We start from the raw sequence: 55,268 nt of genomic DNA, 5'->3' as shown, positions 1-55,268 counted from the left end.
GACAGACCGGTGACGACGATGTTGTAGTAGACGGTGCGCAGCGGTCCGGCGAACGCCCATCCGTATGCGTAGTTCATGAACGCGCCGTCCAGCGCGTCGAACAGCGTCATGCCCGCCGAGAAGAGCACGGGCAGCACGAGGATCGCGTACCACGGCAGGTCGGTCGCCGCCGCGCCGCCCGCGATCACCAACAAGCTCACCTCGGTGACGGTGTCGAAGCCGAGGCCGAACAGCAGCCCGACGAGGTACATCTGCCACGGCGCGCGCACCGCCCGGGTCAGCGGCCCGGTCACCCGCTGCAACGCGCCGCGGTCGTGCAGCCGCTGCCGCAAGGCGGCCTCGTCGTAGCTCCCACGGCGCATCGAACGGAACACCCGCCAGATGCCGATCAGCGAGACCAGGTTCAACGCCCCGATGGCGAGCAGGAAAGTGCCGGAGATGCCGGTGCCGAAGAGGCCGGTCCAGCGTTGCAACCCGGAGTTCTCGTCGCGCAGGTTGCCCGCCAGCGCCTTGACGCCGAATGCCAGCAGCGCGACGAGGACGAACACGATGGTGGAGTGCCCGAGGGAGAACCAGAATCCGACCGACAGCGGCTTGCGCCCGTCCGCGACCAGTTTGCGGGTGGTGTTGTCGATCGCGGCGATGTGATCGGCGTCGAACGCGTGCCGCATGCCGAGCGTGTAGGCGGTCACGCCGAGGCCGACGCCGAACACCGCACCGTCCACCACGTATCCACCGGGGACAACGAGCAGCAGCAGCGCCGACCACCCGAGAACGTGCAGGACGACCACGACCGACGCCATCCCCGCGACGCCGCGCCGCTGCCGTCCGTCCAGCGGGGCACGCGACGCCGCAGGCGTCTCGGCGATCCGAACGATGATCCACACCTCGCCTTCTGGCTCAGGGCCGATACCGGTCCCCTGTCAGCAGATCCGCGGCAGCTGCTCGCCCGCGGGCAGATCCACCACCCGCGTACCCCCGAGTGCCGTGCGGGCGACCACCATGCCGGGATGCTCGGCGACGCATCGGCCGATCACGGCGGCCTGCGCGCCCAGTGGGTGCTCCCGCATCGCCGCCAGCACGCGTTCGGCGTCCTCGGGCGCGACGAACGCCAGCAGCTTGCCCTCGTTGGCCACGTACATCGGGTCCAGGCCGAGCAGCCCGCACGCGTCGCGCACGCCGTCCGGCACGGGAAGCTGCCGCTCGTCCAGGGCCACGCCGACTTTCGCGGCACGGGCGATCTCGTTGAGCGAGGCCGCGACGCCGCCGCGGGTGGGGTCGCGCAGCACGTGCACGTCGGCGCCGGTGGCCAGCATCGCCGCGACCAGACCGTGCAGCGGCGCGGTGTCGCTGAGCACGGTGGTACCGAACTCCAGACCTTCGCGGCAACTGAGCACCGCGACACCGTGCACCCCGATCTCGCCGCTGACCAGCACGACGTCGCCCGGGGTCGCGCGTTGCGGCCGGATGTCCACCTCGGCGGGCACCACGCCGATGCCCGCGGTGTTGATGTAGATCCCGTCACCGTGCCCGGCGTCGACCACCTTGGTGTCCCCGGTGACCAGCTGGACTTCGGCTGCCAGCGCGGCGGTCCCGACCGCCTGCGCGATGCGTGCGATGTCGGCCAGCGCGGTGCCCTCCTCCAGGATGAACGCGGTGGACAGCACCATCGGACGCGCACCGGACATGGCCAGATCGTTCACCGTGCCGTTGACCGCGAGCTCACCGATGGTGCCGCCCGGGAAGACGAGCGGCTTCACCACGAACGAATCGGTGGAGAAGGCCAGCCGCGCGCCGTCGAGCGTGACGACCGCGGAATCGGTCAGGTCCGCGTTCGCGGCGGAGCCGAACGCGGGCAGGAACAGATGCTCGATCAGCTCGCCGGACATCGCGCCGCCGCCGCCGTGGCCCATGACGATGTTCGGCGAATCCCGCAGCGGCATCGGGCAGACCCAGCCCTCATCGATCGTCACGGGCGCGGCGCCTTTTTCACGCATGGGCCACCTCCGCGGGCAGATCCAAGCGCCGGTACAGGTAGTAGGCGGCGCACGCGCCTTCGGAGGACACCATGGTGGCGCCCAGAGGATTCCGCGGCGTGCACTGCTTGCCGAAAGCGGCGCACTCGTTCGGCTTGATCAGCCCCTGCAGCACCTCGCCGGAGCGGCAGATGGTCGATTCTTCGGTGTGCAGGTCGCCCACGGCGAAGCGGTGCTCGGCGTCGAACTCGCGATAGCGCTCCGACAGCCGCCAGCCGCTGCGCGGGATGACGCCGATGCCGCGCCAGCCCCGGTCGGTGACCTCGAAGACGTCCTGCAGCATGGCTTTCGCCGCGGGATTGCCCGCAGCGGACACCGCGCGCGGGTAGGCGTTCTCCAGTTCGTGCCTGCCGGACTCCAGTTGCAGCACGGTGCGGCGGATACCCTCCAGGATGTCCAGCGGTTCGAATCCGGTGACCACCATCGGCACTCGGTACTGCTCGGCCAGCGGCGGGTACTCGTCGGTGCCCATCACGGTGCAGACGTGCCCGGCGGCGAGGAACCCCTGCACCCGACAGGTCGGCGACTCCATGATGGCGGCGATGGCGGGCGGGACCAGCACGTGCGACACCAGCAGCGAGAAGTTCCTGATCCCCAGCCGCTTCGCCTGGTAGACCGTCATGGCGTTGGCCGGAGCCGTGGTCTCGAATCCGATGCCGAAGAACACCACCTCGCGGTCGGGATTCTCCTTGGCCAGGTTCAGCGCGTCCAGCGGCGAGTACACCACACGGACGTCACCGCCCTCGCTCTTCACCCGGAACAGGTCCTTGGAACTGCCCGGCACGCGCAGCATGTCACCGAACGAACAGAAGATCACGCCCGGTCGCGCGGCGATCTCCAGCGCCTTGTCGATCACCTCCAACGGGGTGACGCAGACCGGGCAGCCGGGGCCGTGGATCATCTCGATCTGGTCGGGCAGCAGTTGGTCTATGCCGTGACGGATGATCGAATGTGTCTGTCCGCCACAAACTTCCATGATCGCCCAGCGGCGGCTGGTCGCGGCGCGGATCCCATCGAGCAGGTGCCGGGCCAGCTCGGGGTTGCTGAACTCGTCGAGATATTTCATGACTTCGCCTCCGGTTCCTCGCGGGACGGCTCGGCGGCGGGATTGTCCAGGCCCGCCTGCTTCGCGGCGATGGCGAAACCGTCGCCGAATTCCTCGTTCAGTACGCCGAGGTGCTCGAACTCGGCCAGGGTCCGCAGCGCGGACTCCTCGTCCAGACGCTGGATCGCGAAACCGACGTGGACCACGACGTAATCGCCGACCGCCGCGTCCGGGATGTATTGCAGGCACACGTCCTTGTGCACGCCGCCGAAGTCGACGACCGACATCAGCGTGCCGTCCCGCTCGTGCAGGCTGAGCACTTTGCCTGGTACCGCAAGACACATCGTTGCTCTCCTTCGCTCATCCCTCGCTGCACGCGAGGAGTTGCCCGAACGCGAGGCCGCCGTCGTTGGGCGGCAGTCTGTGGTGGGTGATCACGGTGAACCCGTTGTCGCGCAGCAGCGCACACGATCGCGCGAGCAGCAGGGCGTTCTGGAACACGCCGCCGGACAGGGCGACGACCGTCCCCGGGGCGGCGTAACGCGCCGCGAGGTCGAGCACCAACCGAGCGACGGCGGCGTGGAAGCGCGCGCCCACCACCCGCGGGGGCGCGCCCGCGCGAACGTCGGCGACCACGTCCGCGATCACCGGCGCGGCATCGATCCCGGCGGGATCGCCGTCCGCGAGCGGGAATCGGTAGGCGGCGTCGCCTTCCGCCCCCGCGCGCGAGAGTCCTTCCAATTCGATCGCCGCCTGGGCTTCGTAGTCGACGACGTGCCGCACGCCGCACAGCGAGGACACCGCGTCGAACAACCGGCCCATGCTGGACGTGGGCGCGCAGCCCAGTCCGGTCCGGAACTGGTGGGCCAGCACCGAACGCTCGGCGGGCGGACACGCCGCGACCGCGGGGATGTCCTCGGACCAGTCGATCCCGGCCGCGCGCAGATGAGCCAGCGCCATGCGGTAGGGCCTGCGCACGGCGAGATCGCCGCCCGCGAGCGGCACGTACTTCAGGTGCGCCAGACGCCGGTAGCCCTTGTAGCCCGCCAGCAGCACCTCACCGCCCCACACCGCCGCGTCCGGTCCGTACCCGGTGCCGTCGAAGGCGATGCCGACCACCTGCTCGGTCGCGCCGAGCCCGTGCTCGCCCATGACGGCGGCGATGTGCGCGTGATGGTGCTGGACGGTGTAGACGGCTCGCTGGCCCGCGTGCCTGCGCGCCCAGGCGGTGGAGCGGTAGCCGGGGTGCGCGTCGGCGACCAGCTGCGCGGGACGGACGCCGGTGAGTTCTCCGAGGTGGCGCTGCGCGGCGTCGAAGGAGCGCAGCGTCGCCAGGTCGTCCATGTCGCCGATGTGCTGGCTCAACCAGGCGTAGCGGCCGTCGGCCATCGCGCAGGTGTTCTTGAGGTCCGCGCCGACGGCGAGCGTCGGCGGCAGCGGCACCGGCAGCAACAGCGGCAGCGGCGCGTAGCCGCGCGAGCGCCGGACCGGCAGTTCGCGGCCGTCGAGCGAGCGCACCACCGAGTCGTCGCAGGGCACCAGGATGCGCCGGTTGTGCGACAGCCAGCCGTCGGCGAGCCCGGCCAGGCGGGTGCGTGCGTCGTCGTCCTGGTAGCAGATCGGCTCGCCGCCGAGATTGCCCGAGGTCATCACGAGCACCTGCGGGCCGGGCGGGTCGCCGGGCAGACCGAACAGCAGCAGGTGCAGCGGGGTGTAGGCGAGCATCACGCCCAGGTCTGGATTACCGGGCGCCACCGATGGCGAGACCGCCGGGCCGTCATTCGAAGGGGGCTCCTCGGGCGAGGATCTGCGAGCGAGCAACACGATGGGGCGAGCCGGGCTGGTCAGCAGCGTCTCGGCGGCGTCGTCGACGGCGACGATGGCTCGTGCCGTGGCCAGATCCGGGACCATGACGGCGAAAGGTTTGTCACCACGGCGTTTGCGACGCCGCAGTTCCGCGACGGCGGCCTCGTTCGTGGCGTCACAGGCGAGGTGGTATCCGCCGATGCCTTTGACCGCCAGGATTCCGCCCGCGCGCAGCAGTTGCCGCGCGGCCGCCAGCGGCGTACCGGCTCCCGGTCCCGTATAGGCGAGCGTGGGGCCGCAGTCGGGGCAGGCGATCGGCTGCGCGTGGAAGCGCCGATCGGCGGGATCGGCGTATTCCCGTGCGCACCGCTCGCACATGGCGAAGTCGGCCATCGATGTGCGCTCGCGGTCGTAGGGCAGGCTCGCGATGATGGTGAAACGCGGACCGCAGTTGGTGCAATTGACGAACGGATGGCGATAACGGCGATCGCGCGGATCGCGCAACTCGCGTTCGCAATCGGCGCAGATCGCGACATCGGGTGAGGCGAGCGTGCGACCGCCGCCCTCGCGCGTGGTGCCCGCGATGTGGAATCCGGTGCCGCCGCGCGCCGGGATGTCGGCCTGCTCGACCGACTCGATCACCGCCAGCGGCGGCGGTCGCAGGCGCAGCCGCCGGGCGAACTCGTCCAGATCTCTGGCCGCCCCCTCGATCTCGACGATCACGCCGTTGCTGTTGTTGCTCACGCTGCCGGACAGAGCCAGTTCGGCGGCGGTGGTGTAGACGAACGGCCGGAATCCGACGCCTTGGACCACACCGCGCACCAGCAGACGCCGCCGCAGCCGCACAGTGTTCATGACTGGTCCCCGCGTTGCAGCAGACGCAGCCCTTGCAGCGCCGCCTCGGCTCCCGCCGCGTCGGTCTTCTCCACCGCGAAGCCCATGTGGATGATCACCCAGTCACCCGGCCGGGCCGGATCGTCGTCGAGCAGCCCGATGTTCACCTTCCGCTGCTCGCCGGAGACGTCGACCAAGGCGATCTGATCGTGGTAGCCGTCAGGGATCGCCAGCACCTGTCCCGGGATGCCCAGACACATCGGTCAGTCCTCCTGTCGCGCTGTGGCCCGCGGAAGCGGGGAGCCATCGGATGTCCCGGCGGGTAGGAACGCGGCGAGCACCTCGCCGACGGCGGCGACCGCCTCCGGCACCGCCGCCGCGACCGGCGCGGACAGGCCGATGCCCTCCTCCACGCAGGCGACCTGGCAGCCGATCACTACCGTGGGCGGCAACACGCCGCCCAGCGCGCGTACCCCGGCGAAGACGGCGTCCGGGCTCATCGCGTGGGCGTCGAGCTGGGCGCCGGTGTCCTCCGGCTCGGCGCCGAACACCTCGACCCGGCCGGGCGCGCCGCGGTCGGGCAGCGCGTCGATCAGCAGCAGCGCCGCCCAGGGGTCGAGCAGGTCGTAGGCGAGGTGCATGCCGCGGATGCCGTAGTCCACCGCGCGCACACCGGGGTCGGGGTGGTGCGGCAGTCTGCGCACCACCTCGGGTCCGAATCCGTCGTCGCCGAGGAAGATGTTGCCGATCCCGGCGATCAGCACCGCGGCCGTCGAGTCACCCCTCTTTCTCGGTGGGTGTCGTCGCGCCGCCCACTCGCGCGTCGTCGACCTTTCCGGTCGCCGTCTCCGCGGGGGCGTTGGCGGTGTCCTTGCGCTCGTCGTACGGAGGTGCCGCCGCTTCGGTGCCGGTCGGGGCTTCCGAGGTGAACTCGGTGCCCTTCTTGGCGTCTTCCGGATGCGCGGAGGTCATCTCCTCGTGACCGATGTGGCCCGGTTCCCGGTCCGCCGGGCCTCCGGCCGCGACGCCCGTGCCCGCGTCGCGCGAACCCGGCGCGCCACGTGCCGATTGCGGCTCTTCGCGATGCTCACCCATGATGCTCCTTTCCGGTGCCCCGCTACATGTGCCGGATCTTCAGATATCGCCGCAGATCCGGGAGCGACCGCACGCCGAGATACACTCCCGCCGCCACCAGCACGGCGACGACGGTCGTCGAGACCACTCCCACGGTTTCCATAGCGGACTTCCTTTCATTCCTCGGTGCCGTCGAGCGGCTCCAGTTCGTCGGGCGCGAAATACAGGTAGCGCCCGTACCATTCGTGCAGCTCGGCCGCCGGATCGGCGTCCAGCACCACCCCGACGTGCGCCTGTCCGTCCACGTCCTCGTGAACCGAGACGACCCGGGCGCACTGCCCGTCGAAGAACAGATCCTGGGCGTCGGCCCGGCGCGCCGGATGCAGCCGGACGCGGCTGCCCTTGCGCACCAGCGCCCCCGCGACCGGCACAGCGTCCAAGTCCGGGCGAACGGCGCTGTCGGCCAGCGGGTCCCACCAATCGACGCCCTCGGGAATCTCCGGGATCAACCCGGGCCCCTCGGCGTGCGGGTCGCGCAGCACCCCGTGCAACTGCCGCATCGCGTCGGGCGACATGGCCTCGCAGCGGTCGATGATCTCCGCCGCGCGCGGGTCGGTGGCTCGGGCGCTCGCCTTCTCCGCATCGGTCATGGTGAGTATGCGCAGCGTGAGGATCTCGTCGATCTCGGTGGAGTCGAACAGCGCTCCTTCGCTCTGCTCCGCGATCTCCGGGTGGTCGTAGAGGATGATCGGCGAGATGAGCAGCACGCTGTAGTCGCCGGGCGGCCCCGCGAGCACCGGGAAACACCGGTACCGATCGCAGCGGGCGGCCACGGCGGTGGCGTCGGGCGGCGGTTCCAGCAGGGAGACGAACTGTCCGCCGGTGATCTCCGCGATGATGTGCGCGCCGATCAGCGAGCGGGCGATGGCGTCGCGCTTGTCGGTCGCGGGTGCGCCCACGTTGCGCAGGACGACCGTGAGCCGTAGGAAGCCGTCGTCCCGGTCGGCGGCGAGTTCCAGCTCACCCGTCAGCGGCAGCCGGGTCCGCACGAACGTGCCCGGCGCGGAGACGGCCGCGGTGGCGATCTGCTCGGCGTCGGAGCCGCCCGGGATGTCCAGCGGCAGGATCGCGCGGGCGGGCGGGACCGGGCCGACGGTGATCTCCTGCTCGACCGCCTCGTCCCAGGACAGCCACGACCGCGCGCCGTCGGTCACCTCGGCGACAGGCGTACCGTCCCCGTCCACCACTTGGCGGCGCTGGAGCTGGAGGAACCGCACGGTGAGGGTGAGTTCGGGATTCTCGCCCGGGTCGATCAGGCACTGCGCCGACAGCGTCGACTCCTCGCCGAGTCCCGCCGCGGCGGCCCCGTGCGGCCCCAGCACGCCGAACTGCCAGCGCGACTGGTTCTTGCGCGCGTCGGCCCGGTAGGGGTACAGCAGGTAGCCCTCGTAGAGCACCGCGTCGGCCACGGCGCGGGCGCGGGCACGAGCTTCGGCGGTCGTCACGGCGTCTCCTCGGTGCTGGTCAGCAGGTGGGTCACCGCGTCGTCGAAGCCGTGCAGGCCGTGGCTGGATTTGTAGGTGGCCAGCGCCCGGAGCGTGTCGTTGTGCAGCCGCACCCACCCGGTATTCGGGAAGTACGCGTCCATCAGGCCCTGCCACACCGACACGGGCATCTCGAACTTGTCCTCGCGGTCCCATGGAATCTGCTGGATGGCGAATCCGGTCGTGCCTCGGATGAAGACCGTCCCGCTGAACAGGAACAGCAGCGGAACCACACCCTCGCGCAACGCGTGCAGGTACTTCGATCCGGTCACCTCGAAGTCGTAGGTGCACGGCATCGGCAGGTCCACTTGGGCGCCTCCGGTGAAACTCGGAACCATGGTGGCGCAGTGCATCCAGAGAAACGAGCGCTGGGTCTCGTGCCACCGTTCGCGCGGGCCGAACAGATCGACCAGCCCTGCGGCCTCCTCGTCGGAGTAGCCGCGGCGGAACGGCTCGATGCGCACCTGCGCGCGCAGGGCGATGGCGTGCACGGGCTCCTCCGCGAGCGCGGCGATGCCGACGCGCGCGGAGAGGATCGGCGCGACGGCGTACGGCTCGGGTTTGATCTCGAGCACGGCGAACGTCGTCGAGTACACCGGGCTCATGCCGCACCGCCGGTTTTCGCGCGCGCCGACGCCTCGGCGAAGAACTCCTCCAGGTATCGGTGCACGTCCTGGCCGCCGTCGAATCCGTGCCACAGCAGCCGCATCCGGCCGACGAACTCGTAGCAGGCGTCGATCGGTAGCAGCAGGCAAGCCGCCCGCTCGGTGCGGCGGTCGGGCACCCGGATGAGCAGCGCTTCCACGTCCGGGGCGAGCACGTCCAGCTCGGGATGCCGGTGAATGATCGAATTCCATTGCTCCAGAGGTAATTCCGACTCCGTAGCGCCGACGGGCCCTGGATAGAACGCCACCGTCCGGTCCAGTGCGGAATTGCGGAAGAAGAACGCCAGATTCACGGGGATGTCCAGTGCGTCCCATTCGGCCCGGCTGATCGTGAAATCCGGGAACGTGAGATACCGGTCCGGCACCGCGCGATACCGCAGCTCCGCGTTCTGGTCGACGAACAGCAAGTAGCAGCCGCGGCATACGCACATCAGCTGCCTGCCTTCGACGTTCACCACGTGCTGGTGCCGGTCGGCGATCGGCTCCGCGCACATCTCGCACCGCTCGCCGGGCCGGGGGGCGGGCCCGCGATCGGCGGCGATCCGCTGGAGCGCGCGAAACGGTGTGCTCACCCGTGGACCTCCACCGGCACCGCCACCGACAGTTCGCCGGAGCGCACGAGCACGGGGAGCGGTTCGAGGTGACCGTCACCGTCGACCCGGGCGCCCGCGTGCACCACGTCGTAGTGCGCCCGGCAGGTCGGGCACCGCAGCACCGCGTCACCGGCCGGGAACCCCACGCGCCGCTCGAGCGCCGCACCCGCGAGCGATCGGTCGCATCCGGGGCAGTGGTCGCGATAGGCGTACAGCTCCGTTCCCACCCGGCAGGCGAGCACCGTCAGCCCGGCGACGTCGAAGCCGCCCACCTCGCCCGCGTCGAGATCGGCCAGTTCGGGGACCGCGACCCAGTTGCCGGACCGCGCGCCGTCCGCGCGCACGCGCGAGAACAGCGAGTCGGCGGAGATCACCCCCGCCGACTCGGTCTGCGCGGCGACCACTTCGATGGACTCGATCTCCGGCGCGGCCGCCCGCACCGCGTCCTCGACGGCCAGTTCGAGCGTCACCGACGAGGACGGACAGCTCTTGCAACTACCCGCCAGTTCCAAGCGCACCACGCCGTCGACGATGTCGACCAGGTGGACGTCGCCGCCGTGGGAACCGAGATACGGACGCACGCTGTCCAGCGCGTTCCCTACGCGGGTGGTCACATCGTGCGGATGCAACCCGTGCACGAGCAGCAGGCTCGCGACCAGATCGTCGCGGGTCAACCGCTCGACCGCCGCGTCGTCGAGCAGCTCGACCACGCGGGTCAGCGCCGCGCCGTAGAGTTCGACCAGTTCGCGCACGAGTTGCTCCGCGCGTTCGCGGGCGAGCGCACCGCCCGCCGAACTCGCTTCCAGCAAGGTCTCGATGCGATCACCGGCTTCGCGCCACCGGGAGTCGTCGAGCGTCGCGTCGTCCCGGTCGTCCGGGCGATCCTCCACCGTCACCTCCGGGTCGTTTCGCCCGACGCGGACTCACTCGGGAGTGAGCGTCTGCGTCGGTGAATGCAGCTTCTCCAGCGTCTTGCCCTTGCCTAGATACATGTGCACGCCACACGGCAGGCACGGATCGAAGCTGCGCACGGTGCGCATGACGTCGATGCCCTTGAAATGCTCGCGGTCGTTCTCCTCGAAGATCGGCTGGCCCTGCACCGCGTCCTCGTAGGGACCCGGCGTGCCGAAGCTGTCGCGCGGGCTGGCGTTCCACGGCGTCGGCGGGTACGGGTGGTAGTTCGCGATCTTGCCGTCCCGGATCACCATGTGATGCGACAGCACGCCGCGCACCGCCTCGGTGAAGCCGCAGCCGATGCTTTCTTCCGGCACCTCGAACTTCTCCCAGGTCTTGGTGTGGCCGGCCCGGATCTCCGCCATCGCCTTCTCCGCGAAGTGCAGCGCGCAGGCCGCCGCGTACGCCTGGAAATAGGTGCGCGCGCGGTTGCGCTCGAGGGTGTTGCTGCCGTGCACCGGCACCTTCCACTCCAGCGTGACCGGCCCCTTGAGCGCGGTCTTGGGCAGATTGATCTGCACGCTGTGCCCGGTGGCCTTCACGTAGCCGATGTCGATGAGGTTGGCCAGCGCCGTCGACCACAGCCGGGCCAGCGGGCCGCCGCCGGTGTCCAGGGGGAGGTGATCGGTGCCGTCGAACCACCGCGGCGACATGACCCAGCTGTACTTCTCGTCCAGGTCGCGTTTCTGCGGCCGGGGGTTGGTGTGCTGGTTCCAGGGATGGCGGCGGTCCACCGGGTTGCCCAGCGGATCGGTCTTGACGAACATCTCCTGATCGGTCCAGTCCTCGTAGTACGAACTGCCCAGCAGGATCCGCAGTCCCAAGTTGATGTCGACCAGGGAGGTGGTCAGCAGTTTGCCGTCGACCACGACGCCGGGGGTCACGTACATCTTGCGGCCCCAGTCCGCCATGTCCTTGTACTCGAAATTGCAGAACTCCGGGTCCTGGAACGAGCCCCAGCAACCCAACAGCGTGCGCCGCAGGCCGACCTTCTCGTAGCCCGGCAGCGCCTCGTAGAAGAAGTCGAACAGATCGTCGTGCATCGGCACGACCTTCTTCATGAACTCCACGTAGCGCATCAGCCGGGACATGTAGTCGGTCATCAACTGGATCGTCGCGACCGTGCCGGGTCCACCGGGATACAGCGTGGACGGATGGACGTGCCTGCCTTCCATCAGGCAGAACATCTCGCGCGTGATCCGGCTGACCTGCAACGCCTCCCGGTAGAACTCACCGGTGAACGGGTTGAGCGCGCGCATGATGTCGGCGATGGTGCGATACCCGTGGTCGCCCGCGTGCGGCGCCTCGGTGTTCTCGGCCCTGGCCAGCACGCCCGGATTGGTCTCGGAGACCATCTTCTCGCAGTAGTCGACGCCGACCAGGTTCTCCTGGAAGATGTTGTGGTCGAACATGTACTCGGCGGCCTCGCCCAGGTTGACGATCCATTCGCCGAGGTGCGGCGGGCGCACGCCGTAGGCCATGTTCTGGCAGTAGCACGAACAGGTGGCGTGGTTGTCGCCGCAGATGCCGCAGATGCGGCTGGTGATGAAGTGCGCGTCGCGCGGGTCCTTGCCCTTCATGAAGATCGAGTAGCCGCGGAAGATGGACGAGGTGCTGTGACACTCGACCACTTCCCGATTCTCGAAGTCGATTTTGGTGTAGATGCCGAGGCTGCCGACGATGCGAGTGATCGGGTCCCACGCCATCTCGACGAGGCGGTCCGGCTCGATCGTTTTGTGCGACGGCTCCGGAATGATCTGGGTCATCAGAGAACCTCCTACCAGGTGCGGGTCGCGCCGGTTTCCAGCTTCCGGCCGCGGTGCCGCCAGTGCGGCTCCTTGTCGACCGTGCGTCCGGTGATGTGACGGAGGCTGCGGATCACCGATCCGTAGAGCCCCGATGCGCTGGACGAGAGCTTTCCGCCCGGTGGTTCGTCCATGAACGGCATGAACTTGTCCGGGAATCCCGGCATGGTGCAGCCGATGCAGATGCCGCCGACGTTCGGGCAGCCGCCCAAGCCGTTCATCCAGCCACGCTTGGGCACGTTGCACTTGACCACGGGCCCCCAGCAGCCGAGCTTCACAATGCATTTCGGCGAGCCGTACTCGGTGGCGAACTCACCCTGCTCGTAGTAACCCGCACGGTCGCAACCCTCGTGCACCGTCGCCCCGAACAGCCACTTGGGCCGCAACGCGTCGTCGAGCGGAATCATGGGCGCCTGGCCGGTCGCCATGTAGAGCAGATAGGTCAGCGTCTCCGACAAGTTGTCCGGCTGGATCGGGCAGCCCGGCACACAGACGATCGGAATACCCGCTTTGCTCTTCCAGTCCCAGCCGAGATAGTCCGGCACGCCCATCGCGCCGGTGGGGTTGCCCGCCATGGCGTGGATGCCACCGTAGGTCGCGCAGGTGCCCGCCGCCACGATGGCCGTGGCCTTCGGCGCGAGACGGTCGAGCCATTCACTGGTCGTCATGGGCTGGCCGGTGGCGGGATTGTTGCCGAACCCGCACCAGTAGCCCTCCTCTTTGATCTGCTCGTTCGGAATCGAGCCCTCGACCACCAGCACGAACGGTTCGAGTTCCCCGCGGTCGGCTTTGAAGAACCACTCCAGGAAGTCGTCCGCACCGCCGTTGGGGCCGCACTCGTAGTCGATCAGCGGCCAATGCACGGCGATCTTCGGCAGACCGGGAAGCGCGCCGAGTGCGATCTCTTCGACGCTCGGCTGCGTGGCCGCCGTCAGGGCGACCGAATCACCGTCACAACTGAGTCCCGCGTTGATCCACAGAACGTGGATCAGCGTCTCTTCGGCTCGTACTGCTTCCTGAGTGGGCATTTCTCGCCACCTTCCGCAGCGGACCACGGGGGCCGAATCTCGCCTTTCTCGAAGAAGGGGTCACCCGCAGATGTGATCCTGATCACTTCACTTTAAGCGCGCCCGGCGGCTTCCTCAAGAGCCGCCGGACTGGCCGCGCGACGCTGCTCGGCCAGCCAGTCGTACCAGGTAGACAGGCCTGTTCCGCTGCTCACGGACAGCGGCAGGACCTCGACGCCGGGGTGTATCGAATGGATGTATTCCCGGCATCGGTCCAAATCGAAATCGACATACGGCAGCAGGTCGGTCTTGTTCACCAGGACCAGCCCCGCCGCCTGGAACATGTGCGGATACTTCAGCGGTTTGTCGGTCCCCTCGGTCACCGAGATGACGACCACCTTCTCCCGCTCCCCCAGATCGAACAGCGCCGGGCAGACCAGGTTGCCGACGTTCTCGACGAACAGCAGCGTGCCCGGCGCCGGTTCGAGCGTCTCCAGCGCGCGATACATCATCTCCGCGTCGAGGTGACATCCCGCGCCGGTGTTGACCTGCACCACACGGCACCCCGTCGCCTTGATCCGGTCGGCATCGAGCAATGTCGCCTGATCCCCTTCGATCACCGCGATCGAGGCCTGGCCGGACTCACGGATGGTGCGCTCCAGCAGCGTGGTCTTACCCGCGCCCGGCGAACTCGTCATATTGAGCGCGAGGATGCCGCGCTCGGCCAGCCAGTCCCGGTTGCGCTGCGCCAGTTCGTCGTTCTTGGCGAGGACCTTCAGCTCCAAGGTGACCGTCTCGGTGGCGGGCACGTGGACGTGGTCGGCGCCGGGGCCGTGCTCGTGTGGATGGTGGTCCTCGTGCGTGTGCTCATGGTCCGCATGGGCGTGATCGTGCCCGTCGGCGTGCTGGTGATCGTGCGGGACGCGAATCAGCGCGGCGGCGTCGTCGCCGCACCCGCAGGTTGCGCACATGCCTCACTCACCTCCATGGATCGGATACGCAGCTCGCGCCCGGAGCGGATCTCGACATCGGCGCTGCCGCAGGGACACAGCAGGATCGGGTCCGGCAGCCGGAACTCGGCGCCACAGGTACGGCATGCCGCCACCCCCGGGATCTCCACCAGGACCAGGTCCGCGCCCTCGGCGACCGTCGCCTCGGCCGCGACTTCGAAACAGAACCGCATGGCATCGGGCACCACAGCGCACAGCGCGCCGACCTCGACGGTGACGGAATGGACCCGCCGGCCCGCCGCGTGCTCACAGACGGCGTCGATGACGCCGCGCGTGATGGCCATCTCGTGCATCCGGACCTCGATTCCTCGAGTGGACAACTTGAGGCTACTCCCGGGCAAACCTCCCGCGGGGCAAATCTTCGATGCTCGGCGAACGCGTCTCCGGGGCGTCACGCGTTACGTCGGCCACGGACCACGGATACCGGCGAAGCCACGGCCGGAATCCCCCTCCGGATCCCTGCCGCCCGGCAGCAAACACCCCGTGCTTACCCACGCACCGACCCGTCACACCTGCGTCCGCCGACGCGGTCAGTCGGGGTCGACCACGGCGCGGACCTGGCCGCTGTCGGCATCTATCGTCACGTCGTGCTCCACGCCCGCGGGAGTGGTGAGCTCCACCTCCCACACCGCGACCCCCTGGTCCGTGTCGAGCTGAATGGACGTGACCCGTCCGCCCGGCACGGCCGCCAGGGCCTTGTCGATGGCCTGCTGCCTGCTGATACCGGTATCGGCCGCCAGCGACCGGTCCGCCGCGACCGAGCGGAACGCGACGGTGTGATCGTCCGGACCGCCGGTGGCCACCGCGGACAGGACCGCGCTCAGACCGACGACGGCGGCCGCGACGGCCGTGCCGACGAGCAGCCAGCGAAGGCCGGCGTAAGCACGGCGGAATACGGTTGTCATGGGAAACCTCCTGCGCGAGTGATGATCTCGAATGCGTTCACTGTGGCGAACCGAGCTGAAGGCGAGCTGAAGTCACCTGAAGACGGTTTCAGGATCCGTCTGCCACTCTTGGGGGATGCGTCTGCTGATCGTCGAAGACGAGAAACGTCTGGCTCGCACGCTGGCAAAAGGGTTGTCTGCCGAGGGATTCGCCGTGGATGTGGTGCACGACGGCGCCGAGGGCCTGCATCTGGCGACGACAACCGACTACGACTTGATCATCCTCGACATCATGCTGCCCGGCATGAACGGCTACCGCGTCTGCGCCGCGCTGCGCGCCGGTGGCCACGAGACGCCCGTGCTCATGCTCACCGCGAAAGACGGCGAATACGACGAGGCCGAGGGCCTGGACACCGGCGCGGACGACTACCTCAGCAAGCCGTTCTCCTACCTGGTGCTGCTGGCCCGCATCCGTGCGCTGTTGCGCCGCCGGACCCGCGGCGGCGCCCGTGTGCTGCGCGTCGGTGATCTGACCGTGGACCCGGGCACCCGGACCTGCCGTCGCGGCACGCAGGACGTGACGCTGACCGCCAAGGAGTTCGCCGTGCTCGAGCACCTGGCCGTCCGCGCCGGGGAGGTGGTCTCGAAAGCCGATATCCTGGACCATGTCTGGGATTTCGCCTATGACGGCGACCCGAACATCGTCGAGGTCTACATCAGCACGTTGCGCCGCAAGATCGACGCGCCGTTCGGGCGCCGATCGATCACCACCGTTCGCGGCGCGGGCTACCGGCTGACGGCCGATCGTGCCTGAGCGAGCCGCGCGGGTCTGGTGGCGCTCGGTCCGCGTGCGCACCACGGTCGCGGCGACGGTCGTGGTCGCGGTGGCGCTGACCGCGGCCGGGCTCGTGGTGCTGGCCGTGCTGCGGCACAACCTGGTGCACAGCGCCGAAATGCGGGCGGAGTCCACCGCGCAGGACGTGGAGACGCAGCTCGCGACGGGCACGGATCTCGCCCGGCTGCGGCTTCCCGATGCCGAAAGCGAACCGGTGCAGGTCGTTTCGCTCGACCGCCGCGTGCTAGCGGCCGACGACGACCTCGCGGGCAAACCGCCCATGGCCGAGTTCGGCCCGTACGCCAAGACTTCCGATGACGATGACGATGACGAAGACGAGGAGGACGACGAAGAGAACGAGGACGAGAAGCCGGACCGCGAAAGCCTTTCGCAACCCACGGACCCCACGGCGGCCGACGCCGAATTCGGCGACGTGCGGCTGACGGTGGACGACGAGGACGGGCCGCATCCGTTCCGGGTCGCCGCCCTCGCGGTGACCATCCGGGGCGGACAGCCCGCCACCGTCTACGCGGGCTCCTCGCTGGCGACCGCCGACAGCGCGGTGGCGGACGCACGGCAAGCGATGCTGATCGGCCTGCCCCCGCTGCTCGCCGTGGTCGCCCTGGTGACCTGGCTGGTCACCCGGCGCGCCCTGCGCCCGGTGGAGGCGATTCGCAGGCAGCTCGCCGAGATCATGGACGGCGATCTCTCCCGCCGCGTGCCGGAGCCGGGATCTCGCGACGAGATCGGCAGGCTGGCGAGCACCACCAACGCCACGCTCGCCGCGCTGGAGGAGTCCACGGAGCGCCAGCGCCGGTTCATCGCCGACGCCGCACACGAGTTGCGCAGCCCGATCGCGAGCCTGCGCACCCAGCTCGAGGTGGCCCAGGCACACCCCGAACTGCTGGAAGTGGACGGACTGATCGGCGACACCATCCGGCTGGAACATCTCGCGGCCGACCTCTTGCTCCTGGCCCGGCTCGACGCGGGTGAGCAACCGCGCTCGGATCGGGTGAACCTGACCGTGCTGGTCCGTGAGGAGTTGGAGCACCGCGTCCGGGACCGGGTGGCCGTGCGGATCGCGACACCGAAGGAGCCCGTCGCGGTCACCGGAAGCCGTACCCAGCTCGCCCGCGTCCTGGGCAACCTGGTCGACAACGCGCAGCGGCATGCCGCGAACACCGTTGACGTCGCCGTGGACCACGCCGCCGACGAGCGGGTGGTGCTGTCGGTCACCGACGACGGACCGGGTGTGCCGCCCGCCGACCGCGACCGGATCTTCCAGCGATTCGTCCGCCTGGACGACGCGCGCAGCCGCGACGAGGGCGGCGCGGGCCTCGGCCTGGCCATCGTCCGCGACGTCGTGGAACGCCACGGCGGCACCATCCACGTCACCGACGGCACACCCGGCGCCCGTTTCGTGGTCACGCTGCCCGCAGCCGGTACGTAGCCGGGCGCTACGGGTTCGACGCCGTGCCACGACTGGTGATGATCGGAATCGAGGTCCGCACCACACGTCCGATCGAGCACGTCGCGGTCGATTCCGTTCGACTCCCGGCAGGGGACCCACGCCCATCGATCGTTGCGCGCCGCTACTCGGCCGCCGTGTCCGTCTTCTCCGGTGCGATCCCGTGGTTCGACGTGGGCAGGTCATGGACCTACGACACCGCCACGGTGCCCACGACGAATCCGCCGCTCGCAGCCCTGGACAGCCCCGTCGGCGGCGAGGCCCTGCCCTTGTCCCGCGTCATCCGCGCTCGCACGCGAACCGGGCGGCGATAACGCGATTCGGCACCGCACCGTCGTTCAACTGGCGAGCGCGCTACGCAGACTCTCGATGACGACCCGACGCGCGGCACGCCCTTCCGGGGTCGGGGTCAGCGGATAGACATGGGGCAGGCCGGGAGCCTCGTGGTAGTCCACCACGACCCCGGCGACGCGCGCCGCCTCGACCAGCAGGAGGGTGTCCGGCCACAGGATGTCATCGGTGCCGCAGAAGACCGTCAGCGGGCCGAGTCCGCGCGGGTCGGCGGCCAGTGGGCTGACGCGCGGGTCGGCGAGCTCGAGATCGCCGCGCCAGTGTTCGATGAACACCCGCGATCCCGCGACGCCCAGCCACGGGTCCCGTGGCTGCACGACCTCGATTTCCGGATTGGTCAGCGACAGATCGAGCGCGGGGGCGATGAGCACGGTGCCGGGCAGCCGCACGTCGTGCTCGTCCCGCAGGGCCACCGCGGCCGACAGTGCGATCTGCCCTCCGGCGGAATCCCCTGCTACGCATACATTTCCGTAGGTCTCCCGGTTGGCGAGCGCCAGCTCCACGAAGCCCGCGACGACCTGACCTGCCGTCCCGAACGGAATCAGCGGGTAGATCGGGACCGTCACCGCCGCACCGGCTTCCGCGGTGACCGCCGCGCACAGCGCCCAGTGCTGCGGCGCGATCTCGTGCACCCAGCCGCCGCCGTGTGCGTACACAACGTTCCCTCGTGGCGTGCGCCCGCGCGGAGTGAGGGTGTAAACCGGCCAGCCGCCGCGACGCTCCACCGTGATCGTCACATCCGCGCGCAGCCGGCGCGGCGGACCGTAGTTGCGCGGCCGCACGCTCCGATCGAGAACCCGCTTGCGCGCGGACTCGGCATCGATGAACACGCGATTGGCCCGCGTCGCCTTCAGGTACCCGCGCACCACCTGGTTGGCCAGACTCGGCATCGCATCTCCTCCACTCCGGCGACCGGCGAACGGCGAGTTCGCCATCACCTCGGAAGGCGATTGTGCCGCACCCGGGCCGGCGGCAGCCGTCGGCCCGAGCCGGAATTCGCGCCGTCAGGACAGCTTCAGGCTGCGTCCGATGATCTCTTTCATGATCTCGGTGGTGCCGCCGTAGATGGTCTGGATGCGGGCGTCCATGTAGGCCTTGGCGATCGGGTATTCCTTCATGTAGCCGTATCCGCCGTGCAGTTGCAGGCAGCGGTTGATCAGGTCGAGCTGCTCCTCGGTGCTCCACCACTTCGCCATCGCCGCGTCCTCCGCGGTCAGCTTGCCCTCGTTGAGCAGCTCGATGAACTTGTCGACCATCAGCCGCACCGCGGTGGTCTTGGTGGCCAGTTCGGCGAGCACGAAGCGGGTGTTCTGCAGCGCGCCGATCGGCTTGCCGAACGCCTTGCGGTCGCGGACGTATTGCACGGTCATGTCCAGGCAGGACTCCATCGCGGCCGCCGCCATGACGGCGATCGACAGACGTTCCTGCGGCAGGTTCTGCATGAGGTGGATGAAGCCCATCCCCTCGGTGCCGAGCAGGTTCTTGCCGGGCACGCGCACGTCGGTGAAGCTCAGCTCGGCGGTGTCCTGGGCCTTGAGGCCGAGCTTGTCCAGGTTGCGGCCGCGCTCGAAGCCGGGCATGCCGCGCTCGACCACGAACAGGCTGAAGCCCATGGCCCCCTTCTCGGGGTCGGTCTGCGCCACCACGATCACGATGTCGGAGTTGATGCCGTTGGTGATGAAGGTCTTGGCGCCGTTGAGGATCCAGTCGTCGCCGTCCCGCACCGCGCGAGTCTTGATGCCCTGCAGGTCCGAACCGGTACCCGGTTCGGTCATCGCGATCGCGGTGATGATCTCGCCCGCGCAGAAGCCGGGCAACCAGCGCTGCTTCTGCTCCTCGTTGGCCAGCTCGAGCAGATAAGGCGCGATCACATCGTTGTGCAGCGAGAAGCCGAGGCCGGAGTACTGGCCGCGCACCGACTCCTCCGAGACGATGGCGTTGTAGCGGAAGTCCTTCACCCCGCCGCCGCCGTACTGCTCCGGCATGGCCATGCCGAGGAAGCCCTGCTTGCCCGCCTCGAGCCAGACCGCCCGGTCGACGATGCCCTGCTCCTCCCACTTCGCGTGATTCGGCGCGACGTGCTGATCGAGAAACTTGCGGAACGACTCCCGGAACAGTTCGTGCTCGGGTTCGAACAGTGTGCGTTCCACGCCAACCTCCTAGTGACCACACCGGCCGGTCCACACCGACCAGTCGTTGCCCCATACCGTACCCGGGGCGAGAATCCCTGTTCACTTCTGGGGCCGGAACCATGGTCTCACCAGGAGCGGCGGATCGGGTCGAGATAAGCGGACGAGATTCCCGGCAAACGATCGAAGGCTTGGGACGATTGATCGCCACCCTGGGGCGGGACGCCGCAGAACGAGGCCGGCCTGCCACTGACCGGCACGCGCTTCAGTTGTCGATCAAGACGACGGACTGCGCGACCACGGACACCGACTGAGCAGACTCAGGCGAAATGCCGACAGGCGCAGACACCGCTCGCCGATGACAACGACCGCCGCGGTCGCCACCCGGCGCGCGAGGTCGGATCCGTCGACGGCCCGGTGGTGTCGGCGCGGATGACCGGAGTGACCGCGAGCCGTTCGGCCAGGCGAGCCCCAGCCATCCCAGTGGTGCGCGAGGTGTCCGGCCTCGGACATGACAGTCGGCCGGACCCTCCGCCGGTCCAACCCAGCTCGCGGCGCGCTCGAGATCCGGCCGTCACTCGACCTGTTCCGACGACTCGGCCCGCCGACCGCCGCCGCCGCGCAAGCTCCAGGTCGCGATGGCGGTGCGTCCGGCCGGGAAGCTCCGCGGCTGAAGTGCCGATCGGGCGTGGGAACGGTCGAGCCGTGAGCTCTGCGACGAATCGCCCTACGTGACGTGCCGCGCTCGCAGCACCGACGCCGACGCCGAACAGCCGGACGATGAACAGTCGACCGTCGCGCGGATCGCCGCAGCCCTCAGCGCGTCAGCCAACCGCGCAAGCGGCCCACCAAGGTGCGCCCTTCGTCGCGCGCCCGTTCGGCGAAGAGGAAGTTCATCTCCTCCTCCAGCGCTTTGCGCACTACGTCACGGAATTCCGTGGCGGCGGCGTGCATGTCGCCCGCGTTGCGCCACGGCGCCGGGTCGATGGGCGCACCGGCGGAGAAGTAGAAGCGCTCCGGACGCGGGATGACGGTGGGACCGACGCCGCGGATGAGCGGCGGGGTGAGGTCTCGGCTGAGCCCGAGCGCTTCCACGGTCCAGCGCAGGGGGCGCAGGATCGGATGGTCGCCGTCGACCAGGATGTCGTAGGCGTCGTCGACGCCGATCATCGCGACCGGGACGATGGGCGCGCCCGCCTCGATCGCCATGCGGGCGAAACCGCTGCGCCCCTCCCACTTCAGCAGGTACTTCTCGTTCTTGCGGCGGACCGCCTCCCGGCCACCGCCAGGGAACACCATCACGGCCTCGCCGCGCCGGAGCAGGGCCAGGCAGTTGGACCGAGTGCCGCGCACCGCGCCGTAGTGGTGCAGCAGGTGCCGGACACCGGGAACGTTGATCAGCACGTTCTCGGCGAGACCGCGGATCAAGCGGCCGCGGCGGCGCAGCACCTCGGGCAGCAGCATGGGGGCGTCGATGCCGCCCAGCAGGTTGTGGTTACCGACCAGCAGCACCGGGCCGTCGGCCGGGATGTTCTCCAAGCCGTAGAAGCGCGGGCTGGTCCACGCGCGCAGCGGCGCGAGCAGGGTGTCGATCACCCACAGATCGGTGTCGGTCAGCGAAACCGACAGCGGCGCACCGTCGCTGAGCGCCGGATCGGCGCTGTTCGCGGCGCCGGAGCGCCGGGTGCGGGAATCGGAGCGGGCGTCCGACATGAACCCTCCTGGTGTCGATTCGATGACGATAGCGCAACGAAATCGACTGCGTCGCACCGGATGTGCGCGTCGCATCGCGACACGCCCGATCCGGTCGATCGACCAGCTCGTTCGCCGTCCCGGCAAGCCTGCCGCGAACTCGCACTTCAGCGGCGGTCCACGAGCACGGATACGCCGCGAACCAGCGCGCGGAAAGACAGCGTCACATCTCAGGAAGTGAGATGCTCGACCTAATCCTGCGTACCGGCCGTGCCCGCGTGCGCGTACTCCGACAAGGCGGCGGCGAGAGCATGCGGGACGCGCGCGTGGACGCGGGTTCCGCCCTCTTCGTGATCCGAACCGAGGATGCGGCCATCGGCGTGGATGCGGGCGAGCAGGTCACCGCGCGTGTACGGCAGCAGCACGCTGATCTCCACGTCCAAGTCCCCGAGCAGCTCGGCGAGCCGCTCGCGCAGCCCATCGATCCCGCGGCCGCTGCGCGCCGACACGAACGACGCGTCGGGCAGCAGCGCACGCAGGTTGGTGAGCTCGGTCGGCCCCATCGCGTCGGTCTTGTTCACCACCAGCAGTTCGGGCGGGGCGGGTGTACCGGATTCCTTGATCACGTCCGTGATCACCTCGCGGACCGCCTTGATCTGCTCGGCGGGCAGCGCGTCGGAGCCGTCCACCACGTGCACCAGCAGGTCGGCGCCGGTCACCTCCTCCAAGGTGGAGCGGAAGGCCTCGACCAGCTGGGTCGGCAGGTGCCGCACGAAGCCGACGGTGTCGGTGAAGACGACCTCGCGCCCGTCGTCCAGTTCGGCCCGGCGGGTGGTCGGATCGAGGGTGGCGAACAGGGCGTCCTGGACCAGCACGCCGGAGCCGGTGAGCTTGTTCATCAGGCTCGACTTGCCCGCGTTGGTGTAGCCGACGATCGCGACGGACGGGATGCCACTGGACGTGCGGCGCGACCGCATGGTGTCGCGCGCGGTCTTCATCTCGCGGATCTCCCGGCGCAGTTTGGCCATCCGCTCACGGATGCGACGACGATCGGTCTCGATCTTGGTCTCACCGGGGCCGCGCAGACCCACGCCGCCGTTGCTACCGGCGCGGCCACCGGCCTGCCGGGACATCGACTCACCCCAGCCGCGCAGCCGGGGCAGCATGTACTCCATCTGGGCCAGCGAGACCTGCGCCTTGCCCTCCCGGGAAGTGGCGTGCTGAGCGAAGATGTCCAAAATCAACGCGGTCCGGTCGACCACCTTGACCTTGACCACCTTCTCCAGGGCGGTGAGCTGAGCGGGGGTCAGCTCGCCGTCACAGATGACGGTGTCCGCGCCGGTCTCCAGCACCACGGAGCGCAGCTCGTCGGCCTTGCCGGAGCCGATGTAGGTGGCCGGATCCGGCCGGTCGCGGCGCTGGATCAACGCTTCCAGCACCTCGGAGCCCGCAGTCTCGGCGAGCGCGGCGAGTTCGGCCATGCTGGCCTCGGCCTGCGTGGCGGTCCCCGTGGTCCAGACCCCGACCAGCACGACGCGCTCCAGGCGCAGCTGCCGGTACTCGACCTCGGTGATGTCGGTGAGCTCGGTGGACAGGCCCGCCACACGGCGCAGCGAACTGCGGTCCTCCAACTGCAGTTCACCGGTGGTCGGATCGGCCGACCAACCCGATCGCCGCATCCGTGCCCGGTGCTCGGCGACGACGTCGCCGGTCACCGCGTCTTCGCCGGACACCGCGTCGTCGGCCGCATCGGCGGCGCGATCGTTCGCGTCCGCCGGAGTGAATTCATACGTCTCTGACTTCCTCATACACCATCCATGCTGCCACGACATCACCGCAGCACGCACCCGGTTATCGGGGCGATGCCGCTACCGACCGTCCCACCAGGCCCCGGCGAGGCGACCCGAGGCCAGCAAAACCGACGGCCCGCGCAGCCATGCCGACCCGCGCTCGAGCCCGACGGTCAGTTCGCCGCCGGGCACCCGGACCGTCACCCGACCGGAGTCGGCGCCGATCCGGAAGCCGTCGGCGGCCAGCGCCGCGGCGGCCGCGGCGACGGTTCCCGTTCCGCAGGAACGGGTTTCGCCCACACCGCGCTCGTAGACCCGCATGTCGACCGACCTCTCGGCGTCCAGCGCCGTGACGATCTCGACGTTCACCCCGTGTGGGAACAGGTCCGGATCGAAGCCGGGCGGCACGGTCAGGTCGAGCTTGCCGAGCGCGTCCACGGACATGCCCGGATCGACGCAGGCCAAATGCGGATTGCCGACATCGATGCCGATCCCGGGCAGCGCCCAGCCCGCGATGGTCGCGGTGGACGGGCCGAGTTCGCGCACCCGGCCCATGCCGACGGTGACGTCCCCGGTGACCGAGTTCCCGGCATGCACGGTGACCGGACGCGCCCCGGCGCGGCTGCCGACCACGAAGCTGTCGCGGGTTTCCAATCCCGCCGCGTGCAGGTAATGCGCGAATACGCGCACGCCGTTGCCGCACATCTCCGCGATCGAGCCGTCGGCGTTGCGGTAATCCATGAACCAGTCGTCGGCGCCCACGTCCTCCGGAAGCTCCGCCAGCACACCGGCGGCCTGCAACGCACCGGCCCGCGCGACCCGCAACACGCCATCCGCGCCGAGCCCGCGCCTGCGATCACACAGCGCGCCGACCTGCTCGGCCGTCAGCGCGAGGCCGGCCTGCGGGTCGGGCAGCACCACGAAATCGTTCTGGGTGCCGTGACCCTTGGTGAACTCGATATCCGGCACGTGCGATGTCTCCCTGTCTCGTCGTCATTTGGCAAACGTCCGGCGCTGCCGGGAAATTTCGTAGAGCGCCACCGCGGCCGCCGAGGGCGCCCCCAGCGAGCTGGCCGTCCCACCCATCGGGATGTGCACCATGTCGTCGCAGGCCGCCTCCCACGCGGCGCTCATACCGCTGGTCTCGTTGCCGATGACGAGGATGGTCGCGTCGGTGAAGTCGTAGTCGTAGGCGGCGTGGCTGCCGTGCTCGTCGGTGCCCACGATGCGGGTCGGGATGCCGCGGCGGATCTGCCGGTTGCGGAACTCCAGCACCTGCGCGGGCCCGGCGGCGCGGATCACCGGCACGGCGAACAGCGAACCGGTCGAGGCGCGCACCGCCTGCGGGTCGTACTGGTCGGCGCCGTGTCCGGTGACGATGACGCCGCTGGCGCCGAACGCGTCGGCCGAGCGGATCAGCGTGCCCAGGTTGCCCGGCGAGTTGGGCCGGTCGAACACCACGACCACCGGCGCGTCCTCCCCTGGCTCACCCGGCTCGAAGGCCTCCAGTTCGGGCTGCCGCGACTCCGCGACCGCCACCAGTTCCGGTATCCCGGCGGCCTTTTCGCCGAGTTCGGCCATCAGCTCGGGCACCAGGCCGACCTGTGGCACACCGCTGGTGTCCAGCACTTCGCGCGCCCAGGTGGACAGCTCGGGGCCGCCGAGCCGGTACAGCAGCGTCTCCAGCGGCCAGTCGTTGGCCATGGCCTGCGTGATCGGACGCACGCCCTGCACCAGGAAACGGCCGTCGCGATGACGCTTGGTGCGGTTGTTGAGGTAGGCCTGCCACACCTGGACGGAGGCGTTGCGCGTGCTCACACGTCGGGTCACTGCGGAGTCCGTTCTTTCTCGTCGAGCAGGGCCAGCGCCGTCGCGGCCGGATCAGGGGCGGTGCCGTCCACCCACCGCACCCGGGGATCGCGCCGGAACCAGGAGCGTTGCCTGCGCACGTAGCGCCGCGTGCCGATCAGGGTGCGTTCCTGAGCATGGTTCAGGTCGTATTCGTTGTCCAAATAGGCCAGGACTTGTGCGTAGCCGATGGCCCGCCGGGCCGTGACGCCCTCGCGCAGGCCGCACTCGATCAGGCCGCGTACCTCCTCGACCAGCCCGCCTTCGAACATCGCGGCGGTGCGCCGCTCGATGCGCGCGTCCAAGGCCGCGGTCTCCCGGTCGACGCCGATGACGATCGTGCCCCAGCGCGGCTGCCCGATGGTCGGCGCCGAGGCGGCGAACGGCTGTCCGGTGAGTTCCACGACCTCGAGCGCACGCACCATACGGCGCCCGTCGGTGGGCAGGATGGTGGCAGCGGCCACCGGATCGGCCGCGCGCAGCGCCGCGTGTACGGCCGCGACGCCCCGCTCGGCGAGCACCGCCTCCCAGCGCGCCCGCACGGCCGGATCGGTGGCCGGGAACTCCCATTGGTCCAACAGCGCCTGGACGTACATCATCGAGCCGCCCACGATGACGGGCACCCGGCCGCGCCCCATGATCGCGACGACGTCGGCGCTCGCCGCCGCCTGATACGCGGCCACGGACGCGGTGTCGGTCACGTCGAGCACGTCGAGCTGGTGGTGCGGGATGCCCCGGCGCTGCGCGACGGGCAGCTTCGCGGTGCCGATGTCCATGCCGCGGTACAGCTGCATGGCGTCGATGTTCACGATCTCGCCGCCGAGTTGTTCGGCCAGGTCGAGAGCCAGATCGGATTTGCCGGTGGCGGTGGGGCCGACGACCGCGATCGGAGTGATGCCGGAATCCGTCACGGCGCGTCGTCTCCCGCGGGCCGCCAGAGGCTCACGTGGTAGCCGACTCCGAACGGGGCTTCCCGGTAGCGCGTCTCGACCAGCGGATCGGCGCGGAACAGCCCGGCCAGCACCTGATAGGCCGGGCGGCCCGTCACGCCCAGTTCGGCACACAGTCCGGAGTCGAGTGCCCGCAACGCGGCGCGATCACCCGCGCTCAGCGCGGCGTCCAGCCGGTCCTGCACCGGACGGGCCCGTTCGTCGAGGTAGCCGGGCGCCTTGACCGACAGCGTCGCCGCGCCGTCGGCGACGACCAGCACACCGCGCGGCTCGCCGTCGCTGTCCAGCTCGGCACGCAGCTTCGTCCCGGTCTCCCGGCAATGCTCCGCGGGCGCGTCCGCGGCGACGACACTCGCCTCGGCGACCGCGTCGGGGGCGACCTGCCCGCGTAGCCACCCGCCGATCAGTACGGCCAGCGGCAACCCGGCATCGGCCTGCCGCGCTCCGGCGACGGCGGCACTCGAGAGGCCGACCCGCACGTCGACGCCGAAGCCGCGGAACGTGCCGACGGTCTCCGGACCGAACGTGCGGTCACCGGCATCGGCGCCGATCACCGTCCAGTGGCCTGTCACGGACGCGAAGGCGCGCACGGTGTCGAGCACGGCCGACCGCAGCACCGCGCGCGGATCCGAATCCCCTGCTCCCGCCGTGTCCGCCGCACCACCGCACAACTCGGGGACCAGCACGGGCGGCGACGGAACGAGGGCGGCGACGGAGAACACGTCGTAACCGTAGTCGTTGCGGGTCCTGCCGGTACCGGCCGGCTTCGAGTGTCTCTGCCGTAAATACCGCCGAGATTGATAGTGTTCGAGGAGCTACAACCCAGGTCATCAGGGGTTGGAATCCGCGGGATTCCTCCGTGGGAAGGCATGGATCGATGGTCACAAGGGCTCGGACCGGGTTGAATGGAATGAGCTAGGGCGTAACCAGGCAGCCGTGACGCGCGGCAGGGACGAGGAAAAATGACCGACAGCAACGGAACCGCGAAAGCCGGACCCGGCAAGATGCCCCGTTCTTCCGGTGCTCCGAAACCGGGCCGCTCGATTCAACCGCCCAAACCGCACGCGGTCAAACCCGCCCCGGGCCCGGCCCAGCAGCATCCCCATCCCGTCGTCGTGCCCACCGTCTCCGATCCGAGCCGGTGGGGCCGGGTCGACGAAGACGGCACCGCGTGGGTGAAGACCGCCGAGGGTGAACGCCAGATCGGCTCGTGGCAGGCCGGTGACGCCGCGGAGGGCTTGGCCCACTTCGGCCGCCGGTTCGACGATCTGGCCACCGAGGTCGCCCTGCTGGAGGCCAGGTTGGCCGCGGGCGCGGACGCACGCAAGACCAAGGCCGCCGCCGTCACGCTGGCCGAGTCGCTGCCGACCGCCGCCGTCATCGGCGACATCGAGGGCTTGGCCCGGCGCCTGCAGGCCATCGCCGAGCACTCCGAAGAGGCCGCCGCGCACGCCAAGGAAGAGAAGGAACGCGCCAGGCACGAGCACACCGAACGCAAGGAGGCGCTGGCCGCCGAGGCGGAGAAGATCGCCGCCGAGTCCACCCAGTGGAAGGCCGCGGGCGATCGGTTGCGCGAGATCCTCGACGAGTGGAAGTCCATCCGGGGCGTGGACCGCAAGGTCGACGACGCGCTGTGGAAGCGCTACTCCAAGGCGCGTGAGGCGTTCAACCGCCGCCGCGGCGCGCACTTCGCCGAGCTGGATCGCGAACGCGCCGCCGCGAAGGCGCGCAAGGAAGAACTGTGCGTGCAGGCCGAGGAACTGTCCGGCTCCACAGAGTGGGTGGCCACCGCGGGCATCTTCCGCGATCTGCTCACCGAGTGGAAAGCCGCCGGTCGCGCGCCGCGCGAGGCCGACGAGGCGCTGTGGCGGCGCTTCAAGAGCGCCCAGGACGTCTTCTTCGCCGCGCGCAACGCCGCGGTCTCCGAGCGCGACGCCGAGTTCGAGCACAACGCGGCCGCCAAAGAGGAACTGCTGAACCACTACGCCTACATCGATCCGTCCGCCGACCTGGAAGCGGCCCGCGGCGCGCTGCGCGAGCTCCAGGACAAGTGGGACGCCATCGGCAAGGTTCCGCGCGAGCGCATGCAGGAACTGGAAGGCAAGCTGCGGGCTATCGAGAAGCGTGTGCGCGACGCCGTCGACGCGCAGTGGCGGCGCACCGACCCCGAGGCGATGGCCCGCGCCGCCCAGTTCCGCGAGCGCGTGGCGCAGTTCGAGGAGCAGGCCGCGAAGGCGCGGGCCGCAGGCAAGGCTCGCGACGCGGAGAAGGCGCTGGAACAGGCCAAACAGTGGCGAGAGTGGGCCGAGGCCGCCGAGGGCGCCGTCAGCAACCGCTGAGATATCGGCCCGATCGAAACGAACAGCGGCCCCTCCCGGCTGGGACGGGCCGCTGTCGTATGGAAAGAGCCGGTCAGGAATCGCCCATGAGCCGACGACGGTCGCGTTCCTCCGCCGCCGCGGCGGCGTTGCGGCGCTGCTCCTCCGCGGCCAAGTGCAGCGCGGTGCGGCTCCACACCACCCGGATCCAGTGGAAGGTGAGCACGACGGTCACGATCGCGCCGAGGATCAGGCCGAGGCCGGGGCCCGCGCCGACGTAGTTGCCGAGCCCGGGCGTCTGGCGGTGCCAGATGGACAGCACGCCGAACACGGCCGCCACGGCACTGCCCGCGACCGCGACCCAAGCCAGCACCCAGCGGCGGGTCATCAGCGCCAGCATCGAGAAGCCGATGCCGAACACCACGACGAACCACACGAAGATCCGCGAGGGCAGCCCGATGTGCTCGGCCCGCGCGACATCGGTGTTCAGCAGCACGTCGAAGCCGCGCGCCGCGCCGGCGTGCGACAGCACCAGCGAGGCCAGCAGCAGGAACACCGCGCCTGCCACGACCATCGCGCGGACGCCGGGATCGATCTCACCGGCGATCTTGCGCTCGACGGCGTCGAGATCGTCGCGGAACTGTTCGAAATCGGCGGTGCTCTCGACCGAGCTCACGGAATCCTCGTTTCGTTCGTCTGCGTCGGGGCTCGCCGGCTCGCGCCCCCGGTCGGCCGCGGACGCGCCGCGCTGGTCGTCGCCGGACGCGGGGACAGATCCATCGGCGCCACGGGTGGCGTCGTCGTTGTCCTGCGGGCTCGCGGTCATGCGTCGCAGCCGGTCGAGCAGCTCGCGGCCGCGGGTTCCGGGGCGGGTGCGCCGATGCGAGGCAGTCCGAGCCCGACGCCGATCGGCGCGGTCTTCGGGGTGACGCCGCGCTCGTGCGCGTCACCGGCGCGGGTACGGCGGTGGGTCTTGATCGCGGCATCGGCGACCAAGTGGTGCGGCGCCGCGGCGGTGATGTCCACCGTGATCAGATCGCCTGGGCGGATCGGCTCGGCCGTGCCGCCCGGGCGGAAGTGCACCAGCCTGCCGTCGCGGGCACGGCCGCTCATGCGCGCGGTGGCGGCGTTCTTCTTGCCCGCGCCCTCGGCTACCAGCAATTCCACCTCGGTGCCGACCAGCGCTCGATTGGCCGCCAAGGAGATCTCCTCCTGCAACGCGATGAGCCGGTCGTAGCGCTCCTGGACCACGGCCTTGGGCAGCTGATCGGGCATGTCGGCGGCGGGCGTACCGGGCCGCTTGGAGTACTGGAAGGTGAACGCGCTGGTGAAACGCGCCTGCCGGACCACGTCCAGGGTCTCCTGGAAATCCTCCTCGGTCTCGCCGGGGAAGCCGACGATGATGTCGGTGGTGATCGCGGCGTGCGGCATCGCGGCGCGCACCTTGTCGATGATGCCGAGGTAGCGCGCCTTACGGTAGGAGCGGCGCATCGCCTTGAGCACCCGGTCCGAACCCGACTGCAGCGGCATGTGCAGCTGCGGGCAGATGTTCGGGGTCTCGGCCATGGCCTCGATCACGTCGTCGGTGAACTCCGCCGGGTGCGGCGAGGTGAACCGGACCCGCTCCAAGCCGTCGATGTGTCCGCACGCGCGCAGCAGCTTGGCGAACGCGCCGCGGTCGCGGGGTTCGTCCGGGTCGGCGAACGAGGCGCCGTAGGAGTTCACGTTCTGGCCGAGCAGCGTCACCTCGAGCACGCCCTGATCCACCAGCGCCCGCACCTCGGCGAGCACGTCACCGGGGCGGCGGTCGACCTCCTTGCCGCGCAGCGACGGCACGATGCAGAAGGTGCAGGTGTTGTTGCAGCCGACCGAGATGGAAACCCAGCCCGCGTAGGCGGATTCGCGCTTGGCGGGCAGGGTGGACGGGAACGCCTCCAGCGACTCCAGGATCTCCACCTGGGCTTCCCTGTTGTGCCGCGCCCGCTCCAGCAGCACCGGCAGCGAACCGATGTTGTGGGTGCCGAAGACCACGTCCACCCACGGCGCCTTGCGCACCACGACGTCGCGGTCCTTCTGCGCCAGGCAGCCGCCCACGGCGATCTGCATGCCCGGATGGCCCGCCTTGATCGGCGCGAGGTGGCCGAGCGTGCCGTAGAGCTTGTTGTCGGCGTTCTCGCGCACCGCGCAGGTGTTGAAGACGACGAGGTCGGCCGTCGCGCCGGGCGCGGCCTTCACGTAGCCCGCGTCCTCCAGCAAACCCGACAAGCGTTCGGAATCGTGCACGTTCATCTGGCAACCGAAGGTGCGGACCTCGTAACTGCGTGCTGTGCCCTCGGCGGGCGCGGGAGACAACACTGCCTGTCCGATCGAATCCACCCGTCCAGGGTACGGGGCGGCCTCCGGTGGCTTTCGCGGGCATCGACGCAGGCTCGGGGCGCTCCACCGCCGACGACGGAGGAACCGCGAAGTTACGCGCACATGTCGAATCGGCGTGGCGAGAGGGTGTGTCGCCGAAAGTCGGGCAAATTTCCGATTTTTGCCTAAGGTCATGACCATGACCGACGACGACGCCGCGCCCGCCACGACCGGGGACGCCTCTGCCGGGGCCGTCAACGCCGCCACCAGCGGCCCACCGATGATCTTGATGCGCAAAGTGGACAAACACTTCGGCGACCTGCACGTACTCAAGGACATCAACCTCGAGGTCCCCAAAGGGCAGGTCGTCATCGTGCTGGGCCCCTCGGGATCCGGCAAGTCGACGCTGTGTCGCACCATCAACCGGCTGGAGCCGATCGATTCCGGCGACATCGCCATCGACGGTGTCCCGCTGCCCGCCGAGGGCCGCGCGCTGGCCGCGCTCCGCGCCGACGTCGGCATGGTCTTCCAGTCCTTCAATCTTTTCGCGCACAAGACGATCCTCGAGAACGTCGTGCTCGCGCCGGTCAAGGTCCGCAAGATCAAGAAGGACGCCGCCCGGACCCGCGCCATGGAGCTGCTCGACCGGGTCGGCATCGCCGATCAGGCCGACAAGTACCCGGCGCAGCTGTCCGGCGGCCAGCAGCAGCGCGTCGCCATCGCCAGGGCGCTGGCGATGAACCCGAAGGTGATGCTGTTCGACGAGCCGACCTCCGCGCTGGACCCGGAGATGGTCAACGAGGTGCTCGAGGTCATGGTGTCGCTGGCCAAGGACGGGATGACGATGCTGGTCGTCACCCACGAGATGGGCTTCGCGCGCCGCGCGGGGAATCGGGTGCTGTTCATGGCCGACGGCCAGGTGGTGGAGGACGCGACGCCGGACACCTTCTTCACCGCCCCGAAGTCCGAGCGAGCGAAGGATTTCCTGGGCAAGATCTTGAGCCACTGACCTGCCGGACACAGCGGCCAGCACACCCACTGGATAGGGAGAAGGAACTCGATGAGGATCAATCGCGCTCTGCGCATCGGTGTCGGGGCGATCGCCCTGACACTCGCCGCCGCGACCGCCACCGCGTGTGGCGGCGGCGGCGACAAGTCCGCCCTGGATCACGCCAAGGACGGCAAGCTCACCATCGGCATCAAGTTCGACCAGCCGGGTCTGGGCCTGCGGAACAAGGACGGGTCCTACAGCGGCTTCGACGTCGAAGTGGCCAAGTACGTCGCCGGGAAACTGGGTGTGCAGCCGAACGACATCACGTTCAAGGAAGCGCCGTCGCCGCAGCGTGAGACCCTGATCGAGAACGGACAGGTCGACTACATCGTCGCCACCTACTCGATCAACGACAAGCGCAAGGAGAAGGTCGACTTCGCCGGTCCGTACTACGTCGCGGGACAGTCGCTGCTGGTGCGCGCCGACAACACCGACATCAACGGCCCGGACAACCTGAAGGGCAAGAAGGTCTGCTCGGTGAAGGGCTCCACCCCAGCCCAGAACATCGAGAAGAACTTCCCCGACACGCAGTTGCAGACCAACGACACCTACTCGCTCTGCCTCGAGGGCCTGCGCGCCGGATCCTGGGACGCGGTGACCACCGACGACATCATCCTGGCCGGTTACGCGGCGCAGAGCAGCGGCGCGTTCAAGGTGGTCGGCAAGCCGTTCACCACCGAGAACTACGGCATCGGGTCGAAGAAGGGCGACAAGGAACTGCGCGACAAGATCAACGACGCGATCGAGGCGATGATCGCCGACGGTTCCTGGAAGAAGGCGTTCGACTCGACCGTCGGCGCCTCGGGCTACCAGGCCCCGCAGCCGCCGACGGTGAACCGGTACTGAGCGTCCGCACCGTTCGCCTCAGCACGGGTGGCCCGTCCCCGACCGGGCCGGGCCACCCGCCGCACCTCCCCTGACCATCGCGACCCGATCGGAGGAACGCGTCCGCCGTGTTCGACCTGATCTCGAGGTACGACAGCCAAATCCTCGAAGCCTTCTGGGTGACCATCCAGCTGACCGTGCTGTCCGCGGTCGGCGCGCTGATCCTCGGCACCGTCGTCGCGGCGCTGCGCGTGTCACCCGTGCCGGTCGCCCGCTGGGTCGGCACCGCCTACGTCACCATCTTCCGCAATACTCCGCTCACGCTGATCATCGTGTTCATGTCGCTGGGCCTCTACACGACAATGGGCTGGCGCCTCGCCGGCGAGGGCCCGAACTCGCTGGCCCAGAACAACTTCCGCTTCGCGGTCGTCGGCCTGAGCATCTACACCGCCTCCTTCGTCTGCGAGTCGCTGCGCGCGGGCATCAACACCGTGCCGATGGGCCAGTCCGAGGCGGGCCGCTCGCTCGGATTCGGCTTCCTGCAGAACCTGCGGCTGGTCGTGCTGCCGCAAGCCTTCCGCTCGGTGATCGCCCCGCTGGGCAGCGTGCTGATCGCGCTGACCAAGAACTCCACCATCGCCTCGGCGATCGGCGTCGCCGAAGCGGCGACCCTGATGGCGGAGATGACCGAAACCGAGGCCGCGGTGCTGGCGATCGGCGCGATCTTCGCGCTCGGCTTCGTGATCCTGACCCTGCCGACCGGCCTGTTCTTCGGCTGGCTGGCCAAGAAATACGAGGTGTCCCGATGAGCGCAGGCGCTTCGGTCCTGTTCGACGCGCCGGGCCCGAAGGCGAGGCTGCGCAACAACGTCTACTCGCTGCTGGTCGTGGTCGCTGTGGCCGCGACGAGCTGGGCGCTCTATCGCGGTTTCGCCGACAAGGGGCAGTTCACCGCGGAGAAGTGGAAGCCGTTCCTGGAGGCGGAGGTCTGGTCGACCTACCTGCTGCCCGGTCTGCGCGGCACCGTCGTCGCCGCGCTGCTGTCCATCGTGTTCGCGCTGATCATCGGCATGATCTTCGGCGTCTTGCGGCTGTCGGACCATCGCGTGGTGCGCTGGGTCGCGGGCACCGTCGTCGAGGTGGCGCGCGCCATCCCCGTGCTGATCCTGATGATCTTCCTGTTCGCGGTGTACTCCCAGTACGACGTGTTCCAGTCCGAGGATCTCGCGCTCGCCGCGGTGGTCACGGCGCTGACCGTCTACAACGGCTCGGTCATCGCGGAGATCGTGCGCGCGGGCATCCGCTCGCTGCCGAAGGGGCAGACCGAGGCGGCCGTCGCGCTGGGCATGCGCAAGAACCAGCTGATGCGGTTGATCCTGCTGCCGCAGGCGATCACGGCCATGCTGCCCGCGCTGGTCTCACAGATGGTGGTCGCGCTCAAGGACTCGGCGCTGGGCTACCAGATCACCTACGTCGAAATCGTGCGCTCCGGCCAGCAACTCGGCGCGGCCGAACAGAACACGATTCCGGCGCTGATCGTCATCGCGATCGTCATGATCGCGCTCAACAGCGCGCTGACGCTGGTGGCGACCAGGCTGGAACGGCGGCTGCGGGCGCGCAAGCGCGGAAAGGGCGGCGGCGCTGTCCTCGCCGCGGACTCGGTCATCACCGATGCCGCGCCCGGCGTCGACCTCGGCCAGAAGCCCTGAGCCGGGCTGCGGAAACCTTGCCGCGCAAGCGAACTGGTTAGCGCGCGGCAATTCCGCACGGGTGCCGGAGTGTTGTGCTCGAGCTGAGCGCAACACTCGTGCCCTCGGCGGCGTCCCGTCAATCTCGTAGGCATACGCCGATCCCCGGTATTCGACCGGTGGGACGGTCATCAGCGCGTCATACCTGCGGGAGTTGATCGATGACCAGCCGTACCTCCGACCTTCTCTTCGACGAGTCCTTCTCCTTCCCCGGCGAACTGCGCCACCCCGGGAACGCGGGCCCCGCACGGGTCGCGGTGATCGGCGCGGGCGCGAGCGGTCTGGCCGCCGCCTACGAGCTGCAACGCCACGGTCTGGACGTGACCGTCTATGAGCGCACGGCACGTCCCGGTGGGCGGGTCCGCACCTGGCGGTTCTGGGACGGCACCCACGGTGAACTCGGTGCGATGCGGATCCCGGGCAACCATCACTGCACGCTGCACTACGTCGACGAGTTCGGCTTGGCCACCAGGCCTTTCGTCAACGCGAATCCGGATGCGTACTACCTGCTGCGGGGCCGTCGGGTGCGCAGGTCTCAGGTGGAACAGGTGCTGCCCGCCTACCAGCTGGACGAGGCCGAGCGCACCGACCCGCTACTGGTGCTCGAGCGGCTGCTGCGCGCCGCCTGGCAGGGTCTCGGCGATCATCGGCGCAAGGCCCTGCTGGCCGGTGACGTGGCCGACCCGGAGCTGGACCGGCTCGCGGCGACCTCGCTGTGGCAGTTCACCCGGCAACGCCTCTCGCCGGACGCCTGGGATCTGATCGGGCATGCCAGCGGGCTGCTGCACTACGAGCACGCCTCGCTGCTGGAAGTGCTCGTGGATTACTTCGGGTTGTTCAATGTCGACCAACTGGAGCTGGTGGACGGCACCGATGCGCTCATCCGCGGTTTCACCGACGCGCTGCGCCCGGGCAGCCTGCGGCTGGCCACCCGCATCACCGAACTGCACGTCACCGGCGACGGCGTGCGGTTGCGCGGCGAGCGGCACGGCGCGGCGTTCACCGACGAAGTCGACTTCGTGATCTGCGCGGTACCCGCGCCCGGCCTGGATCAGATCGACATCTCCCCCGCGCTGCCCGCGCCCCAGCGGCAGGCAATCCGCGGCATCAGTTACGCCAGCAGCACGAAGACCCTCGTCCACGTCCGTGCGCGGCACTGGGAGCACGTCGACGGGATCTTCGGCGGCGGCAGCTTCACCGATCTGCCGATCCAGCAGGTGTGGTACCCGTCCGACAACGCCCGGCTCGCCCCCGAGTCGGCCCGCTGGAGTGCGGCGGATCCCGAGCGCTCGCACGCACCGGCCGTGCTCACCGCGGCCTACCTGTGGGAGAACAACGCCCGGCGGTTCGCGGCGCTGCCCGAGAGCGACCGCACCAGAATCGTGCTCGCCTCGCTCGAACAGCTGCATCCCGGCCTGACCGCCGTCGTCGACGACGTCGTGCACTGGACCTGGGACGAGCAGGTCGGCATCGGCGGCGGGGCGTTCGCCTACCTGGCGCCGGGACAGCACGCGCGCTACCTCGCGGAAATCGGCGCACCGCATCCGCATCCGGCGCCGCGGGTGTTCTTCGCAGGCGAGCATCTCTCGGTCGCGCACGCCTGGATCCAAGGCGCGCTGCAATCGGCGCTGGAGTCGGTCCGCCACGTGCTGGATCAGGTGAGCGTGCCGCGTGCGGCTTGATCGCGCGACCTGGGTGCTCGCCTCGGTGAGCACCGTGTGGGGCGCCAGCTACACGGTCACCGGCTGGGGTCTGCGCGAACTGGACGTGGTGACCTTCAACGCGATCCGCTTCGCCGCGGCCGCGCCACTGCTGCTGGTCCTCGCGTGCGCCGTGGAGGGCAGGCCCGTCATCGCGAGCCGGTGGTGGCCGCGGCTGGCGCTGTCGGCCGCGATCGGCATCGTGGCGTATCAGCTGGCCTTCAGCGCCGCGGTGGCGCTCACCACGGTGACCGAGTCCGCCATCCTGATCGCTTTGTCGCCGTTCTGGACCGCGCTGCTCGCGCGGCTGAGCGGTGAGCCCGTCCGCGCCGCCGTGCTGATCGGCGCGTGCGTGGCGATGGCAGGCGTGGTCCTGGTCGTCCTCGGCCGCGAGGCGGGCCACGCGGCGCCGAACCGCGCGCTCGGGGATCTGGCCGCTTTGGTCGCGTCCGCGCTGTGGGGCGCCTACCCGGTCGTCACCCGTCCCTTGCTGGTCGACCACAGCCCCCTGCGGGTGACGGCGTGGGCTTCGGTGATCGGCGCCGCGATACTGCTGCCCACGGCGTCCGCACTGGGACCGCCGCGCGATGTGCAGGAGATTTCTGGAACGACCCTGGTCTCGCTGGCCTTTTCCGTGCTCGCCGTGACCATTTACGGCCTCGTGGCGTGGTACTGGGGCGTGCGGCGGGTGGGGTCGGCGCAAACGATGGTCTTCATGTTCGCGGTGCCGGTGGCGGCGGCGGTGTTCGCCGTCGCGGCCGGCACAGAACGCGTCACCTGGCCGCAGGTCGCCGGTGCGGGGCTCGTGCTCGCGGCATTGACCTGTAGCCAACGCAATCCGAAAGTCCTCGACACAGGAGTAGGAAATGACGGTTACCACGACCTCGATCACGCTGGAACGCGCGACGCTCATCGTTAGCGAGGCGCTGGCCTACGGCGCCGCGCACGGGTTCGACCCGCTCACGGTGGCGGTTCTGGATCCCGGCGGCCATCTCGTCGCGTTACAACGCCAGGACGGCTCCGGCATCCTGCGACCACAGATCGCGATCGCCAAGGCCTGGGGCGTGCTCGGCCTCGGCGTCTCCAACCGCGAGATCGCCCGCCGCGCGGCGGCCGCGCCGACCTTCTTCACGTCGGTGGCCGCGCTCGCCGAAGGGCGCATCCTCGATGTCCCCGGCGGTGTCTTCATCCGGGACTCGGCGGGCGGGATTCTCGGCGCGGTCGGTTCGACTGGGGCCGCGACTTCCTTGGAGGACGAACGCGCCGCCGTGGCGGGTATCGAGGCCGCCGGTCTATCCGCCGATACAGGAGAGGTGTAGACCGACGATGCCGCACCCGAAACCCGCGCAGCGTTGCACCTCCGCCGCGGCGGTACGAAGGGTACAGACCTCGACCGCCGCGGGCCGGGCCCCGATCGGCTGTCCGAGCAGCGACAATCAGCAAACCGATCGAAAACGCCGTAGTCGCCCGCGTTTTCGCTAGCACGGCGGCTGCGCCGGGCCGTACCCCGAGCAGTAGCCGCACACCGACCATCCGTATCCCGCACAGCCGACCGGCGTGGAGCGCAGTTGTGAGCGGGATAGGGCTTCCCCCACCGGGCCGGATTCGGTCGGCGCCCACCGTGCGCGCTCCCCCGCACGACCACACATCGCTTCGGCAGCGGTGACCGTGCCGATTCCGGTGAGGTCGGTACCGCCGACGAACTTCCACCAACTCGCTTGGTTCGACTGCCTCAGGTATACGACAACGCCTCGACCTGGTGAAGCACGGCTCCGATCGCCGGGAGCCGCATGGGCGAGTTCAGTCGATGGTCTCGTCGAGATCGCCCTCGAACCCCTGATCGGCCAGTTCGGTCTTGACCACCCGATACGCCGTGGACTGACCGTAGCCACGGCGGGCGAGCATGCCGACGAGGCGGCGAATCATCTTGTCCCGGTCCAGATCTCGCGGCAGAGAGCGCAATTTGCGGCGGACCAGCTCGGCGGCGCGGGTTTCCTCGTCGTCGGTGGTGATGGCGTCGAGGGCGGCCACGGCATCCGATTGCGCGACGCCCTTGCGCCGAAGTTCTTGCGCGAGCGCCTGCTTGCCTTTACCGGAGAAGGTGTGCCGGGAGTGCACCCATTGCTCGGCGAAGGCGGCGTCGTCGACGAGACCCACTTCGCCGAGGCGATCGAGCGCCCGTTCGCTCACTTCGGCTGAGTACCCCTTGGCGGCCAGACGCTGAGCCAGCTCGGCACGGCTGCGGGCGCGAACGGCGAGCAATCGGAGACACGCCTCCTTCGCCTGTTCGACCGTTCCGGCTTCGGATCCGGCCGCTCCCGGATCGGCCGTTGGTCCTTCGGTGAGACCGGAGTCGGACGAGGGCGAGCCGATACGCGCCCGCGCACCCCGGGGACCACGACGGGACCCAGCCGGGCGCGCCCGCTGCGGATCGGACGCGCCCGGCCGAGTTCCCATGGTGTCCGGCGCAACCGAACCACCTTCGGCCCTCCGGACGAGCTCGGCGTCCTGTCCGCGGGACCGGGCACCGTCTGGCGGACCGGAAGCGGACAAGAGTTCTTCCAGCCGACGCCGCATCTCCTGCACCGCGTCGGCCCGTGGCCGCCCGGAATCGGCCGGAGCCGTTCCGGGCGAGCGACGGCTGTGCGTCGGCTCAGAAATCGGCGGGCACCTCCGCGGCCGCATCGGCCGTCACGTCGGCGCCGATGCCGAGCTTCTCCTTGATCTTCTTCTCGATCTCGTCGCGGACGTCGACGTTCTCCAGCAGGAACTTGCGGGCGTTCTCCTTGCCCTGGCCGAGCTGATCGCCCTCGTAGGTGTACCAGGAGCCGGACTTGCGGATGAAGCCCTGCTCGACACCCATGTCGATGAGCGAGCCCTCCTTGGAGATGCCGTGCCCGTAGAGGATGTCGAACTCGGCCTGCTTGAACGGCGGGGAGACCTTGTTCTTCACGACCTTCACGCGGGTGCGGTTGCCCACCGCGTCGCTGCCGTCCTTGAGCGTTTCGATGCGGCGCACGTCCAGGCGCACCGACGCGTAGAACTTCAGCGCCTTGCCGCCGGTGGTGGTCTCCGGCGAGCCGAACATCACGCCGATCTTCTCGCGCAGCTGGTTGATGAAGATCGCGGTGGTGCCGGAATTGTTCAGCGCGCTGGTCATCTTGCGCAGCGCCTGACTCATCAGGCGGGCCTGCAGACCGACGTGGCTGTCGCCCATCTCGCCCTCGATCTCGGCGCGCGGCACCAGCGCGGCCACCGAGTCGATGACGATGATGTCGATGGCGCCGGAGCGCACCAGCATGTCGGCGATCTCCAGCGCCTGCTCACCCGTGTCGGGCTGGGAGACCAGCAGCGCGTCGGTGTCGACGCCCAGCTTGCGGGCGTAGTCCGGATCGAGCGCGTGCTCGGCGTCGATGAACGCCGCCACGCCGCCCGCGGCCTGCGCGTTGGCCACCGCGTGCAGCGCCACGGTGGTCTTACCCGAGGATTCCGGGCCGTAGATCTCGACGATGCGGCCGCGCGGCAGGCCGCCGATGCCCAGCGCCACGTCGAGCGCGATCGAGCCGGTGGGGATCACCGAGATGGGCTGGCGCGCCTCCTCGCCGAGGCGCATGACGGCGCCCTTGCCGAAGCTCTTCTCCACCTGGGCCAGCGCGAGTTCGAGCGCCTTGTCCCGGTCGTACGCCTGTGGTGCCATGGTCCTGCTCCCCTTTTCGACGGGTAAGTCTCGTTCTGTGGTTGGCGCCTACAGTAGAGCGCGGCACCGACAAGTTCTGGCGACCAGCCTAGACGAACAGGTGTTCGAGTCAAGCGACGCGCCCGGCGCGCAGCACACCGCTCGCGCCCTCTCCGGCGAACGCCGCGCGATCAGCGCACCAGGGCGATCCGGTCGGTGTCCAGCAGCGTCTGCGCCTGTTTGAGCACGCGCAGGGAAGGCGTCACTTCCACGTCGGTGATCCCGTCCAGCGCGCCGAGGCGCTCGGTCACGTACCGGTAGAGATCCGCGGTGTCGCGGCAGATGATCGAAGCGAACACATTGGACGGCCCGGTGGTGGCGGCGACGAACACGATCTCCTGGTGCGTCGCCAGCGCGCGCCCCACCGCGTCCAGATCGGCGGGCCGCACGCGCAGCCAGAGCGCGCCGCGCACGCCGTAGCCCATCCGCTCGATCGCGAAATCGACGTCGAAGTACAGCACGCCCGCCGCGGTCAGCTCGGCCATGCGCCGCGCGACTCGCGGCGCTGTCCACCCGGTTTCGGCCGCGAGCTGGGCGTACGGAGCGCGCCCGTCCCGGCCGAGCAGCGTGAGCATCGCCTCGTCGGCCGCCGAAAGGTGCACCGGTGCGTCCGGTCCCGCGTCCGCGGTCCGGGGCCGGGCGGGGCCGAGTGCGTCGAGCTGGGCGGCGGTGAGCAGGTGCCGATAGCGCGGCCACTCCTCGTCGAGCGGAAAACGATGGATGACCTCGTACGCGGTCAGCGCCAGCACTTGCGGGGCGCGCGGCAGGATCTGCAACAGCAGCGCGTCGCGCCGCTCGATCGAGCGCGGCCTGCCCACGCAGGTCACCTCGGAGCCGGTGGACAGCAGGGTCACCCAGCTCAGATCCGGGAACCGGGACAGGGATTCGGCCAGCCGCAGCGCTTTGTCCGGTGTCGATTTCAAGCGCAGCACCCAGCGCGCGTGACCGAGCGGCGCCGCGTTCACCTGTCCGGCCACGTGCAGGATGCCGCATTGCCGCAACGCGCGGTAACGCCGCGCCACCGTCTGCTCGGAGACGCCGAGAGCGCCGCCCAGCCGGGCGAACGGCATCCGGGCGTCGTGAACCAGCGCGTGCACGATCTGTTTGTCCAGGACATCCAGATCGGAAGATTCCCTCGGGCCATCGTCGCGCACAGGAGGAATCTAACGCAATTGCCGCTGTGGCTAGGGGGATCCGTCCGATTGCCGCACGCTTGGCGTCGAAATCATTCGAATCCGCCGTGGAGGCTCCCGTGAGGAAATGGCTCCCCCTGTTCGCCGCGTGCCTCGGCACGCTGATGCTGCTCATCGACGTCACCATCGTGAACGTCGCCCTGCCGGATATCGCCGCCGATCTGGACACCGGATTGTCCGGCTTGCAGTGGGTGGTGGACGGCTACGCCTTGGCGCTGGCGGCGCTGCTGCTGGTGCTCGGCTCGCTCGCCGACCGGGTCGGCGCGAAGCACGCCTACCTGGCCGGACTGGTCGTCTTCGCGATCGCGTCGCTCGGGTGCGGCGTCGCCGAGAACGCGGCGGCCCTCGTCGCGGCGCGGGCGCTGCAAGGCGTCGGCGGCGCGGCCATGTTCGCCACCACGCTGTCGCTGCTGCACGCCACCTACACCGGCCGTGACCGCGGCGTCGCCTTCGGCGTCTGGGGCGCGGTGTCCGGTGCGGCGGCGGGCATCGGAGTGGTGCTCGGCGGCGTGCTCACCGAGGCGTTGTCGTGGCGCTGGATCTTCTTCGTCAACCTGCCCATCGCCGTGCTGGCGATCGGGCTGACCGCCACCGTGTTCCCGCCCGTCCAGCGGCGCGTGGGCCGAGCGGTGGACCTGCCGGGCATGCTGGCCTTCGCGACCGCGGCGACGGCGGTCACCTACGGTGTCATCCGCGGCGGCGAGCACGGCTGGACGGACGCGGCCGCGGTGACGGCGTTCGCGCTGGGCGCCGCCGCGACCGCGATCTTCGGCTGGGTCGAAGCGCGCGGCGCCGCACCGATGTTCCCCTTGGCACTGCTGCGCAACCGCGATTTCGGCGCGACCCTGTTCGGCGCGTCCGGACAGACGTTCGCCGCGTTCGCGAGCACTCCCCTGGTCTCGCTGTGGCTGCAACAGCAACTGCGCATGTCGCCCCTGCACGCGGGTCTGGCGATGCTCCCGATGGCCGCGACCGCGTTCGTGGTGGCGGGCGCCTTCGGTCGGCTGCTGCACGATGTCGCGCCGAAATGGACCATCGGCGCGGGGTTGGTGGTGGTCGGCCTGGGCAGTTGGCTGCTGATGATCGTCGGCGCCGAGTCCTCCTGGGTCGCGCTGATCCCGGGATTCGTGGTGATCGGCATCGGGATCGGCGTCAACGCGCCCGCGCTGGTCTCGGTCGGCATGGCGGCGGTCGCCCCGGAGCAAGCGGGCACCGCCGCGGGTGCGGTGAACACTGCCCGGCAACTGGGCCTCGCGCTCGGCGTCGCGGTGCTCGGCACCGTCTTCCGCGGGGTGGCCGACGGCGCGCAGCCGATGACGTCGCCGCACTTCGTCGCCGGGCTCGACGCGGCGTTCGGCATCGCGGCGGCGGTGGGCATCGGATTCGGACTGGTCGCGTTCGGACTGTTCCACCGGAAGCGCGCCGACGCCGGATCGCCCGAAGCCGAGCGGCAGGCCGTCGCCGCCTGATCGCGATCCGGCACGAAGAGACGGCGGCGTCCCGGACGGGCGCCGCCGTTTCCCGTGCCCCGGCGGCCCTAACGCTGCGGCAGTACCGACTCGTCACCAGGCTCGCGTGGCCCGAAGATGCGCCGCTCGGATTCCCCGATCGGGACATCGTTGATGCTGGCCTCACGCCGGGACATCAGCCCGTCCGGCGCGAACTCCCATTGCTCGTTGCCGTAGCTGCGGAACCACCGGCCGGACTCGTCGTGCCATTCGTACTGGAACCGCACGGCGATGCGGTTGCCGTGGAAGGCCCATAGATCCTTGCGCAGCGCGTAGCCGTTCTCGATGGACCACTTCCTGGTGAGGAACTCGACGATGGCGTCACGGCCGGTGAAGAACTCGTCGCGATTGCGCCACACCGAATCTTCGGTGTACGCGGCGGCGACCCGTTCGGGATCGCGCGTGTTCCAGGCGTTTTCCGCAGCCCGCACCTTGGCTTCGGCGGATTCCGCGTCGAACGGGGGTAGCGGAGGTCGCATGGGACAACTCCTTTTCTCGAAGTCTCAGGGATTCACGGGAGAAAGTTCGGCAGGGCCCCATCGCAGCGCTCCCGTGGATCGCTCGACCACCTCTTCGATGGTGAAATCGAGGGAGCACTGCGCGCCCGCCGTGAAGGTCTCGGCTGCCCAGACCAACTCGGCCGTGCCGGTGAGCTGCAACGTGGCGCCCGTGGACCAGTCCGGGATCAGGATCCCGCAGCGGGGGTTGACCGCGAGGTTGCCGAGCGTCATGAACATCGAATTGCCCCGATAGTCCGGCCAGCGCAGCCGCGTGGGCGAGAGCACTTGCAGGAAGCCGGGATTCCCGCCGCGATGCGAGGCGTCGGCGTTGCCTTCCTCGTCCGCGGTCGCGACGAAGAACGTGTCGGCCGAGGCGATCGCGGACCGCTGCTCGGCATCCAATTCGGCACCGCGACGCACCGCGGGCGTCGTAGCGCCGGGCGTGTAGCTCGCGACATCCCGGCGGGAGATGTACTTGGGACAATTCGAGTACACCTGATCGGTGACTATGCGCACGCCCGCGTCCTCCGGCGCGGACCTCCCATTGACGCGCATCCGCCTGCGCCGCTGCGGTTGCAGGGCGATCATGCCGACGCGAGACCGGCGGGTCAGCGCTTCGTGTAGCGGGTCGGCGGCAGCGGGCATGGTGCCGATCGAAATGGTCCGGTCGTCCACCGCTCGGACGAATCCCGGCTGCCCGACCAGCTCGCTCGCCCACAGCCTGCCCGCCGCGTCGGCGGCGGCGAGCACCACCATCCGCTGTTCGGCCAGGAAATCGGCCGCGACCGCGGGGATGTCGGCGCGGATCATGCGACCGACCCGTCCGGCGATGTCCGCCTGCCCCATCCGGCGCTGCACGGCGACCTCCCCGCGGTGGAACGCCTCCATCGCGATACTCCCTTCGCTACGCGGCCGGATCAGAAGAAGCCGCAGGTCGGTGCCGCGCCGCTGGGCGCGGGAGCGGATTCCGCGCCACTGGGCGCGTACACCTCCAGCCGGATGCCGTCGGGATCGGTGAAGAAGATCCCACCGGAGGCGACGCCCTCGCCGTGCGCCACCACGCCGTCGTGGGCGAAGGTGACCGAGAGTTCACGCAGCACCCGTTCCACCGCGCGTACCTCGTCGATGCTGTCGACCTGGAACGAAAGATGATGCAGCCCCGGCGTTTCGGTGGAGAACGCGCCGCCGCTCTGCTGCCACAGGGTGACCACCAGCTTGCCGTCGCGACCGAGGAAAGCCCAGCGGCGCTGCTCGTCGGCGCTCGCGGCGAGCTGTTCGAAACCAAGGGCCCGACGGTAGAAGTCCACCGAACGATCCAGATCCGAGACGTTCAGGCCGATGTGCCCGGTGCTGAGCTGAGGCGCGGCAACCGTGGTCATGAGTTCCTCCTCGGAAGATTCAACCGCCTTATGCGGTTTCACTGGTTAGAACGTACCGACCCGGGAACAATGGTGTCAACCATCTAAATAATTTTCAACGGTTAGAAAGGAGGTGACGGCCGTGGACGACGGCGCCCACTCGGTACCCTCGGGCATGCCCGATCCACGCCCCCACCTCGGTGAACCCCTGGCGCTCGATCTGCTGAACACGAGATGGATCGAGCACGCACCACAGGACCTGCTCACCGATGTCACCGGCCTGCACACCTGGCTGGCGTCCGCGGGCCTCACCGATCGCGCGACCGCCGACGAAGCCACCTTGAACGCGGTGCTGACCGCCCGGACCGCCATCTACGACGTGGTGGTGCACGCTTCCCCCGCCGGACTCAACGACGTGCTGGAACACGGCCGCGTCCGCCGCGCGCTCACCGCGTCCGGGCCCGCCGACCTGGTGGACGTCCCGGAGCAAGCTTGGTTGCCCGGCTGGCTGGCTGCCGACAACCTGCTGGAGCTGCTGCGCACCGCACCCGATCGGATCCGCCAATGCGCGCATCCGGAGTGCGTGCTGTTCTTCTACGACACCTCGAAGAACGGAACCCGCCGCTGGCACTCCATGGCCACCTGCGGCAACCGCACCAAAGCGGCGCGGCACTACGCGCGAAAACCCTGAGGCTCAGAACAATTCGTCGAGCAGCCGGTAATACGTCAAGCGGCTCTCATCCGGCTCGGCCAGTCCGTAGGCCGCGAAGAAGGCCGTCACCTCCGCTTCGCCGAAATCCGCGCGCAGGTCGCGGACGGCGAGCGCCAGGTCACGGTAACGGTCGGAAACACCGAGCCCGCCGACATCGAGGAGGACGCCGTTCGCCAGCACGTTCGGCGGGGTGAAATCACCGTGCGCCACCACCAGATCCTCACGCTCCGGCCGCTGTGCCAGCAGCCGCTCGAGGATCTCCGCGGGGGTGGACCCGGCGTTGTCGTCGTCGAAATCGTCCGCGTCGACGAGACCTTCGACCACGTTGCGGCGCGCCCGCGCCAGCACGACGTCCAGGCGTCCGTCGAACGGGCACTCGCCGACCGGAATGCTGTGCAGCCGGCGCAACAGCGCGCCGAGCACGGCGCCGATCGAGGCCGCGTGAGCGCCGCCGGAGCCCGCCGACAAGCTGGGCGCGCCCACGTCCGCGAGCACCAGCACGTCGTCCTCGAACGCCGTCACCTCCGGCACGGCGATCCCGCGCTCACGCAGCCAGGTGAGCCGCCGATACTCGGCGACGGCCTTCGGACCGCGTTTGAGCCAGTAGGCGCCGTCGACGCGCACCACACCACCGCTCATGCCCTCGTGCTCGTCCGACCAGCTCGGCACCTCGCCGAACAACGCCGCGACGGTGGGCGGCAACGGAATCGGCAGCTCGCCCAGCGTGTCCAGCGCGGTGCGGGTGGCTTCGATCTCCTCGGGATCGCCCTCGGCCACGCGCAGCCGCATCGCCTCGGCCAGCAGTTCGCGCGCCTCGGCCAGGTGGTTCCGTTCGGCGAGCGCCTTGCCCAGGTGCTGCACGGCGAACGAGAGCACCTCCGGCGCGGCTACCCGCGCGTGTTCCACGGCGCGGCGGTACAACGTCTCCGCGGTGCCCGCGTCGCCGCGATAGCGGTAGACGTCGCCCAAGTTGATCCACACGGTGATCCGGCGCCGCTCCGTGTCCACCAGTTCGAGCGCACGATCGAGGTGGTCGAGCGCCTCGTCGTAGCGGCCGAGCAGCATCAACTCGATGCCGGTCTGCCGGTAGCTCGCGAAGTCGTCGGGGTGTGCCTGCGCCACCCGGACCGCCAAACGTTCCGGGTCGTGCGGGATCATCCGCTGCCGCTCGTCGAACCGGTACAGCGGCTCGTCGCGCTCCACCTGCCCGGGGGCGCTCACCAGCGCGTCCTCGGCACGTCGAATTCGGCGCACAGGGCGCGCCAGACGTCGCGGGGATCGGTTCCGGCCTCGATGGCGGCGGCGCCGGTGCGCCCGCCCAACGCTGGGATCACGTGGTCGGTCAGCAGGGCGTCGCCGCGGGCCACACCGAACTCGGTGTGCAACAGTTCCTGAAACTCGGTCAACCGCACCGTCCCGAACTTACTCCCGTCCCCCGCGTTCGCTGGTCAGGGGCACGCCCGGCACCCGCTCCGGTCAGGGTTGGACGGCGTAACAGACCTGGTGGCACAGGGCGACCGGGTCCGGGAAATCGCGCGTGGCGGCGGCCTCCCTCGCCGCTCGGGTGTAGCGCGGGTCGGCGAGGATCGCACCGACCGCGGCACGGACGGCCTCGGGCGAAAGCGGCCGGACGACGATCGAACTACCTTGTCGCGCCGCGCGATTGGCCAGCTCCCACTGGTCGCCGCCGCCGGGAACGGTGACGATCGGGACGCCGGCGGACAGCGTTTTGGCGAGCAGGCCGTGACCGCCGCCGCCGACGACGACGGACGCGTGGGTCAGCAGTTCGTCCTGCCGCCCCAACCCCGCCGTGGCCCATGGCGGAAGATCGGCGGGCGGCGTGTCCAGCATCGAAATGGCCACGCGGACACCGGTTCCCTCCAACGCCCGCAGGACGGTCTCGGCCATGCCCGCCACACCGGTGTGCGCGGTCGAGGGCGCGACCATGACCAGCGGCGCGTCCCCGGGCGGCAGGTCCAGGATCGTGTCGGTCGGCTCCCACAGCAGCGGGCCGATCACGTGGGCGGATTCCGGCCAGTCGGGGCGCGGTACCTCGAGCGCGGGCAGGGTGGCGATCAGGCGCGCGGCGGGCCCGGGATCGACCGCAGGGAGGCCGACGCTCTCACGCGCCCGCTCCCGCTGGCGACGCCCGTTCCGCAGCGCGCGTGCGGTCATGCCGCGCAGTACGCCGTCGCGCACCCGACCGCGCAGACCCGAACCGGGCGCGAGCCCGCTTCCGATGGGCGGCAACCCTTTCGACGGCAGGTACAGCGGATGCGGGGACAGCTCAACCCAGGGGACGCCGAGCCGTTCCGCGGCCATGCCGCCGCCCGCGGTCAGCACGTCGGAGATCACCAGTTCGGGCAGCATGGCGCTCAATTCGGGCAGGATCTCGGTAGAGATGTGCGCCGCCCGCTCGTGGATGCGCTGCCCGGCGTCGGCGTCGTCGTCCACCGGTCGCGGCGCCAGGCCTTTCAGTCTGCGCACGCCGATTCCGGCGGCGAGGGCGGCGTCGAACCACCGGGGACCGGTGAACAGGACCGGCTCGTCACCGGCCGCCAGGAATTTCGAGCACAACGCGATAGCGGGGAACGCGTGACCGGGATCGGGCCCTGCGACGACGGCTACTCGCATCCGCCTAGCCTGCCACAACCCCTTCGAGGTCGATCACACCCGCATCGCGGCACCGCTCGCTACAGCTTGCTCACCGTCGACTTGTCCGAGCCCGAGACCGCCTTGTACAGCAGGTACAGCCCGAACACGATGGCGCTGATCACCAGGATGGGGAACAGGCCTTTGATCAGCGCGCCGATGACGGCCAGCGCGATCCAGACGACCGCGACGATGCCGATGATCTTCCACAACATTTCGATGCCTCCAAGAAGTCGGTTTCCGCTTCGAGCATGGCACTTGGATCAGCGGAAATCACCAGGTGGGGAGGCATTTCGGGGTGTAAATCAGGGTTCCCCCTTAGGCCGGCGCCCCGCTTGTCGCGCGGCGATCGGGGTTTCGCCGCCGACCGAAGATCTCCCGTCCCGAACACGCCACGATGGTGTGCGCGTCGGAGGACGCGCACACCATCGTCGAGGACGAGCCGATCAGCGGGGCTCGGCGTCCGGCAACTCGCCGGCCAGAGGATCGTCGTGCGGCATGCCATCCGGTTCCCGCATACCGAGATCGGCAGTGTCGACCGCGTAGGGGTCGACCATCGGATCCAGGCCCATGCGCGACCGATCGCCGGACGCCGGCATCCGCAACGTCTCCTCGTCCGGACCCGTATTGTTCCGCATTCGCGCGGTGGCGACGCCTCCCGGCTCCCCGGTCCGCCGCTCCGGCGGGCGGGTCATCGCGGGGCGGGTGCGCGGCGGCTGCGGCACCGGCTGCCTGCCGTAGACATCCCAGGCGGACTGATCCGGATCGATCTGATAATGGTCGAACAGTTCCTGCTCGGCCTGTGGGCTGATCTGCCCGTTGTGGTCCAGCTGCGGCGAGGCCTTGACCGCGTCCTTACCGACTCGCACCTGCAACACGGCCGCCTCGGGGCGATGCTCGGCGCCCGCAAGCGGGACCAACGCGTCGGCGCTGAACAGACCGGTGGATACCGCGATCCAGGTGGGCGATCCGGAATTGTTGTCGACGTAGACCCGTTTGACCTTGCCGATCTTCTCGCCTTCGGGGCCGTACACCGAGCTGCCGATGAGCGTTTCCAGCATTTCAGTCATGGGTTCCTCCGCAGTTCGTCCGTGCGATGCGCAGCTCGACAGAACGCGGCTGTCCACCGCGCGTGCTGGGAAAAGCAGTTCAATCGCTGGTGGGTCGATCCGTGACGTCGGGGCTCGCGACGACGCGCTGCGTTCTGCGCGACAGCCGCACCGGGTCCTCGGCGCTGTCACACGTCAGATACCGGCTGACGTCCAGCCGCTGCGTGTCCTGGTCGAGCAGCGATCGACGGTAGGAAACATCGAGCATGACGTGCTCCTGCCAGTAGTGCATGTGCCCGGCCCCAGACGAGACCGGAAATGATCAGCTACATGATGGCAACTACCCGTGCATTCCTCGACCAAACCAGGCTCAGTACCCAATTCGCCGACACGCCGCGCCAGAAGCGACGACACAGCTATCTGATAGCTATTCGTTATGTATTTCGCTGCGAGTTCCCCGCGCGCCCACGCTTGATCAGCATCAGCGCCGACGGTCCGCTGGTGAATCGGAAGTCGTTGCCGCGATGGTCGACCTCGCCATCGGTGGCCAGCGACACCGCCTCCTCGGCGACCCGCACATCCACCCGGGAAACCCTGCGGTGCCGATAGGTGGGCGAATACTCCAGCGTGCCGGTGAACGTCGCGAAGACCAGCCGCAGCCGCGAGAACGGAACATCGGCGCGCAGGTAACGGACATCGAGGGTGCCGCCGCGCAACTCCGGACGCGACATGGGGATCTGGTCGGCCGGGTGGTAGGTGCCGTTGCCCACGAACAGCATCCAGAGCGCGGTGTGGGCGCCATCGACGGTGACGTGCAGCGGCTGGGCGCGGAACAGCACGCGCACCATGGCGATTCCCGCCGCGGGCCATTTGCCGATCCGCCGTTCCCAGCGCTCGCGAACACGGACGAAATCGGGATAACCGCCGAGACTGGCGGTGTTCACGAAGGTGCGCTGCTCGGCGCCGTCCAAACAGACACCCGCCACGTCGACCCGCACCGCTTCGCCCGCTTCCAGCCCGGCGACGGTCACGTCGGTCCGCTCCACTCCGGCGTCCCTGGCGAAGTGGTTCAGCGTGCCACCCGCGAATACCGCCAGCGGCAACCGGTGACGGACCGCGTACTCCGCGACGGCCGACACCGTTCCGTCCCCGCCGACGACGCCGAGAGCGCGGAGATCGTCGCGCCTCATCAGTTCGTCGACCCGCTCCTCGAAATCGTCGCCGCCCAGTTCCAGCACCTCGGCGGCGGGCAGTCGCTCACGCAGGTCGGCGAGCGCGTCGTCGCCATCGCCCGATCCCGCGTGCGGATTGCCGATCAGCAGCAATCCGGCGCCCTTCGGCAGCGGGTCGATGTGTTCGACCGGACCGAGCGCGGCGGGTTCGTCGTCGCGCACCGCCCACCACCGCCGAGTGACCAGTGCGACCGCGCTACCGAACAGCGCGCCCGCGACCACATCGGAGGGCCAGTGCACGCCGATGTGCACACGCGAATATCCCACCGCGGCGGCGACCGGGGCCACCGCGACGGCCGCCGCGGGCGATTCCAGCGCCAAGCCCGTCACGAAGGCCGCGGCGGAGGCCGCGTGCCCGGAGGGGAACGATGACGAGACCGGCGGCGCGACCAGCCTGCGCACGAACGGAACGGATTCGTCCGGCGGACGACGGCGCGGGAACAGCGGCTTGGCCACACCGTTGGCCACGCCGCTGGCGATGCTCAGCGCGAGCAACCCGCGCACCGCGCCGCGCCGGGCCGAGCGATCTCCGGCGACGAACAGGACCGCCCCGAGCGCCATCCACAAGCGACTCTTGTCGGCGGCGGTGCTCAATGCCTTCAATGCCCGGTCCGCAGGAGTCGCACGCACGCGCGCACTGCGGCCGACCAGCCAGCGATCCAGGCTGCTCGTCATTCCGATCACCCCACCGTCGCGTTCGCGAGTCGAGAGAAACCGCATCGCCGCAGCCTACCGACCGCTCGAGCGCCGCCCCCACACGACCGCTCCATGCGGACGCGAGTGCTGAGGCGTGCGCCGGATCCCCGGCGCGGTCGAGACCGATGCGACTTCAGTGCACGGATGTACTCTGATCTTCAACGCCAAACGGCGCTGCGCGACAACAGGGAAGGGACGATCCAATGACGCAGACACCCCAATCAGCACACAGTCATGCACTGAATCTCCTCTGACGGCCGGGACCCCGATGGAACAGACGAACGAGCTGGCACAGGAACTCGCGGCCGCGGCCCGGCGGCACGGTTCGGCGATCGCGGGAATCGTCGGATCGGCCGCCCGCAAAGCGTCGTGGGAAGTGCTCGACCTCATGGCCGAGAGCCGCGAACTCGTCGGCGCGGCGTTTCGGGCCAGGGCCGAGGAACTTCGCCGCCGGGACCGGCCGAGCTGACCGGCCCGGATCAGATCGGTGGCCGCGGCGACGCGGGCACCGATTTGTCGGCCACCTCGATGAGGGCCTGCGCCCACCCGTCCAGCCGGTCGGAGGCGTGGCGCAGATCCGCCACGATGGTGTCGAAGTTGTGCCGCACCACGGTGGTCTCCGGCACCGCGAGAATCCGGCCCGCCGCGGCCACCACCTGCTCGTACTCCGTGACGCCCGCGTCGAGCCTGGCCAGGATCAGCCGCAGATTCTCGGTGAGCGCCACCGCCGCGGGCGAATTCGCGCTTCCGATGGCCCCGAGCCCCTGTTCCATCGCCGTGATGTCGGCAGCCAGCGCATGGAGCGCCGCCGCGCCCGAGGCGGCGGTCTCGAGCATGTCGGCCAGTTCGTCCGGGGGCAGCCGATGCGAGCGGGCGATCTGAACGCCCAAGCCGTGCAAGGCCTTCTCCGCGCGCACCAGACGCGCGATCGACGGCCGGGCGTTCGACCATACCGGTGGCTGCTTACGCGGGAGGAACGCCGCATGCGGCAGCGGCGCTCCCCGCAGTCGCAGATAGCGACGAGTGCTCAGCGCCGCGCCGGTGACCAGTGCCACCGCGCCGCCGCCGACCACGACCACGGCCCACACCGGCGCCGAAAGGGCGACGAGGCCAACGGTTCCCACTGTGGTGAGGCCGGACACCGTGCCCAGCTGGAAGGTGCGGCGGCGGGCCCTGCGGCGGCGGCGCAGCTCCCGCTCCCGTGGATCGGCCCAGCGCCGCACGGCGACGAGCGCGTTCTCACCGACTTCGCGAAGACTGTCCGGCAGGCTGCCCGGCTGTGGCGCGAGCGCGGCTTGGGCCCGGATCATCGCCGTCCCGCGCAGGCGCCGCGTTTCGGGCCGACGCTCGCGAAATGCACTGCCGCTCATACCTTCTCTCCCACCGGTTGCACACATCGGACAGACCGGGACCCGACTCGGCCGACGGCCGGCCGGTCGGGTCCCCACGCCTTGTCCTCCAGTGAACCAGCCCCCACCGACACGTGTTCGCCGAACACCCGGAGGCGGCTACTGCTGCGCGGCCTGTCCCTTGTTCATCTGCGGCTGTGCCGAACCGGCCTGTGCCGGATTGATGGCGGGCTGGGCGCCACCGGCGGGCAACTGGTCCCCGCGCATGGACGCGCGGATCTGCTCCAGTTTGCTGTGCCCGGCCATCTGGATGCTGGCCTGCTGCACCTCGAGCATGCGGCCCTGCACCGAATTCTGCGCGAGTTCCGCTGCGCCCAGCGCGTTGGCGTAGCGGCGCTCGATCTTCTCGCGCACCGCGTCCAGGCTCGGCGTGCTGCCGGGCGCCGACAGCGTCGAATCCATCTGCTGCAGCGAGGCGGAGACCTGCTCCTGCATCTTGGCCTGCTCCAGCTGGCTGAGCAGCTTGGTGCGCTCGGCGACCTTCTGCTGCAACAGCATCGCGTTCTGCTCCACGGCCTTCTTCGCCTGGGCGGCCGCCTGCAGCGACTGGTCGTGCAGGACCTTCAGGTCCTCGACGGACTGCTCGGCGGTGACCAGTTGCGCGGCGAACGCCTCGGCGGCGTTGGTGTACTGGATCGCCTTCTCGGTGTCGCCCGCCGCGGTGGCCTGATCGGCCAGCAGGACGGCCTGACGTGCGTTGGCGTTGAGCTTCTCGACCTCGTCCAGCTGCCGGTTCAGCTTCATCTCCAGCTGACGCTGGTTGCCGATGACCGAGGCGGCCTGCTGCGAAAGGGCCTGATGCTGCCGCTGGGCTTCCTCGATAGCCTGCTGAATCTGGACCTTCGGATCCGCGTGCTCCTCGATCTTCGCGTCGAAGAGGGCCATCAGGTATTTCCAGGCCTTGACGAACGGATTAGCCATCGATTGATCCCGCCTCCATCTGACATGCCGCGCTCCGGCGCGACTCCAGTGCGCGACCGTCACGCACCCGATATGTGCCTATCCTCCACCATGTGGCACCAGGGCCGGGCGAACCCGGCCCAACCGACGCCTACGGAGAATCTATCCGCTTTCCGCACCGGCCCGCAGCGTTGCCGCCGTGGCCGCAACTCGTCGCCGGTCACGCACCTTTCACCAGGACCAACATGTCCGATCGCGGAGCCGGGATGACGATCCGGGTGTCCTCCGCCAGCGGCAGCGGCCGCGCCGCGGCGTCGGCCGACATGGTTGCCGCCGCGGACGCGGACTCGGGCTGCGCGGCGGGCTCGGCCGCCGTCCGCTCCGGCTCGGCCGCGGCGGCCGCGGCCTCGTCCGCGGGCGCGCCGGCCGTCGCCGCGTCGACACCGGCCATGATCGTGCTCACATCCCACAGCACCCGCGACAGCGGGACGTCCAGCGCTTCGCAGATGGCGGCAAGCAGTTCGCTGGAGGCCTCCTTGCGACCCCGCTCGACTTCGGAGAGATAGCCGAGACTCACTCGCGCCGATGTCGACACCTCGCGCAAGGTCCGGCTCTGGGCGAGACGCGCACGCCGCAGACTGTCCCCGATCGCCTCTCGCAGCAGCGTCATCTCGTTCTCCTTCGCTCCCGGTCGCGGGGCCGACGCGATCGCCGACCCCACGCATGCCGTTCTTTCTGGCACAACGTCGGAACCGGGGTGGATGGTTCCCGCCGGAAGCACCTCAGCCGCTCCGCCCGACGCGGTCGGCCGGGGCCGTGCCCGCCTCCCGCACACACCGCAGCAATTCCGCCACCGCCGTGCGCGTCGCACCGATTCTGATCGTCCACCGGTCGCCGGGGAGTTTCAACCGCATCACTTCGGTGTGCCCGGGACCGGCCAGTCCGAGGAAGACCGTGCCGACCGGGTGCCCGTCCTGGGAATCGGGGCCCGCCACGCCGGTCAGCCCCACACCCCAGTCCGCGCCGCAGCGCGTGCGCGCGCCGACGGCCAGCTGTTCGGCGGTGCTCGCCGCCACCGGGCCTTCGGCCGCGAGGACCTCCGCGTCGACGCCCGCGAGGCTGTGCTTGAGGTCGGTGGCGTAGACCACCAACCCGCCGCGCAGCACGGCACTGGCGCCCGGTACGCCGGCGATGGTCGCGGCGAGCAGACCCGCGGTCAGCGATTCCGCGGTGGCTACCGTTTGCCGCACAGTCACCAGCGCACGAACGAGATCGATGGCGGGCACGTCGGCGACCAGCGGATCGCTCATGCGCCGCGGTTCCGCCCCGGGCCGCCCGCGAACCACACCCGGGCCGCCTGACCGACGTAGTCGAGGCCGGTGGCCACGGTCAGCGCGACCGCCACATACATCAGCAGCATGCCGATACCGGCGACCCAGCCCGACAGCGGCAGCAGGAGCATGGCGATGGCCACCGACTGAACCAGTGTTTTGAGCTTTCCCCCGCGCCCTGCGGGAATGACTCCGCGCCGCACGACGATCAGACGCAGCAGTGTGACGCCGATCTCCCGGCCGCAGATCACCAACGTGATCCACCAGGCCAGGTCGCCGAGCACGGACAAGCCGATCACCGCGGACCCGATCAGCGCCTTGTCCGCGATGGGATCGGCCAGTTTGCCGAAATCGGTCACCAACCCGTATTTGCGAGCCAATTGCCCGTCGAACCGGTCGGTGATCGCGGCGATGCCGAACAGCGCCGCGGCGGCGATCCGCCAACCGGTCTGGTGACCATCTCCGGCGAACAGCGCGACGACGAACAGCGGCACGATCGCGATGCGCAACATGGTGAGCACGTTCGCGATGTTCAGCAGCGGAGGGCCGCTCTCGGCCTGCGCGGGCGCGAAGCCGGGACGGACCGGGGCGGGCGCGCTCCAGGGGCGGTCCGTCTCGTCGGGTTGCACGCTCATGCCATCGCCTCACCGGCGATCGGCTCGCTCACGGCCGCCTC

General features: G+C 69.6%; 59 protein-coding genes (1 of these 59 running past the window's edge). 14 read left to right on the top strand and 45 right to left on the bottom strand.

All coding sequences use genetic code 11. From position 1 onward, the window contains the following. The 17 genes from ABZW96_RS01625 to ABZW96_RS01545 all read right to left on the bottom strand — a co-directional run. A protein-coding gene (locus ABZW96_RS01625; protein WP_355071020.1) for a HoxN/HupN/NixA family nickel/cobalt transporter crosses the window boundary here: on the bottom strand, positions 1-836 show its 5' portion. Its footprint begins 232 nt before the window's first position; the window shows 836 of its 1,068 coding nt (coding positions 1-836); the start codon lies at positions 834-836; the stop codon falls past the left edge of the window. A gap of 87 nt (positions 837-923) precedes the next feature. Next, positions 924-1,997 (bottom strand): hydrogenase expression/formation protein HypE, encoded by a 1,074-nt coding sequence (gene hypE / locus ABZW96_RS01620; RefSeq protein ID WP_355070280.1) that lies wholly within the window; start codon positions 1,995-1,997, stop codon positions 924-926. After that, the gene (hypD, locus tag ABZW96_RS01615; RefSeq protein WP_355070278.1) at positions 1,990-3,102 is read right to left on the bottom strand and encodes a hydrogenase formation protein HypD; all 1,113 of its coding nucleotides are present in this window, start codon (positions 3,100-3,102) and stop codon (positions 1,990-1,992) included. The genes hypE and hypD overlap by 8 nt, the downstream gene beginning before the upstream one ends. Continuing rightward, positions 3,099-3,425: a HypC/HybG/HupF family hydrogenase formation chaperone gene (locus tag ABZW96_RS01610; RefSeq protein ID WP_355070277.1), complete on the bottom strand. Its 327-nt coding sequence runs from the start codon at positions 3,423-3,425 to the stop codon at positions 3,099-3,101. Before ABZW96_RS01610 ends, hypD begins: the two co-directional genes overlap by 4 nt. Before the next feature lie 16 nt (positions 3,426-3,441). Continuing rightward, entirely contained in the window at positions 3,442-5,742 is a 2,301-nt protein-coding gene (hypF, locus tag ABZW96_RS01605) for a carbamoyltransferase HypF (RefSeq protein ID WP_355070276.1), read from the bottom strand. Continuing rightward, positions 5,739-5,981 (bottom strand): HypC/HybG/HupF family hydrogenase formation chaperone, encoded by a 243-nt coding sequence (locus ABZW96_RS01600; RefSeq protein ID WP_355070275.1) that lies wholly within the window; start codon positions 5,979-5,981, stop codon positions 5,739-5,741. The genes hypF and ABZW96_RS01600 overlap by 4 nt, the downstream gene beginning before the upstream one ends. Before the next feature lie 3 nt (positions 5,982-5,984). Then, positions 5,985-6,485 (bottom strand): hydrogenase maturation protease, encoded by a 501-nt coding sequence (locus ABZW96_RS01595; protein ID WP_355070274.1) that lies wholly within the window; start codon positions 6,483-6,485, stop codon positions 5,985-5,987. 13 nt (positions 6,486-6,498) lie between these two features. Further along, complete coding sequence (locus ABZW96_RS01590; RefSeq protein ID WP_355070272.1) at positions 6,499-6,816, bottom strand: hypothetical protein; 318 nt, start codon at positions 6,814-6,816, stop codon at positions 6,499-6,501. A gap of 155 nt (positions 6,817-6,971) precedes the next feature. Next, positions 6,972-8,300 carry a hypothetical protein gene (locus ABZW96_RS01585; protein ID WP_355070270.1) on the bottom strand — a complete coding sequence of 443 codons (1,329 nt, stop codon included), beginning with the start codon at positions 8,298-8,300 and terminating at the stop codon, positions 6,972-6,974. Further along, positions 8,297-8,944: a DUF6084 family protein gene (locus tag ABZW96_RS01580; protein ID WP_355070268.1), complete on the bottom strand. Its 648-nt coding sequence runs from the start codon at positions 8,942-8,944 to the stop codon at positions 8,297-8,299. The genes ABZW96_RS01585 and ABZW96_RS01580 overlap by 4 nt, the downstream gene beginning before the upstream one ends. Continuing rightward, the gene (locus ABZW96_RS01575; protein WP_355070266.1) at positions 8,941-9,576 is read right to left on the bottom strand and encodes a DUF5947 family protein; all 636 of its coding nucleotides are present in this window, start codon (positions 9,574-9,576) and stop codon (positions 8,941-8,943) included. Before ABZW96_RS01575 ends, ABZW96_RS01580 begins: the two co-directional genes overlap by 4 nt. After that, positions 9,573-10,487 (bottom strand): NifU family protein, encoded by a 915-nt coding sequence (locus tag ABZW96_RS01570; RefSeq protein WP_355071019.1) that lies wholly within the window; start codon positions 10,485-10,487, stop codon positions 9,573-9,575. The genes ABZW96_RS01575 and ABZW96_RS01570 overlap by 4 nt, the downstream gene beginning before the upstream one ends. Positions 10,488-10,520: 33 nt before the next feature. Continuing rightward, positions 10,521-12,317, bottom strand: coding sequence for a nickel-dependent hydrogenase large subunit (locus ABZW96_RS01565; RefSeq protein ID WP_355070264.1), 1,797 nt, complete (start codon positions 12,315-12,317; stop codon positions 10,521-10,523). 11 nt (positions 12,318-12,328) lie between these two features. After that, a complete protein-coding gene (locus ABZW96_RS01560; RefSeq protein WP_355070263.1) occupies positions 12,329-13,384 on the bottom strand; it encodes a hydrogenase expression protein HypE in 1,056 nt (351 codons plus the stop codon). A 92-nt stretch (positions 13,385-13,476) separates the two neighbouring features. Beyond that, complete coding sequence (gene hypB, locus ABZW96_RS01555) at positions 13,477-14,334, bottom strand: hydrogenase nickel incorporation protein HypB (protein WP_355070261.1); 858 nt, start codon at positions 14,332-14,334, stop codon at positions 13,477-13,479. Beyond that, complete coding sequence (locus tag ABZW96_RS01550; RefSeq protein WP_355071017.1) at positions 14,292-14,666, bottom strand: hydrogenase maturation nickel metallochaperone HypA; 375 nt, start codon at positions 14,664-14,666, stop codon at positions 14,292-14,294. Before ABZW96_RS01550 ends, hypB begins: the two co-directional genes overlap by 43 nt. A gap of 237 nt (positions 14,667-14,903) precedes the next feature. Then, positions 14,904-15,278 (bottom strand): PepSY domain-containing protein, encoded by a 375-nt coding sequence (locus ABZW96_RS01545; RefSeq protein ID WP_355070259.1) that lies wholly within the window; start codon positions 15,276-15,278, stop codon positions 14,904-14,906. A 115-nt stretch (positions 15,279-15,393) separates the two neighbouring features. Here ABZW96_RS01545 and ABZW96_RS01540 point away from each other — a divergent pair, with 115 nt between their 5' ends. The 3 genes from ABZW96_RS01540 to ABZW96_RS01530 are packed head-to-tail and all read left to right on the top strand — an operon-like array spanning position 15,394 to position 17,874. Continuing rightward, on the top strand, positions 15,394-16,071 hold the full coding sequence (locus ABZW96_RS01540) for a response regulator transcription factor (RefSeq protein ID WP_355070257.1): 678 nt from the start codon (positions 15,394-15,396) through the stop codon (positions 16,069-16,071). Then, a complete protein-coding gene (locus ABZW96_RS01535; protein WP_355070255.1) occupies positions 16,064-17,542 on the top strand; it encodes a HAMP domain-containing sensor histidine kinase in 1,479 nt (492 codons plus the stop codon). Before ABZW96_RS01540 ends, ABZW96_RS01535 begins: the two co-directional genes overlap by 8 nt. A gap of 23 nt (positions 17,543-17,565) precedes the next feature. Continuing rightward, positions 17,566-17,874, top strand: coding sequence for a hypothetical protein (locus ABZW96_RS01530; protein WP_355070253.1), 309 nt, complete (start codon positions 17,566-17,568; stop codon positions 17,872-17,874). A 24-nt stretch (positions 17,875-17,898) separates the two neighbouring features. Here ABZW96_RS01530 and ABZW96_RS01525 read toward each other — a convergent pair whose 3' ends face one another. From ABZW96_RS01525 to ABZW96_RS01490, 8 genes are all read right to left on the bottom strand, one after another. After that, positions 17,899-18,801, bottom strand: coding sequence for an alpha/beta hydrolase (locus ABZW96_RS01525; protein ID WP_355070252.1), 903 nt, complete (start codon positions 18,799-18,801; stop codon positions 17,899-17,901). 114 nt (positions 18,802-18,915) lie between these two features. Further along, entirely contained in the window at positions 18,916-20,061 is a 1,146-nt protein-coding gene (locus ABZW96_RS01520) for an acyl-CoA dehydrogenase family protein (protein ID WP_355070250.1), read from the bottom strand. A 795-nt stretch (positions 20,062-20,856) separates the two neighbouring features. Then, a complete protein-coding gene (locus ABZW96_RS01515) occupies positions 20,857-21,753 on the bottom strand; it encodes a lysophospholipid acyltransferase family protein (protein ID WP_355070248.1) in 897 nt (298 codons plus the stop codon). Positions 21,754-21,983: 230 nt separating this feature from the next. After that, complete coding sequence (gene hflX / locus ABZW96_RS01510) at positions 21,984-23,411, bottom strand: GTPase HflX (protein WP_355071016.1); 1,428 nt, start codon at positions 23,409-23,411, stop codon at positions 21,984-21,986. Between the two features lie 189 nt (positions 23,412-23,600). After that, positions 23,601-24,482 (bottom strand): diaminopimelate epimerase, encoded by an 882-nt coding sequence (gene dapF, locus ABZW96_RS01505; RefSeq protein ID WP_355071014.1) that lies wholly within the window; start codon positions 24,480-24,482, stop codon positions 23,601-23,603. Between the two features lie 33 nt (positions 24,483-24,515). Beyond that, positions 24,516-25,352, bottom strand: a complete 837-nt coding sequence (locus ABZW96_RS01500) for a TrmH family RNA methyltransferase (RefSeq protein ID WP_355070247.1) — start codon at positions 25,350-25,352, stop codon at positions 24,516-24,518. Beyond that, the gene (miaA, locus tag ABZW96_RS01495; protein ID WP_355070246.1) at positions 25,349-26,281 is read right to left on the bottom strand and encodes a tRNA (adenosine(37)-N6)-dimethylallyltransferase MiaA; all 933 of its coding nucleotides are present in this window, start codon (positions 26,279-26,281) and stop codon (positions 25,349-25,351) included. Before miaA ends, ABZW96_RS01500 begins: the two co-directional genes overlap by 4 nt. Then, the gene (locus ABZW96_RS01490; protein ID WP_355070245.1) at positions 26,278-27,042 is read right to left on the bottom strand and encodes a hypothetical protein; all 765 of its coding nucleotides are present in this window, start codon (positions 27,040-27,042) and stop codon (positions 26,278-26,280) included. The genes miaA and ABZW96_RS01490 overlap by 4 nt, the downstream gene beginning before the upstream one ends. Positions 27,043-27,282: 240 nt before the next feature. Between ABZW96_RS01490 and ABZW96_RS01485 the strand changes: the two genes are divergently transcribed. Beyond that, a complete protein-coding gene (locus ABZW96_RS01485; protein WP_355070243.1) occupies positions 27,283-28,659 on the top strand; it encodes a DUF349 domain-containing protein in 1,377 nt (458 codons plus the stop codon). Positions 28,660-28,732: 73 nt separating this feature from the next. Here the strand turns inward: ABZW96_RS01485 and ABZW96_RS01480 are convergent, their stop codons facing one another. Together ABZW96_RS01480 and miaB are read right to left on the bottom strand one after the other, a co-directional pair. Beyond that, complete coding sequence (locus ABZW96_RS01480) at positions 28,733-29,473, bottom strand: hypothetical protein (protein WP_355071012.1); 741 nt, start codon at positions 29,471-29,473, stop codon at positions 28,733-28,735. Beyond that, positions 29,461-31,014, bottom strand: coding sequence for a tRNA (N6-isopentenyl adenosine(37)-C2)-methylthiotransferase MiaB (miaB, locus tag ABZW96_RS01475; RefSeq protein WP_355070241.1), 1,554 nt, complete (start codon positions 31,012-31,014; stop codon positions 29,461-29,463). Before miaB ends, ABZW96_RS01480 begins: the two co-directional genes overlap by 13 nt. 259 nt (positions 31,015-31,273) lie before the next feature. Here miaB and ABZW96_RS01470 point away from each other — a divergent pair, with 259 nt between their 5' ends. From ABZW96_RS01470 to ABZW96_RS01440, 7 genes are all read left to right on the top strand, one after another. Further along, positions 31,274-32,002, top strand: coding sequence for an amino acid ABC transporter ATP-binding protein (locus ABZW96_RS01470; protein WP_355071010.1), 729 nt, complete (start codon positions 31,274-31,276; stop codon positions 32,000-32,002). Between the two features lie 51 nt (positions 32,003-32,053). After that, entirely contained in the window at positions 32,054-32,890 is an 837-nt protein-coding gene (locus ABZW96_RS01465; RefSeq protein ID WP_355070239.1) for a glutamate ABC transporter substrate-binding protein, read from the top strand. 107 nt (positions 32,891-32,997) lie between these two features. Further along, positions 32,998-33,678 carry an amino acid ABC transporter permease gene (locus ABZW96_RS01460; RefSeq protein ID WP_355070237.1) on the top strand — a complete coding sequence of 227 codons (681 nt, stop codon included), beginning with the start codon at positions 32,998-33,000 and terminating at the stop codon, positions 33,676-33,678. After that, complete coding sequence (locus ABZW96_RS01455; RefSeq protein ID WP_355070235.1) at positions 33,675-34,577, top strand: amino acid ABC transporter permease; 903 nt, start codon at positions 33,675-33,677, stop codon at positions 34,575-34,577. Before ABZW96_RS01460 ends, ABZW96_RS01455 begins: the two co-directional genes overlap by 4 nt. A gap of 200 nt (positions 34,578-34,777) precedes the next feature. Beyond that, complete coding sequence (locus ABZW96_RS01450) at positions 34,778-36,298, top strand: NAD(P)/FAD-dependent oxidoreductase (RefSeq protein ID WP_355070233.1); 1,521 nt, start codon at positions 34,778-34,780, stop codon at positions 36,296-36,298. Continuing rightward, positions 36,288-37,235 (top strand): DMT family transporter, encoded by a 948-nt coding sequence (locus ABZW96_RS01445; protein WP_355070231.1) that lies wholly within the window; start codon positions 36,288-36,290, stop codon positions 37,233-37,235. The genes ABZW96_RS01450 and ABZW96_RS01445 overlap by 11 nt, the downstream gene beginning before the upstream one ends. Next, positions 37,183-37,635 (top strand): heme-binding protein, encoded by a 453-nt coding sequence (locus ABZW96_RS01440; protein ID WP_355070229.1) that lies wholly within the window; start codon positions 37,183-37,185, stop codon positions 37,633-37,635. The genes ABZW96_RS01445 and ABZW96_RS01440 overlap by 53 nt, the downstream gene beginning before the upstream one ends. 481 nt (positions 37,636-38,116) lie before the next feature. Here the strand turns inward: ABZW96_RS01440 and recX are convergent, their stop codons facing one another. The 3 genes from recX to ABZW96_RS01425 all read right to left on the bottom strand — a co-directional run bounded on the left by recX (position 38,117) and on the right by ABZW96_RS01425 (position 41,206). After that, on the bottom strand, positions 38,117-38,689 hold the full coding sequence (recX, locus tag ABZW96_RS01435) for a recombination regulator RecX (RefSeq protein WP_355071008.1): 573 nt from the start codon (positions 38,687-38,689) through the stop codon (positions 38,117-38,119). Positions 38,690-38,969: 280 nt separating this feature from the next. Further along, the gene (gene recA / locus ABZW96_RS01430) at positions 38,970-40,013 is read right to left on the bottom strand and encodes a recombinase RecA (protein WP_039799269.1); all 1,044 of its coding nucleotides are present in this window, start codon (positions 40,011-40,013) and stop codon (positions 38,970-38,972) included. Positions 40,014-40,183: 170 nt separating this feature from the next. Beyond that, positions 40,184-41,206, bottom strand: a complete 1,023-nt coding sequence (locus ABZW96_RS01425; RefSeq protein ID WP_355070227.1) for an Lrp/AsnC family transcriptional regulator — start codon at positions 41,204-41,206, stop codon at positions 40,184-40,186. Positions 41,207-41,304: 98 nt separating this feature from the next. Here ABZW96_RS01425 and ABZW96_RS01420 point away from each other — a divergent pair, with 98 nt between their 5' ends. Next, positions 41,305-42,714: an MFS transporter gene (locus tag ABZW96_RS01420; protein WP_355070225.1), complete on the top strand. Its 1,410-nt coding sequence runs from the start codon at positions 41,305-41,307 to the stop codon at positions 42,712-42,714. A 68-nt stretch (positions 42,715-42,782) separates the two neighbouring features. Here ABZW96_RS01420 and ABZW96_RS01415 read toward each other — a convergent pair whose 3' ends face one another. From ABZW96_RS01415 to ABZW96_RS01405, 3 genes are read right to left on the bottom strand one after another with little or no spacing between them, the layout of a single operon-like run. Next, positions 42,783-43,232 carry a nuclear transport factor 2 family protein gene (locus ABZW96_RS01415; protein WP_355070223.1) on the bottom strand — a complete coding sequence of 150 codons (450 nt, stop codon included), beginning with the start codon at positions 43,230-43,232 and terminating at the stop codon, positions 42,783-42,785. A gap of 24 nt (positions 43,233-43,256) precedes the next feature. Further along, a complete protein-coding gene (locus ABZW96_RS01410; RefSeq protein ID WP_355070221.1) occupies positions 43,257-44,141 on the bottom strand; it encodes a pyridoxamine 5'-phosphate oxidase family protein in 885 nt (294 codons plus the stop codon). A 29-nt stretch (positions 44,142-44,170) separates the two neighbouring features. Next, positions 44,171-44,632, bottom strand: coding sequence for a VOC family protein (locus ABZW96_RS01405; RefSeq protein ID WP_355070219.1), 462 nt, complete (start codon positions 44,630-44,632; stop codon positions 44,171-44,173). 154 nt (positions 44,633-44,786) lie between these two features. Here ABZW96_RS01405 and ABZW96_RS01400 point away from each other — a divergent pair, with 154 nt between their 5' ends. Then, positions 44,787-45,302 carry a CGNR zinc finger domain-containing protein gene (locus tag ABZW96_RS01400; protein ID WP_355070217.1) on the top strand — a complete coding sequence of 172 codons (516 nt, stop codon included), beginning with the start codon at positions 44,787-44,789 and terminating at the stop codon, positions 45,300-45,302. 3 nt (positions 45,303-45,305) lie between these two features. Here the strand turns inward: ABZW96_RS01400 and ABZW96_RS01395 are convergent, their stop codons facing one another. The 7 genes from ABZW96_RS01395 to ABZW96_RS01365 form a co-directional block, all read right to left on the bottom strand. After that, positions 45,306-46,544 (bottom strand): phosphotransferase, encoded by a 1,239-nt coding sequence (locus ABZW96_RS01395; protein ID WP_355070216.1) that lies wholly within the window; start codon positions 46,542-46,544, stop codon positions 45,306-45,308. Next, the gene (locus ABZW96_RS01390; protein ID WP_355070215.1) at positions 46,541-46,735 is read right to left on the bottom strand and encodes a DUF3046 domain-containing protein; all 195 of its coding nucleotides are present in this window, start codon (positions 46,733-46,735) and stop codon (positions 46,541-46,543) included. The genes ABZW96_RS01395 and ABZW96_RS01390 overlap by 4 nt, the downstream gene beginning before the upstream one ends. A 64-nt stretch (positions 46,736-46,799) precedes the next feature. Further along, positions 46,800-47,957: a nucleotide disphospho-sugar-binding domain-containing protein gene (locus ABZW96_RS01385; protein ID WP_355070213.1), complete on the bottom strand. Its 1,158-nt coding sequence runs from the start codon at positions 47,955-47,957 to the stop codon at positions 46,800-46,802. Positions 47,958-48,016: 59 nt separating this feature from the next. Continuing rightward, on the bottom strand, positions 48,017-48,190 hold the full coding sequence (locus tag ABZW96_RS01380) for a hypothetical protein (RefSeq protein ID WP_355070211.1): 174 nt from the start codon (positions 48,188-48,190) through the stop codon (positions 48,017-48,019). A 231-nt stretch (positions 48,191-48,421) separates the two neighbouring features. Continuing rightward, complete coding sequence (locus ABZW96_RS01375) at positions 48,422-49,045, bottom strand: PRC-barrel domain-containing protein (protein ID WP_355070209.1); 624 nt, start codon at positions 49,043-49,045, stop codon at positions 48,422-48,424. Between the two features lie 79 nt (positions 49,046-49,124). Then, complete coding sequence (locus ABZW96_RS01370; RefSeq protein ID WP_355070207.1) at positions 49,125-49,292, bottom strand: hypothetical protein; 168 nt, start codon at positions 49,290-49,292, stop codon at positions 49,125-49,127. Positions 49,293-49,458: 166 nt separating this feature from the next. Next, positions 49,459-50,976, bottom strand: coding sequence for a phosphatase PAP2 family protein (locus ABZW96_RS01365; protein ID WP_355070206.1), 1,518 nt, complete (start codon positions 50,974-50,976; stop codon positions 49,459-49,461). A 244-nt stretch (positions 50,977-51,220) separates the two neighbouring features. Between ABZW96_RS01365 and ABZW96_RS01360 the strand changes: the two genes are divergently transcribed. Continuing rightward, entirely contained in the window at positions 51,221-51,421 is a 201-nt protein-coding gene (locus ABZW96_RS01360; protein WP_067809022.1) for a hypothetical protein, read from the top strand. A 10-nt stretch (positions 51,422-51,431) separates the two neighbouring features. Here ABZW96_RS01360 and ABZW96_RS01355 read toward each other — a convergent pair whose 3' ends face one another. The 5 genes from ABZW96_RS01355 to pgsA form a co-directional block, all read right to left on the bottom strand. Beyond that, positions 51,432-52,322, bottom strand: coding sequence for a hypothetical protein (locus ABZW96_RS01355; RefSeq protein WP_355070204.1), 891 nt, complete (start codon positions 52,320-52,322; stop codon positions 51,432-51,434). Between the two features lie 138 nt (positions 52,323-52,460). Then, entirely contained in the window at positions 52,461-53,282 is an 822-nt protein-coding gene (locus ABZW96_RS01350; RefSeq protein ID WP_355070202.1) for a PspA/IM30 family protein, read from the bottom strand. Between the two features lie 199 nt (positions 53,283-53,481). After that, a complete protein-coding gene (locus tag ABZW96_RS01345; protein WP_355070200.1) occupies positions 53,482-53,931 on the bottom strand; it encodes a helix-turn-helix transcriptional regulator in 450 nt (149 codons plus the stop codon). A gap of 112 nt (positions 53,932-54,043) precedes the next feature. After that, the gene (locus ABZW96_RS01340; RefSeq protein WP_355070198.1) at positions 54,044-54,571 is read right to left on the bottom strand and encodes a nicotinamide-nucleotide amidohydrolase family protein; all 528 of its coding nucleotides are present in this window, start codon (positions 54,569-54,571) and stop codon (positions 54,044-54,046) included. After that, the gene (gene pgsA, locus ABZW96_RS01335) at positions 54,568-55,227 is read right to left on the bottom strand and encodes a CDP-diacylglycerol--glycerol-3-phosphate 3-phosphatidyltransferase (RefSeq protein ID WP_355070196.1); all 660 of its coding nucleotides are present in this window, start codon (positions 55,225-55,227) and stop codon (positions 54,568-54,570) included. Before pgsA ends, ABZW96_RS01340 begins: the two co-directional genes overlap by 4 nt. Positions 55,228-55,268: the final 41 nt, after the last annotated feature.

Source organism: Nocardia sp. NPDC004168, assembly GCF_040610355.1.
In the GTDB taxonomy this organism is placed as follows: domain Bacteria; phylum Actinomycetota; class Actinomycetes; order Mycobacteriales; family Mycobacteriaceae; genus Nocardia; species Nocardia sichangensis.
The sequence above is the reverse complement of the archived record's forward strand: the minus strand, read 5'-3'. Positions and strand labels throughout refer to the sequence as shown.

What these genes read in the sequence shown, in the direction of transcription:
- ABZW96_RS01550 (WP_355071017.1), bottom strand. Translation starts at nt 14,666, where the DNA reads ATGCACGAGATGGCCATCACGCGCGGCGTCATCGACGCCGTCTGTGAG.
- ABZW96_RS01340 (WP_355070198.1), bottom strand. Translation starts at nt 54,571, where the DNA reads ATGAGCGATCCGCTGGTCGCCGACGTGCCCGCCATCGATCTCGTTCGT.
- ABZW96_RS01610 (WP_355070277.1), bottom strand. Translation starts at nt 3,425, where the DNA reads ATGTGTCTTGCGGTACCAGGCAAAGTGCTCAGCCTGCACGAGCGGGAC.
- hflX (WP_355071016.1), bottom strand. Translation starts at nt 23,411, where the DNA reads ATGCGGCGATCGGGTTGGTCGGCCGATCCGACCACCGGTGAACTGCAG.
- ABZW96_RS01380 (WP_355070211.1), bottom strand. Translation starts at nt 48,190, where the DNA reads ATGTTGTGGAAGATCATCGGCATCGTCGCGGTCGTCTGGATCGCGCTG.
- ABZW96_RS01450 (WP_355070233.1), top strand. Translation starts at nt 34,778, where the DNA reads ATGACCAGCCGTACCTCCGACCTTCTCTTCGACGAGTCCTTCTCCTTC.
- recA (WP_039799269.1), bottom strand. Translation starts at nt 40,013, where the DNA reads ATGGCACCACAGGCGTACGACCGGGACAAGGCGCTCGAACTCGCGCTG.
- ABZW96_RS01400 (WP_355070217.1), top strand. Translation starts at nt 44,787, where the DNA reads ATGCCCGATCCACGCCCCCACCTCGGTGAACCCCTGGCGCTCGATCTG.
- hypB (WP_355070261.1), bottom strand. Translation starts at nt 14,334, where the DNA reads ATGTGCGCAACCTGCGGGTGCGGCGACGACGCCGCCGCGCTGATTCGC.
- ABZW96_RS01455 (WP_355070235.1), top strand. Translation starts at nt 33,675, where the DNA reads ATGAGCGCAGGCGCTTCGGTCCTGTTCGACGCGCCGGGCCCGAAGGCG.
- hypD (WP_355070278.1), bottom strand. Translation starts at nt 3,102, where the DNA reads ATGAAATATCTCGACGAGTTCAGCAACCCCGAGCTGGCCCGGCACCTG.
- ABZW96_RS01465 (WP_355070239.1), top strand. Translation starts at nt 32,054, where the DNA reads ATGAGGATCAATCGCGCTCTGCGCATCGGTGTCGGGGCGATCGCCCTG.
- ABZW96_RS01440 (WP_355070229.1), top strand. Translation starts at nt 37,183, where the DNA reads ATGACGGTTACCACGACCTCGATCACGCTGGAACGCGCGACGCTCATC.
- ABZW96_RS01350 (WP_355070202.1), bottom strand. Translation starts at nt 53,282, where the DNA reads ATGGCTAATCCGTTCGTCAAGGCCTGGAAATACCTGATGGCCCTCTTC.
- pgsA (WP_355070196.1), bottom strand. Translation starts at nt 55,227, where the DNA reads ATGAGCGTGCAACCCGACGAGACGGACCGCCCCTGGAGCGCGCCCGCC.
- ABZW96_RS01540 (WP_355070257.1), top strand. Translation starts at nt 15,394, where the DNA reads ATGCGTCTGCTGATCGTCGAAGACGAGAAACGTCTGGCTCGCACGCTG.
- ABZW96_RS01345 (WP_355070200.1), bottom strand. Translation starts at nt 53,931, where the DNA reads ATGACGCTGCTGCGAGAGGCGATCGGGGACAGTCTGCGGCGTGCGCGT.
- ABZW96_RS01600 (WP_355070275.1), bottom strand. Translation starts at nt 5,981, where the DNA reads ATGTGTCTGGGCATCCCGGGACAGGTGCTGGCGATCCCTGACGGCTAC.
- ABZW96_RS01485 (WP_355070243.1), top strand. Translation starts at nt 27,283, where the DNA reads ATGACCGACAGCAACGGAACCGCGAAAGCCGGACCCGGCAAGATGCCC.
- ABZW96_RS01360 (WP_067809022.1), top strand. Translation starts at nt 51,221, where the DNA reads ATGGAACAGACGAACGAGCTGGCACAGGAACTCGCGGCCGCGGCCCGG.
- ABZW96_RS01410 (WP_355070221.1), bottom strand. Translation starts at nt 44,141, where the DNA reads ATGGAGGCGTTCCACCGCGGGGAGGTCGCCGTGCAGCGCCGGATGGGG.
- ABZW96_RS01365 (WP_355070206.1), bottom strand. Translation starts at nt 50,976, where the DNA reads ATGCGGTTTCTCTCGACTCGCGAACGCGACGGTGGGGTGATCGGAATG.
- ABZW96_RS01470 (WP_355071010.1), top strand. Translation starts at nt 31,274, where the DNA reads ATGATCTTGATGCGCAAAGTGGACAAACACTTCGGCGACCTGCACGTA.
- ABZW96_RS01580 (WP_355070268.1), bottom strand. Translation starts at nt 8,944, where the DNA reads ATGAGCCCGGTGTACTCGACGACGTTCGCCGTGCTCGAGATCAAACCC.
- ABZW96_RS01545 (WP_355070259.1), bottom strand. Translation starts at nt 15,278, where the DNA reads ATGACAACCGTATTCCGCCGTGCTTACGCCGGCCTTCGCTGGCTGCTC.
- hypE (WP_355070280.1), bottom strand. Translation starts at nt 1,997, where the DNA reads ATGCGTGAAAAAGGCGCCGCGCCCGTGACGATCGATGAGGGCTGGGTC.
- ABZW96_RS01355 (WP_355070204.1), bottom strand. Translation starts at nt 52,322, where the DNA reads ATGAGCGGCAGTGCATTTCGCGAGCGTCGGCCCGAAACGCGGCGCCTG.
- hypF (WP_355070276.1), bottom strand. Translation starts at nt 5,742, where the DNA reads ATGAACACTGTGCGGCTGCGGCGGCGTCTGCTGGTGCGCGGTGTGGTC.
- ABZW96_RS01560 (WP_355070263.1), bottom strand. Translation starts at nt 13,384, where the DNA reads ATGCCCACTCAGGAAGCAGTACGAGCCGAAGAGACGCTGATCCACGTT.
- ABZW96_RS01385 (WP_355070213.1), bottom strand. Translation starts at nt 47,957, where the DNA reads ATGCGAGTAGCCGTCGTCGCAGGGCCCGATCCCGGTCACGCGTTCCCC.
- ABZW96_RS01370 (WP_355070207.1), bottom strand. Translation starts at nt 49,292, where the DNA reads ATGCTCGATGTTTCCTACCGTCGATCGCTGCTCGACCAGGACACGCAG.
- ABZW96_RS01565 (WP_355070264.1), bottom strand. Translation starts at nt 12,317, where the DNA reads ATGACCCAGATCATTCCGGAGCCGTCGCACAAAACGATCGAGCCGGAC.
- ABZW96_RS01415 (WP_355070223.1), bottom strand. Translation starts at nt 43,232, where the DNA reads ATGCGACCTCCGCTACCCCCGTTCGACGCGGAATCCGCCGAAGCCAAG.
- ABZW96_RS01405 (WP_355070219.1), bottom strand. Translation starts at nt 44,632, where the DNA reads ATGACCACGGTTGCCGCGCCTCAGCTCAGCACCGGGCACATCGGCCTG.
- ABZW96_RS01375 (WP_355070209.1), bottom strand. Translation starts at nt 49,045, where the DNA reads ATGACTGAAATGCTGGAAACGCTCATCGGCAGCTCGGTGTACGGCCCC.
- ABZW96_RS01525 (WP_355070252.1), bottom strand. Translation starts at nt 18,801, where the DNA reads ATGCCGAGTCTGGCCAACCAGGTGGTGCGCGGGTACCTGAAGGCGACG.
- ABZW96_RS01515 (WP_355070248.1), bottom strand. Translation starts at nt 21,753, where the DNA reads ATGTCGGACGCCCGCTCCGATTCCCGCACCCGGCGCTCCGGCGCCGCG.
- ABZW96_RS01590 (WP_355070272.1), bottom strand. Translation starts at nt 6,816, where the DNA reads ATGGGTGAGCATCGCGAAGAGCCGCAATCGGCACGTGGCGCGCCGGGT.